The following is a 57671-nucleotide window of genomic DNA, read 5'->3' as shown; positions in this document are numbered from 1 at the left end:
TCGGGTCCTCTTCCCACGGCACCACGGTCAGCGTCGAAAGGTCCGGCATCAGCTTGAGGTCGCCGTCGTCTTCCGGATAGTTGAAGCCGTTGCCGTTCTCGGGGTAGCCGCCGGAGATCGTCGTCATGAACACCGCCGAAGGCAGCGCCAGCGAGGTGTTGGAGGTGAATTTCTTCGACGGCATCATCTTGCCGCGCGCAACACCGGCCTGGTCGGGGGTGATGCATTCGATATCCTCGATGCCGCGCCACGCCAGCCAGGCGCCGACTTCCTTCCAGTTTTTCACACCACGTTGATTTTTCACGAAGGCAGGCGTGCGGATACGTCCTCCGCGGCTCGACGGACGGACTTCCTTTTTTGCAGGCGGCATCATTCACCAGATTGGGTTGCGGATTTGGGAGTATAGCCGGGGCCGGTGATGGAAGGGAAGGGGAGCCGGCCCTGCCTTTGCCCGCCAGTTGAAAATTGCTCCAGGCAGCTTAGGTTCGACGCAAGTCCAATGACCTCGGCTGAAGACGTCGAATGCGGAACCATGAATTGACCACGATCGGCTTCGATGCCGACGACACGCTCTGGCAGAACGAGCAGTTCTTCCGCATCACCGAAAAGCGCTTTGCCGCGCTGCTCGCCGATCATGCCGAGGAGGAGCACATCTCGGCAAGATTGCTGGAGGCCGAGAAGCGCAACCTCGCCGTCTATGGCTTCGGCATCAAGGGGTTTACCCTGTCGATGATCGAAACGGCGATCGAGATTACCGACGGCCGCGCGCCGGCCTCGGTCATCGCCGAAATTCTCGCCGCGGGCCGCGAGATGCTTGGCCATCCGATCGAGGCGCTGCCTCATGCGCGCGAAACCGTCGAAAAACTGGCGGATGCGTATCGCCTGGTGCTGATCACCAAGGGCGACCTTTTCGATCAGGAACGCAAGCTGGCGCAATCGGGCCTCGGTGACCTGTTCGATGCCGTCGAGATCGTCAGCGACAAGAGCCCCGCTACTTATACCAGCATCTTCAGCCGCCACGGTGATGGCGCCGAAAAAAGCATGATGGTCGGCAATTCGCTCAAGTCGGACGTGGTGCCGGCCATCGAGGCCGGCAGTTGGGGCATCCACGTGCCGCATGAGCTGACCTGGGCGCTGGAACATGTCGAGCCGCCGGTCACCGCGCCTCGCTTCCGCCAGATAGCCGATCTCTCGGAACTGCCCCGGCTGGTCGAAAGCATCGGGAAAGCCGGCTGATCGCGTGTCTCGGCGTCGGACCGGACGTGCGCGGCAGGCGTATCGATGCCGGACATTGCGCGTCGCAATCCTTGTTGTCGGCTCCGCCAAAGAGCCGCGTGTCGCTGACCCTACATCGCGCGGCCCCTCCATCGCGCGGCCCCCTCCAACGCGCGGCTCTCGTACAATCGATGCTGCAAAATCGTTTTCTACTTGCAAATCAGTCGCAATTGCAGAATATGCGACAAGCGCGGCGTCACAGCGCCCGCGGGCATGCGAGTAATCGCGACAGGAGATTTTGATGATCGAGAGATACGGGCGATGGGTTGCCGTCGGGTTGATGGCTGCGGTTTTCGCTGCGGCAGTGGCTTCAAGCCCAGCGAAAGCGCAGGAAAAATTCAAGGCGGTGACGACCTTCACCGTCATCGCCGACATGGCGAAGAACGTGGCGGGCGACGCAGCAATCGTGGAATCGATCACCAAACCTGGGGCGGAGATCCACAATTACGCGCCGACGCCGGGCGACATTCAGCGGGCGCAGGGCGCAAAGCTCATTCTGTGGAACGGGCTCAACCTCGAACTCTGGTTCGAAAAATTCTTCCAGAACCTCAGCGACGTGCCCGGCGCCATCGTCTCCGAGGGCGTCCAACCTATGAGCATCGCCGAGGGACCCTATACCGGCAAACCGAATCCGCATGCCTGGATGTCGCCGACAAACGCGCTGATCTACGTCGACAACATCCGCGACGCCTTCGTCGAGCACGATCCGGCGCATGCCGAGACCTACAAGGCCAATGCAGAAGCCTATAAGGCAAAGATAGAGGCGGCCGTCGCGCCGATCCGCGATAAGCTTGCCTCGATCCCGCAGGACAGGCGCTGGCTGGTGTCGAGCGAAGGCGCTTTCTCGTACCTCGCACGCGATTTCGCGCTGAAGGAGCTTTATTTGTGGCCGATCAACGCTGACCAGCAAGGCACCCCGCAGCAGGTTCGCAAGGTGATCGACGCCGTCAGGGACAACAAGATCGTCGCCGTCTTCAGCGAAAGCACGGTGTCGGACAAGCCGGCCCGGCAGGTCGCGCGCGAGACGGGGGTCCATTACGGCGGCGTGCTCTACGTCGATTCCCTCAGCGAGGCGGACGGCCCGGTGCCGACCTATATCGACCTGCTGCGTGTGACATCGGATACAATTCAGAAAGGCCTCGCCGCAGGGCTGTCGCAATGAACGAAGCCGTTCCGCCTCTTGCCGCCGCGTCCGAGGATGCGGGAGGCGGTCTCGCCGTGCGCGGCGCGACCGTCACCTACCGCAACGGCCTCACGGCGCTGCGCGATGCGAGCTTTGAAATTCCGACAGGCACGATCACGGCACTTGTCGGTGTCAACGGCTCGGGCAAGTCGACGCTGTTCAAAGCCATCATGGGCTTCGTGCGGCTGGCAAAGGGAGAGATTCTTGTTCTCGGACGGCCGGCCGCGGCCGCGCTGAGGAAGAACGTCGTCGCCTATGTGCCGCAGGCCGAGGAGGTCGACTGGGACTTTCCAGTACTGGTCGAGGACGTCGTCATGATGGGGCGTTACGGCCATATGGGCATGATGCGCATTCCGAAGGCTGCTGATCGCGAGGCGGTTACATCAGCGCTTGCGCGTGTCGGCATGAGCGATTTCCGCAAGCGCCAGATCGGCGAGCTTTCGGGCGGGCAGAAGAAGCGCGTCTTTCTCGCTCGGGCGCTGGCGCAGGACGGGCGCGTCATCCTGCTCGACGAGCCCTTCACCGGCGTCGACGTCAGGACCGAGGACGCTATCATCGAACTGCTGCGCGCGCTCCGGGACGAAGGCCGGGTGATGCTGGTCTCGACGCATAATCTGGGTAGCGTGCCGGAGTTCTGCGACCGTGCCGTGCTGCTCCGGAACACGGTCCTTGCCTACGGGCCGACAGGCCAGACCTTCACGCAGGCGAACCTGGAAAAGGCTTTCGGCGGCGTCTTGCGTCATTTCGTGCTGGGCGGCGCCGGGCTGCATGAGGATGACGACAGGCGCCGCCTTGCCGTCATCACTGACGACGAGAGGCCACTGGTCTTCTACGGAGAGAACGGAGCCATGCAGCACAAGATGCGGGAACCGGACGAATGAGTGTCCTGCTCGAGCCGTTCGGCTACGAATATATGCTCAATGCCATGTGGGTGTCCGCCCTGGTCGGCGGTGTCTGCGCCTTCCTGTCCTGCTATCTGATGCTGAAAGGCTGGTCGCTGATCGGTGACGCGCTCTCGCATTCGATCGTGCCGGGCGTCGCCGGCGCCTATATGCTGGGCCTTCCCTTCTCGATCGGCGCCTTCTTCTCCGGCGGGCTCGCCGCCGCGGCGATGCTCTTCCTCAACCAGCGCACCAAGCTGAAGGAAGACGCCATCATCGGCCTGATCTTCTCCTCCTTCTTCGGCCTCGGCTTGTTCATGGTGTCGCTGTCGCCGACCTCGGTGAATATCCAGACGATCGTGCTCGGCAACATTCTGGCCATCACTCCGGAAGACACGCTTCAGCTCGCCATCATAGGCTTCGTCTCGCTCGCCGTCCTGCTGGTGAAATGGAAGGATCTGATGGTGGTCTTCTTCGACGAGAGCCATGCCCGCTCGATCGGCCTCAACCCGAGCGCGCTCAAGATCATGTTCTTCATGCTGCTATCGGCGTCCACGGTCGCCGCGCTTCAGACCGTCGGCGCCTTCCTGGTCATCTGCATGGTGGTGACGCCCGGCGCGACCGCCTATCTTCTGACGGACCGCTTTCCGCGCCTGCTCGTCATCGCGGTCGTCATCGGCGCGGCGACGAGTTTCACCGGCGCCTATGTCAGCTATTTCCTCGACGGCGCCACCGGCGGCATCATCGTCGTGTTGCAGACGCTGATCTTTCTCGCCGCCTTCTTCTTCGCTCCCAAGCATGGAATGCTGGCAGCCCGCCGCCGCTCGGCGAGAGCCTTGGAGGCCAGCCTGTGAGCATCCTCGATACACTGCTTGCCCCCTTCCAGTTCGGCTTCATGGTCAATGCGCTGATTGCTTCGGTGCTGGTCGCCGTGCCGACGGCGCTGCTTTCCTGCTTTCTCGTTCTCAAGGGCTGGTCGCTGATGGGCGACGCCATCAGCCACGCCGTCTTTCCCGGCGTGGTCATCGCTTACATCCTCGGATTCCCCTATTCGATCGGCGCCTTCGCCGCCGGGATGGTCTGCGCTCTCGCCACCGGCTTCCTCAAGGACAACAGCCGCATCAAGCAGGACACGGTCATGGGCATCGTCTTCTCCGGCATGTTCGGCCTCGGCCTGGTGCTCTACGTAAAAATCCAGTCCGACGTGCATCTCGACCACATATTGTTCGGCGACGTTCTGGGCATCGGCCTGCGCGACATCGTCGAAACGGGGCTCATTGCTGCGATCACGGCCGGCATCATCGGCATCAAATGGCGCGACTTCCTGCTGCACGCCTTCGACCCGTCTCAGGCGCGCGCGGTCGGTCTTCGGGTCAACCTGCTCCATTACGGCCTGCTTTGCCTGATCTCGCTCACCATCGTCGGCGCGCTGAAGGCGGTCGGCATCATCATGGCCATCGCCATGCTGATCGCGCCGGGCGCCATCGCCTTCCTGCTGACAAGGCAGTTCAGCGCCATGCTGATCCTGTCGGTGGCGATCGCGGTCGCCGCATCGTTTCTCGGCGTCTATCTGTCCTTCTTCATCGACAGCGCACCGGCGCCGACCATCGTTCTCATGCTGTCTGCCGCCTTCATTGCTGCTTTCGTCGTCACCACACTCAAGGCGGGCCGAATGGAGCTCGGCGAGGAGGGCTAGAAACTGGCGGTCATTCTCTGGTTTGACGAGAGCGACGCTGTTTCTGGATCGGCTTCACGTAGATCTCCAGTCTGTGGCTGATGATCGTGAATCCGTGCTGTCGAGCGATTTCCTCCTGGAGCCGCTCGATCTCCGCCGACTGGAACTCGATGACATCTCCCGTCTCGATGTTGATGAGATGATCGTGATGCTCGCGGGGGACGGTTTCGTATCTGGCGCGCCGATCGCCGAAGGTGTGCCGCTCCAGAATGCCCTTTTCGCGCAGAAGGCTGACGGTGCGATAGACAGTGGCGAGCGCGATCGTCGGCTCGATGGCGACAACACGGCGATGGAGTTCCACCACATCCGGATGGTCGCTGGATTCGGATAGAACGCGCATGATGACGCGGCGCGGACCGGTGATGCGCAGTCCGAGTTCCCTGCAAAGCGCGGCGATGGTCTGTTCTGAGGACATGTCATGATCCGCCAATATCGACAGCCATGTCGCGAAGTCGGAACATGCCTGCGGATTTGTTCGAAGGTGCTATCCCAGATGCGTCGCAATTGCAAAAGGACATCGGACTGGGTTCGCTGTCAGGCGGTCACACACTGACACAAGATATCCAGATCCGATCGCAAGAAGCGAGGAAGGGAGCCGGATAGCACGCCGGCTAGCTGCGTCCGAGCCCGATCAAATGGTCGATCACCGGCTGCAGCCGTTCGGTCGTGATCGGCTTGACGACCACCGCATCGACGACGCTCGACAGGCCGAGGCTCTCCGGTGTGCCGCTTTTGGTCGAGAGCAGGATCACCGGGGGACGCGATCTGCCCGAGATGCGTCGAAGCGCGTCGATACGCGACATCAGTGCGTCGCAATCCTTGTTGTCGGCTCCGCCATCGAGAACGACAGCTCCGGGAATGAGCGAGCGCAGCGTCGTTGCTGCCGTTTCGGGCGATTCCGAGATCGGTTTGAGCCCGGACCGTTCGACGATTTTGGACACCACCACCCGGTTGACCGGCGATTTTCCGACGACGAGCACGCGGGTGAAGTCGGTGAGCATTTCGGGGTCCACATTCCGGCTCATCAAACTCAGCTGGTCCAGAGTGCGAATCAAGGGGTGCATGAGCAGGGCGGGCACTCGTTGGTTTCAATGCAGGGTTGTACCTTGGGAACAATTGCCGTGAGATCGCTGCCTATGTCAAGCTGAAATGACCGGCGTCGAGAACATCGCAAGAAAGCTTAAAATTTAAAGCAAGTTCTTTTCTTGCCGTGCATGCAAACTGGTTGTGCAAGTGCAAATCACCTGCGCAGAGAACTGCGCAGGTGATGCCGGATCCGCCAGCAGGATTTCGTCGGATTTCGATCAGCCGACGCTCCGCTGCGTGACGATGACCGGGATCAGCAGGTCGCCCCAGTTGCCGTCGCCGCCATGGTGCCGTGCCGAGCGCACCAGTTCCACCGACACACCGGCCTCGACCGCCTTCATCACCGACTGGTTGAGCCTGTGCAGGTCGTTGGCCAGCATGCGGATGGTCGCCTGCTGGTCGACGGTCATCGTGGTGGCCTGTTCTTCGGCCCGTTCCTTGACGCGGCTTATCGATGCCATTGGTCTTCTCCTTGCGTATTTTTTACCCCTTTTGGGGCGTTGCCTCTATTTGGTTGCGTTCGTGCTATTCCGCCGCCGGTTTGAACTGGGCGTGCTCGGTCGATTCATGCATGGCCGTGGTCGAAGACCGGCCACCGGTGATCGCCATCGAAACGGCGTCGAAATAGCCGGTGCCGACTTCGCGCTGGTGCTTGGTCGCGGTGTAGCCGTGGGCTTCCGCCGCGAATTCAGCCTCCTGCAGTTCGGAATAAGCCGCCATCTGCCGCGCCTTGTAGCCGCGGGCGAGTTCGAACATGCCGAAATTGAGCTGGTGAAAACCGGCCAGCGTGATGAACTGGAACTTGTAGCCCATGGCGCCGAGTTCCTTCTGGAACTTGGCGATGGTGGCATCGTCGAGGTTCTTCTTCCAGTTGAACGACGGCGAGCAATTATAGGCGAGAAGCTTGCCGGGATGGTGCCTGTGCACGCCCTCGGCGAACTTTTTGGCCTGCGCCAGATCGGGCTTGGAGGTTTCGCACCAGATCAGGTCGGCGTGGGGCGCGTAGGCGACGGCCCGTGCGATGCAGGGCTCGATGCCGTTCCTGACTTGATAGAAGCCCTCCACCGTACGGCCGGCGCCATAGTCGACGAAGGGCTGGTCGCGCTCGTCGATGTCGGAGGTGAGCAGCTTTGCCGCTTCCGCGTCGGTGCGCGCGACGACCAGCGTCGGCGTGCCCATGACGTCGGCGGCAAGCCGCGCGGCGTTGAGGTTGCGGATGTGTGCGGCGGTCGGGATCAGCACCTTGCCGCCGAGATGGCCGCACTTCTTCTCCGACGCCAGTTGGTCCTCGTAGTGGACGCCGGCGGCACCCGCCTCGATGAAGGCCTTCATGATCTCGAAGGCATTGAGCGGTCCGCCGAAGCCGGCTTCCGCATCGGCGACAACAGGCGCGAACCAGGTGTCAACCGAAAGCCCCTTGCCTTCAGAGGTCTCGATCTGGTCGGCGCGCTGCAGGGTGCGGTTGATGCGCTTGACCAGTTCGGGCGCCGCATTGGCGGGATAAAGCGACTGGTCCGGATACATGGCGGATGCGGTGTTGGCGTCGGCCGCGACCTGCCATCCGGACAGGTAGATCGCCTTCAGCCCGGCCCGGACCTGCTGCATCGCCTGGTTGCCCGACATGGCGCCGAGCGCGTTGACGAAATCCTCTTCGTGGATGAGCTTCCAGAGCCGGTTGGCGCCCATTTCGGCGAGGCTCTGCCGGATCTGGACCGAACCGCGCAGCCGCTTCACGTCGTCCGGCGAGTAGGGCCGCTCGATGCCGTCGAAGCGGCCTTCCGGCGCCGAGGGGACGAGGTTGTAAAAATCAGTCATTGTTCGCTCCGACAGATCGTTGTTGGGATAGAAACGCCGCCTCATGAAAATTTCTGCGCCGTTTTGGTATGACAGCATTTACATTTTGGCGCGGGCCAGGCGAGGAAAACCAGAGGATTGGCTGAAAAATAAGGGAAAACCTGTGTTGCGTTTGACATTCAGGCGCTGTAAATCTGTCATGATTGTAAAAGGCCGGCATGGCAGCGCCGCGCGGGAGTCATGTAAATTCTGTCAAGGACAGCCGAGTGGCCGATCAAAAAATCTTCGCCGGGCCGCGCATCCGCCGCATCCGCAGCGCCAAGGGCCTGACCCAGACGGCGATGGCCGAAGGGCTCGGCATCTCGCCGTCCTACCTCAATCTCATCGAGCGCAACCAGCGGCCGCTGACGGTTCAGCTGATCCTCAAGCTGGCATCTGTCTACAAGGTCGACCCGCATGAATTGCAGGGCGAGGCGAGGGGGTCGGTCACCGCCTTGAAGGAAGTGTTTTCAGATCCGCTGCTGGTCGGCGAATTGCCTGGCGACCAGGAGCTGATCGAGCTTGCCGAGGCGGCGCCCAACGCTTCCGCCGCGGTGATAAAACTGTTTCGCGCTTACCGCGAGCAGGCCGAGCGCCTTTCCGACCTCAACGAACTCCTGGCGCGTGAGGGCAAAGCGACGGCGCTGTCCGGCGCCCGCTTGCCGATCGACGAGGTGCACGAGATTTTCGAGCGCCGTCCGAACCATTTTGCCGCGCTCGAAGAGGAGGCCGAGGCATTCATTTCGGTGCTCGATCCCGGCGACGATCTGCTCGGTGCGCTGAAGGCCTGGCTGAAGCGCGAATACGGCATCGTCGTCAAGGTGCTGCCGGTCGCCACCATGCCGAACTGGCGCCGCCGCTACGACCGCCATTCGCAGCGTCTGTTCCTGTCCGAGCGCCTGTCGCCGTTCGACCAGTTGCGCGAGGTGGCGATGGAGGCCTGCCTGATCCGCATGACGGTCGCCGTGGCAAGCGAGATCCAGGCGCTGAAGCTGACCACGGATGAGGCCCGCCGGCTCGCCCGCTTCGAGCTTGGCCGCTACGCTGCCCACGCGCTGATGATGCCCTATCAATCCTTTCACGCAGCCGCCACACGCGCGCGTTACGACATCGACGTGCTGCGCTCGCGCTTCGGCGTCTCCTTCGAGCAGGCGGCGAACCGGTTGACCACGCTGCAGCGGCCGGGCACGCCGGGCGTGCCCTTCTTCATGCTCGAGGTCGACAACGCCGGCAACCGCTTCCGCAAGGCTGGCAGCCAGGGTTTTCCGCAGAGCCGCTTCGGCGGCGGCTGTCCAAAGCTTCCCGTGCATGCCGCCTTTACCCAGCCCGGCCAGATCTTCGTCGAGGCGGTGGAAATGCCCGACGGCGCCGAATTCCTCTGCGTCGCCCGCACGCTTGAGGGGCCGCAAGGCTCGTTTGCGGAGCGCCCGCGCCGTACCGCACTTCTGCTCGGCTGCGACATCGGCTTTCGTGACGAGATCGTCTACGGCGCGGCACTGCCGTGGCCGGCTGCCGCTGCGGCCGGAAAAGCCGGACAGGGCACAAGTCCGGCCACGCCGGTTGGCCCGGCTTGCCGGCTGTGCGAACGCATCGGCTGCCTCGCGCGCGCCGAGCCGCCGGTGACGCGCCCGCTCGGCCTGGACGAGATGGTGACCGGACTAAGCGCCTTCGATTTCCAGTGAGGTCCCGGCAGGCGACTGCCGTCTTTGCCACAACCATCGCTGCCCGGTGGACCACGCTCCGCCGCTGCCTTTGCGCTAGGCGAATGTGGCACGTTTCTGTCGTCCGCTGTGCATCGTGTTGCCTCGAAATCGCCGACAGTCGCAATCATGAGCGATATATCATCATCACCGTTAGCCGTTTCGCCTGTCGTCTCGCCGCGTGACGAGCGTGCCGGCTTCCTGCTGATTTTCCTGTCGGCGCTGATGTGGAGTTTCGGTGGCGCCATCGCCCGTTTCATCGACGCCGGAGACAGCTGGACGGTGGTGTTCTGGCGCTCGGTCTGGGCGGCCGCCTTCCTGATCTGCTTCATGGTCTGGCGCGACGGCTGGCACTGCACGGTGAGGTTGTTCCGCGGCATGGGCCTGCCCGGCCTTGCCGTGGCGTTCTGCTTCGCCACCGCATCGACCTCATTCGTCGTGGCGCTTGCCTACACCACTGTCGCCAACATCCTTTTGATGCAGGCCGGCGTGCCGCTCCTGGCGGCGCTGTTTGCCTGGGTGCTGTTTCGCGAACGGGTGGCGTTGGCGACCTGGGTGGCGATTGCCGCCGTCATTGCCGGCGTTGCCATCATGGTATCGGAATCGCTCGATGGCGCGGTGTCGCCCATCGGTGACGGCCTGGCGCTGCTTATCGCCGTGATGTTTTCGATCGCCACGGTCATCACGCGACGCTTTGCCCATGTGCGCATGACGCCGGCGACCTGCCTCGGCACGATGATTGCCGCCGCATTCGCGGCGTCGCAGGCATCGCAATTCGGCGTTTCCAGCAGCGACATGGGTTTCCTGTTTGCATTCGGCGTGGTCAATCTCGGTCTCGGCCTTGCCTTTTTCGCCACCGGCGCCCGGCTCGTTCCGGCTGCTGTCGCAGCACTGCTCGGCACTTTTGAGCCGATCCTCGGCCCGATCTGGGTCTGGCTCATCCATTCCGAGGTGCCGTCGGGACGCACCATCCTTGGCGGCACGGTCGTGGTCACGGCGCTGCTGGTCCATATCGGGCTCGAATTCAAGCGTCAGGCGCGACCCGTGCGGCCGGGTGTCACCGGCATGCCGTCGCCTAATTGATGCAGCGCACGCGCCAAAGCGAGATGAGCCATTGACAATGGCGCGGCCGCGCGGGCAGGCTGCAAATACGGCAACAACAAGACAGGCTCATCTTGCCAAGTCTCCCCTCCGGCCCGACCGAGACCGGACAACATCGTCGTATCCCTGCCAGCGCCGTGGCGAGAGCCTTTGACGGCGCCGGCATGCCACCTGGATCACGACAAAGGAACCGGGGGCTCGGCCGTTGCGCATTGAACTGCTGTCGTGTTGGCGGTTCGCGCTTGTCGCTTGTCGGAAAGCTCAATAATCTGAAGCAAACGCCCAGCCGCGCAGCCCCGCGACGTGCTGGCGATGGAACACTCATCAAAGGAGAGACGCATGATCCGCAAAGCATTCTGGCTTTCGGCGACCTCGGCATTTCTGGCGCTTTTCACCCTCGGCGCTCATGCCCAGGACCGCGTCGTCAACGTCTATAACTGGTCGGATTACATCGACAGCTCGATCATCGAAGACTTCACCAAGGAAACGGGCATCAAGGTCACCTACGACACCTTCGATTCCAACGAGCTGCTTGAGACGAAACTGCTTGCCGGCGGCAGCGGCTACGACGTTGTCGTGCCGACCGCCAATTTCCTCGCACGCCAGATCCAGGCAGGGGTGTTCCAGAAGCTCGACAAGTCGAAGCTGCCCAACATTTCCAACATGTGGGACGTCGTTTCGGAGCGCACGACCAAGTACGATCCCGGCAACGAATATTCGATCAACTACATGTGGGGCACGGTCGGCCTCGGCTATAACGTCAAGAAAGCGCAGGAAGCGCTCGGCACCGACAAGATCGACAGCTGGGACGTGTTCTTCAACCCGGAAAAGCTGGCGAAGCTGAAAGATTGCGGCGTCTATGTCCTCGATTCTCCGAGCGACATCCTGCCGAACGCGTTCAAATATCTGGGCATCGATCCTGAGACCACGTCGTTGGACGATTTCGCCAAGGCCGAAGAAGTGATGCTGAAGATCAGGCCTTACATCCGCAAGTTCCACTCGTCGGAATATATCAACGCGCTGGCCAATGGCGACATCTGCCTGGCCGTCGGCTGGTCGGGCGACGTGTTCCAGGCGCGCGACCGTGCGACGGAAGCAAACCAGGGCGTTGAGATCGCCTATTCCGTGCCGAAGGAAGGCGCCGAAATGTGGTTCGACCAGATGGCGATCCCGGCCGACGCGCCGCATGTCGCCGAAGCTCATGAATTCCTGAACTACATAATGAAGCCGGAAGTCATCGCCAAGGCGAGCAACTACGTCTTCTACGCCAACGGCAACAAGGCGTCGCAGCAGTTCATCAACAAGGAGATACTTGAGGATCCGGCGATCTACCCGGACGAGGCGACGCTGGCGAAGTTGTTCACCATCGCTCCCTACGATTCCAAGACCCAGCGCGTCGTCACCCGCACCTGGACCAGGATCGTCACCGGGCAGTAAGCGACATCAACGACCCCGGCAGGTGCTGCCGGGGTCAAGTCCTTTTGGGGATAGAACGCAGGACGGAGTGGACATGAAATCGCTTGGCAGCATCCGCAGGGATTTCGCGCCGTGGAACGATCCGAACGCCAAGCCATATATCCAGTTCGACAAAGTGACCAAGAAGTTTGGTGACTTCACCGCCGTCAACAATTTGTCGCTGACGATCTTCGAGCGCGAGTTCTTTGCCCTGCTCGGAGCGTCGGGCTGTGGAAAATCGACGCTTTTGCGGATGCTCGCCGGCTTCGAGGAGCCGACCGCCGGCCGCATCCTGCTTGACGGCCAGGATCTGCACGGCATCCCGCCGTACCGGCGGCCGGTCAACATGATGTTCCAGTCCTATGCGCTGTTCCCGCATATGACGGTCGAAAACAACATCGCCTTCGGCCTCAAGCAGGACGGCATGCCGAAGCCCGGGATCGCGGCGCGCGTTGGAGAGATGCTGAAGCTGGTCAAGCTCGAGCAGTTCGCCAAGCGCAAGCCGCACCAATTGTCCGGCGGCCAGCGCCAGCGCGTCGCGCTTGCCCGTTCGGTCGCCAAGCGGCCGAAAGTGCTGCTGCTCGACGAGCCGCTGGGCGCGCTGGACAAGAAGCTGCGCGAGGAAACACAGTTCGAGCTGATGGATCTGCAGCAGTCACTCGGCCTCACCTTCGTTGTCGTCACCCACGACCAGGAAGAGGCGATGACCATGGCCGACCGCATCGCCATCATCGACAAGGGCGAGGTGATGCAGGTGGCAACGCCGGCCGAAGTATACGAGGCGCCGGGTTCCCGTTTCGTCGCCGGCTTTGTCGGCAACGTCAACATGTTCGAAGGCAAGATTGCGCATGGCGAGGCGGGTGCTGCAAGCATCGATGCCGGCAACGGCATCACCATCCGGACCGAGAATGCCGGCGATGCCGCAACTGGCGCGGCCGTCGCCTTCGCCATCAGGCCGGAGAAGATAAAGATATCGTCGACGAGACCGGCCGGCGCTGTCAACGCCATCGAAGGTGAGGTCTACGATATCGCCTATCTCGGCGACATGACCGTCTATCACGTCAGGCTGGACGATGGCCAGGTGGTGCGAGCGAGCACGATGAACGCGGCCCGCATCACCGAGGATCCGCTGAGTTGGAACGACCGTGCCTGGGTGTCGTTCCGGCCGGATGCCGGCGTCGTGCTGACGCGATAGGGGGCGGCCATGTCGAATGCCGCTGTCACCGCCGCAACAAGCTCTCGAGCCACCGCTGCCGGAAAATCCGCCCTGGCCAGAACGGGAGAGGCCTTCGTTGGCCGGCTTGTCATCCTCATTCCGTATCTCTGGCTGGTCTTCTTCTTCCTCATTCCGTTCGTCATCGTCTTCAAGATCTCGCTGTCGCAGACCGCGATCGCCATACCGCCCTACACGCCGGTGCTCGGCTTCGGCGACGGCCTTGCCGTTTTCTTCGCCCAGCTGAATGAGCTCAGCATCGACAACTACACGTGGCTGACCCAGGACGCGCTCTACGTCAACGCCTATGTGACCAGCGTCATCGTCGCCGCCATCTCGACGGTGCTGACATTGCTTGTCGGCTACCCGATCGCCTACGGCATGGCGCGCGCCCCGGCGATGCTGCGCCCGACTTTGCTGATGCTGGTGATCCTGCCGTTCTGGACCTCGTTCCTGATCCGGGTCTACGCCTGGATCGGCATCCTCAAGCCTGAGGGGCTGCTCAACCAGCTGCTGCTCGCCACCGGCGTTATCAGCCAGCCGCTGATCATCCTCAACACCTATACGGCGATCTTCATCGGCATCGTCTATTCCTACCTGCCGTTCATGGTGCTGCCGCTCTATTCGTCGCTGGAAAAGATGGATTATTCGCTGATCGAGGCAGCCAAGGATCTCGGCTGCCCACCGACCAGCGCCTTCTGGAAGATCACCTTTCCGCTGTCGCTACCCGGCGTCATCGCCGGCTGCCTGCTGGTGTTCATCCCCGCCGTCGGCGAATTCGTCATTCCCGACCTGCTCGGCGGCTCACAGACGCTGATGATCGGCAAGACGCTGTGGAACGAGTTCTTCGCCAATCGTGACTGGCCGGTGTCTTCGGCCGTCGCCGTCATCCTGCTGTTGCTGCTGATCGTGCCGATCATGCTCTTCCAGCGGGCCCAGGCCCGCGCCCAGGAGCAGGACAGATGAATCCGACCTGGAGCCGTTTCAACATCACTTCGATCGTGCTCGGCTTTGCCTTTCTTTACCTGCCGATCGTCCTGCTCGTCGTCTTCTCTTTCAACGAATCGAAACTGGTCACTGTCTGGGGCGGCTTCTCGACAAAATGGTACGTCTCGCTGTTCCACAACCAGGGCCTCATGGACGCCACCTGGGTAACGGCCCGCGTCGCCGTCATCTCGGCCACCGTGGCGACCGTGCTCGGCACGCTGGCGGCTCTCACCTTGACGCGCTACACACGCTTCAAGGGCCGGACACTGTTTTCCGGCATGGTCTTTGCGCCGCTGGTCATGCCGGAAGTCATTACCGGCCTGTCGCTGCTGCTGCTCTTTGTCGCCGTCGGTCTCGACCGCGGTTTTGTCACCGTCACGCTTGCCCACATCACCCTGACCATGTGCTTCGTCGCCGTCGTCGTGCAGTCGCGCCTGATCACGTTCGACCGCTCGCTGGAAGAAGCCGCGATGGATCTTGGGGCGCCGCCGGTGAAGACCTTCTTCCAGATCACGCTGCCGGTCATCATGCCGGCGATCGTGTCCGGCTGGATGCTGGCGTTCACACTGTCGCTCGACGATCTGGTCATTGCCAGCTTCACTTCAGGGCCTGGCGCCACCACGCTGCCGATGAAGATCTACAGCCAGGTTCGTCTCGGTGTGACGCCGGAGATCAACGCCGCCTGCACCATCCTGATCGCGGTTGTGGCGGTTGGCGTCATCATCGCTTCGCTCGCCAACAAGCGGCGCGCGGTCCAGCGCCAACGCGATGAGCAGGCCGCTCAGCGGGGGTGACGAAAGGGGCGGCGCCAGCAAAGCCGGCAGGAAGTACTTCTGACGACGACCGCAGCAGCTTCGTTGCTTACTCGCCGGATACCCCGCGGCTTATCGGCGAAATGAACGGCGTGCTCCACGTTCCGCCGATGAAGAACGAAGACTGGTTGGGACCTTGGCTATTTGTCTGCGTGGCTGGCTGGTCCGCCTGAATGATGCCGCCGGACAGCGCCAGTCCGCGCCCGGCATAGGAGGCGATGCCGGAAAGCCAGATCTTGTACTTCGCCGAATTCGCTTCGGCCTTGTCGATCTTCGCCACACCGTTTGAAATGCTCGCCTTGAGTTCGGCCCCGTCGATCGGCAGTGTTCCGTCAGAGACATCGTCGAGCGCGAAGAACCCGCCCTGTTCATTGTGTTTGAGAAACGCCGGCAGGTTGAACCGGCTCAACGCGCCTTGGCCGAATTTCGCCGAAACCGAGCCGTCGGCATTTTCGAAAATGGAATCCCAGGTTCTGCCCGGCCCCTTGAGGATGACCGAAACGGTTCCGGTGCCGATCGGCACCAGTCGCGTCATTCCGGCTGCGGTGCCAAAAGCCCCGCCGTCGATGTCGGAGGCGAGCAGCCTTATCTCGACCTGCGTGCCTTCCGGCTTGCGGTCAAAACGAAGGCTGCTCTGGATGTTGCCGCCAAAGGCCGATGCATCGGAAATATCGAAGACGGCAAGACCGTTCTTGACCTGGGCAGCGGCGGCGACGTCGGCAAGCTGGATGGCGCCTGCGGTGGCCTGCGCTGCCGACAGTCTGAGATCGAGATCGATGCGGTCGGCGACGCTTATGTCGATTTCGCCGGGGCCAGCGCCGTTCGCGGGCGCCAGGGGTGCGAAGGCGGAGAGAAACGACCGCAGGTCGAGCGTCTCGAAGGCGAGCGTACCGGCGATCACCGGGCGCGCCTCGCCAAAGGAGAAATCCAGCGCACCCATTCCCGGATTGTCGTCCAGGGCGATCTCGGTGTTTTCGAATTTAATGCGGCCGGAGGTCGCCGTGAGCTTGCTGGAAACGGAAACCGAGCCAATTGCTGCGCCCGGCGCGATGCCGGCCCGCGACCATTCGAGCGCGCGCCTGAGCGAGGGTGCGGCAAATTTTGCCTGGCCGTCGAAATAGGCGTTCTCGGACATGCTGGCCACGCCGTCGAACGAAAAACTGGCAGGGGCCGCCTTGAAGGAAAGCGTCATCGGCGCCGCACCTCCGCCAAACAGCACCAGCGGGTTTGACGATGCGGCATCCACGGCGACGCTTTCGCCGCGCCAGATCCCGGTCGCCGACAGCGTCGCATTGCTGTTCATTGCGGCCCAGTTCGCCTGGCCGCTCAGGCTGCTCAGTATCTCAGCGTCCTTGCCATCGACGGAAGTCACCACGCGGCCGTTCCTGAACTCCACGGTGCCGAACGGATCAGCCGGCAGCTTGCTGAGGTCCGGCTTGGCTGGATTGGCGCTGACAACGGCGCGAGCGACGTCGATGGAACGGGTGATGCGCCCGCCCGAAGGCAGGGCGGGCAGGAAAAGTCCATGTGCTGCGCGTTGAACCCTGATCGTCGGCCGGATCAGCCGCGCCGTCGAGAACACCACATTGCCACGCAACGCCGCCATGGCGGAGAGATTGACCTCGACCCGTTCAGCCTCGATCACCGGCGGCGCGTCGGTCTCTGTCCATTGCGAAAGCGTCACGTCGGCCAGGATGGCACGGAAATTCGGCCAGACTTCGATCCGTGGCGCGCCGTCGATGGTGACCCTGAAACCGCTCCACGCACTCATTTCCCAGGCGATGCGGTCGCGCACGATACGGGTCGAGGCGACGAGCGGCAGGGCGGCAACGGCCAGCGCGATGACGAGCACGGCAGCGCCGATCGCCCATATTCCGCGCCGGATCAAAGGTGATGGCATGTCGCCCCGTATGCTTCCGTTCCGACAAAAAATCGCCCGACGGGTGTAACCCCAGTCGTTTACCTACGACTTAGGGCTGGCGCATTTCAAGTCTTTATGGCCCAGCGATGGCATTTGCGCACATCCGCGCCGCCCGGCCGAACAAAATCTTGCTCTGCTGCGCTGCGATATGCATAAGCGATGCCAATGCATGTCGCCAAAATGCGCAACGTTTTTGGATAACGACATGATAATAACAAAAGTCTAAAGCGCGTCGCGTGAATCTCTTCAAGCGTAACGTGCTTTAAGGAGGAACGATCATGGCTGGCGACGCACCGCTCTGGATACCGACCAAAGACCAGATCGACGCGGCGCCGATGACCGCCTTCATGCAGGCCGCGGCGGCCGCAACCGGCGGGTTTTTTCCCTCCTACGGCGATCTTCATCGTTGGTCGATCGACGATCGCGAGGCGTTCTGGAGCCTGGTCTGGGACTTTTGCGGCATCGTTGGCGACAAGGGCGCCAGCGGGGGAATCAGTGGCGGCGAGCACGTGCTCGTCGATGGCGAGAAGATGCCCGGCGCCGCCTTCTTTCCCGACGCCAAGCTTAACTTCGCCGAGAACCTGTTGAAAAAAACCGGGCTCGGTGACGCCATCGTCTTTCGCGGCGAGGACAAGGTCGAGCGCCGGCTCTCCTGGAACGAGTTGCATGCGCTGACCTCGCGGCTGCAGCAGCTTTTCCTGTCGCTCGGGGTGAAAAAGGGCGACCGCATCGCTGCCATGATGCCCAATATGCCGGAGACGGTCGCGGCAATGCTGGCGGCAGCCTCGATCGGGGCCGTGTGGTCGTCCTGCTCTCCCGATTTCGGCGAGCAGGGCGTTCTGGACCGGTTCGGGCAGATCGAGCCTGTCGTCTTCATCGCGCCTGACGGTTACTGGTACAATGGCAAGGCGATCGAGGTTGCCGACAAGATCGCCGCCGTCGCGGCAAAGCTCGTCACCGTCCGCAAGATCCTGATCGTCGACTATCTCGGCACGTCGATCGATGTGGCGGCGATCATCGAGAAGGCGACTGCGCTGGACGAGGCGTTCTCATCCTTCGCTGCCAAGTCGGTCACCTTCGAACGGTTGCCGTTCGCGCATCCGCTCTACATCCTGTTTTCTTCCGGAACGACCGGCATTCCCAAATGCATTGTCCATTCGGCCGGCGGAACGCTGATCCAGCATGTCAAGGAAGAACGGCTCCACGCCGGCCTGCTCGACGGCGACCGCTTCTTTTATTTCACCACCTGCGGCTGGATGATGTGGAACTGGCTGGTCTCCGGCCTGGCGTCGGGCGCAACCCTTCTGCTTTATGACGGGTCGCCCTTTTACCCTGACGGCAACGTGCTGTTCGACTTCGCCGACGCAGAGAAGATGACCTATTTCGGCACCTCGGCCAAATTCATCGATTCCGCGCGCAAGGCCGGCCTCAGGCCGATCAACACGCACGATCTTTCCAGCGTGCGCACGATCTCCTCCACCGGCTCGCCACTGTCGCCGGAAGATTTCCGCTTCGTCTATGACGGCATCAAGAAAGACGTGCATCTCGCCTCCATCTCTGGCGGAACCGACATCGTCTCCTGCTTCGTGCTCGGCGTGCCGACCCAACCGGTATGGATCGGAGAGATCCAGGGACCCGGCCTCGGCCTCGCCGTCGATGTCTGGGACGACGACGGCCAGCCGCTCAGGCAGGAAAAGGGTGAGCTCGTCTGCACCAAGGCGTTCCCGGCGATGCCGATCGGCTTCTGGAACGATCCCGAAGGCAAGAAATACCACGCCGCCTATTTCGAGCGCTTCGACAATGTCTGGTGCCACGGCGACTTCGCCGAATGGACCGCCCATGGCGGCCTGATCATCCACGGCCGTTCCGACGCGACGCTCAACCCGGGCGGTGTGCGGATCGGCACGGCGGAAATCTACAATCAGGTCGAGCAAATGCCGGAAATCCTGGAAGCGCTGTGCATCGGCCAGGATTTCGACAATGATGTGCGGGTCGTGCTGTTCGTGCGGCTGGCGGCCGGCGTTGAACTCGACGCCGAGCTGGAAAAACGCATCCGCGCGAAAATCCGCAGCGGCGCGAGCCCGCGCCACGTGCCGGCTAAAATCGTCGCCGTCGCCGACATTCCACGCACCAAATCGGGCAAGATCACCGAGCTTGCGGTGCGCGACGTGGTGCATGGCCGCGCCGTCAAGAACAAGGAGGCGCTGGCCAATCCCGAAGCGCTCGAGCTGTTCCGCGACCTGCCGCAGCTGGCCGATTAGTTTCTCGAGGTCCAGGACATGCGATCCGTCACGCGTTCAAACGGAGCCGAGCATGGTTAACGAAATATCTCGCTCGAATTTACCTAGATTTCATGAGTGGTACACATCGGTAAATTTTTCTCGGTGCCGGTAAGGTTTTGTTAAGGGCCGACATCGATAGTCGTGCGTAACTTGAGGGAGAAATCCCGTTCCTCTAAATCCCAAGAGGATCTGAATTCGCTCAAGCCCCCGATGTACAGCAATCGATCATTCAAGGCGTCCTGTTGGACGCCTTTCTTTTGTGTGCCGAGCATGAGCCAAAGTGGACACCGGTTTGGGAAAATCCAATGCTCAAACAAAGAGATAGCGCGGCGACACGGACGACTGAAGATCCGCTGCCCTAATCCGCCAGCACGCGGGTCGACGGGAAGGCGACTTCGACCAGGGTGCCCTCGCCGGGTGTCGAGTTGATGGTGAACCGGGCCCGGTTCGCCTCGACCATGGCCTTGGTCAGCGGCAGCCCGAGACCGGTGCCGTCGCCGCGCCCGCGCTTAAGCGCGTTGAGCTGCTTGAACGGCTTGAGCGCCTGCTCGATCTCGGACTGGCTCATGCCGATGCCGGTGTCGCGCACGCGCATCACGACGTCGCCGGAGTTCTCGTAGGCTGTCGATACGATCACCTGGCCGCCGGCCTGCGTGTAGCGGATGGCATTCGACAGGATGTTCAGCGCGATCTGGCGCACGCTGCGCAGATCGGCCACCACTTCCGGCAGCCGGGAGGCGAAGCTGGAGCGGATGATGACGCGTTCGCGGTTGGCTTGCGGCTGCATCATCGCCACCGTCTCGGCCAGCGTGTCGTTGAGCGACACTGCCTCATAGGCCATCTCCTGCTGGCCGGCCTCGATTTTCGAAATATCGAGCAGATCGTTGACCAGGTCGAGCACATGGTTGCCCGACCGGTTGATGTCGCGCAGATAGTCGCGGTAGCGGTCATTGGCGACCGGTCCGAATTTCTCGTCGACCATCAGCTCGGAGAAGCCGATGATGGCGTTGAGCGGCGTGCGGATTTCGTGGCTGATGCGGGCGAGGAAGTCGGTCTTCTGCGAGGAAGCGCGCTCGGCCACGGCGCGCGCCTGGGTCAGATCCTCTTCGGCCCGCTTCCACTGGGTGATGTCGCGCACCACCGCGCAGAAGCCGCTGTCGTTGGGCAGCCTGCCGATGGTCATGAACAGCGGAATGAAGCGCCCCTGCGCCTCGCGTCCGATCACCTCGCGGCCGTCGTTGAGCACGCTCGCCACGCCGGGCTCGGACAATCCGTCGATATAGTCTCGCGCGGCGCGCTGGCTTTCGATCGCGAACAGCGAGACGAAGGGTTTTCCGGTCACCTCGTCGCTGTCGAAACCGAACAGCGCCTCCGCCGGTCGGCTGATCGAGCGGATCGTTCCGTCTCGGCCGATCAGCACGACGCCGTCGGTCGCGGTGTCGATGATGGTGCGCATCTCGGCAATGCGCGCCTTGAGCTCCGAAGTGTCCGGCTGCGTCTGGTCGTCGGCGGCACCTGCTGCCTCGTCGTCGCCGGACCGGCGCACGACCAGCATCAGCGCCTTGCCGCCACGCCATGGCACCGAGCGCAGAATGGCCTCGATCGGGAACTCCTGACCGTCACGCGTCTTCAACCGCAGCGCGTGGTCGGTTCCATCGGAGGCGCTGCCGTCGTAAGGATCGGCAAACAGCGCGTCGAGGCCACCGGCATCCTCCAGCTGGTCGAGCGTGTCATAGCCGGTCAGGCTGAGGAATTCCTCGTTCGCATAGTGAAGATCGTCGCCGGAATGGATCAGCAGCGGCACCGGCAGCTTGCCGAGGATCGAAATGTCCGGAGCCTTGTTGTCGTCCGCGGTCGAAAAAGCCGACGGCACGAACGCTTCGAGCTTGAGCGGCGGCACCGGCAGGCGCGGCCGCTCGACCGTCGCCGGCTCGACGTCGCCGGCATCGCCGATGCCATCGGTTGGCGAACCGGTTTCGTCGTCATCGGGTCGCGCCGAGTCCTCGCTGTCTTCTGCATCGCGGAAATCGGCGGCCGTCATGCTGTCGGCGTCTTCGGCGATCGATCGACTGGCGGCGTCGGTGGGCTCAGCGATCTCCTGCGCCGGTTTGTCCGGCTCGGAGACCGGCGCACCGTCGCCATCGTCGGCTACGTAGTCCCGGTCGGCATAGTCGAGCAGCGAGCCTGAGAGGTCGGACACGGTTGCTTGCGGCTGCTCACCGTCGAGCCTTGCGACATCCTTCTCGTCTTCGACATCGGTTTCGGTCGGTTCCGCCGCAGCCGGCTCTGCCGCAATTGCGGCAGCGGGCTGTTCTGTCGGGGGATTGTCCTTCTTGAGCCGCTCGCCGATCTCACGGAATGCACTGCGTTCCAGCGTCGACAGGCCTTTGTCGTTGGCCGGCTGCCTGTGCTCCGCCAACCGGATCACCTTGTCGGCTAAGCGCCGCTCCGGCTTCGGCACGATGGTCAGCGCCGGCACCTCGCCCTGGAACGGGTCGGTTTCGTCAGGCGTTTTGGCGGCTTCCGGCTCGCCGGCCACGGGGACGTCGGCATTGGCGACAAGCGCCATGCCGATCGCTTCCGGATCGACCACCGCATCGCCGGTGCGAGCAACGCCGAAACCGCGAAAGCCTTCGAAGGCACGGCTGCGGCCGTAGACGGGCAGCGCCGCCAAGTCGACGGGTATCTTGAAATCGGTGCCGGCGACCGGCCACAGCACCGAGCGGCCGGACCAGGTATCGCGTCGGTCGAGCAGACCGGCGATGTCGCCGGTCGCATCGAGGTCGAAGGTGGCCGCGACGTCCCTGAAGCGCCGGCCGATCACATCGGCGGCAGGCTTGCCGACGAGTTCCGCGAATTCCGTCGACAGCGCATTGAATCTGCCCTCGGCGTCGGTGCGCCAGACGAAACGCAGGGGCGCCGCCGCGCGGTCGATCGAGGGGATGGCATTTTTGACCGGGGAGGCGGCCCTGACGGCATTTTGTGCGAAGCTTTCCGCCGAAGCATCCGCCTCGACAGGATCGGATGCATCCGGTCCCGGCTTTTGCGCCTCCTCCTCGCTGGCGCTGAAATACCAATGGTCATGCTGTGGAGGTATCCCGCCGGCCGCTTCCGGACCCTGCTCGGTTGAATCAGGCGCAGTTGAATGAGATCCGGTCGAATCGAGCCCAGTGGAATCGGGCCCACTGGAATCGGGAACATCATGCTCCGCCGACAGCGAAGTGTCTTCGTCGGCTGCCGCAACTGTCTGCTCTGCCGCAGCCGTTTTCGCGACTGTTGCCGGCGGGTTGTCCTGTTGTGCTTTTGGCGGGACTGCGGCATCGGCCGCCGCCCCTGCGCTGAGCACGCCAGCAGGGGCTGCTTCGGAGTCCAGCTGGTTCTCGTCGATCACCACCAGCAGGTGCCGCTCGTCAGTCAGCCGGGCGAGGCCGGCCGGGTAGGAAGCGGTGCCGCCAGGAACGAGGCGTTTGACGACGCGACCGCTCTCGTTCGCAACATCGGCGACAAGCGCTGTCAGCGTTTCGGGCAGGATGCCGAGTGCCGAAAAACCATCGGAAGCGGCCTCTATGTTGCCGTTGGCATCGACGAAGGCGATGAAATGACCGTCTTCGGTAAAGCCGCTGATGGCCCGAGCGGCAAGCTCGGCGGCGCTGCGCGAGCCGGTCTGCGTCGCCGGCACCGCCAGCATGATGGCGTTTTCGCCGTCAGGCATTGTCACCGCGCTGGCCAGAAAGCCAACCGCGCGGCTGGTCAGCCCGGTTGCCAGCCGCACCGTGATGGCGCGGTCGCGGCCGATCTGTGGAAAACCGCTTGTTGCCATGATCTGGCGCCTGGCGATCGGCGGCAAGCCGGCCGAGGCGCCGATGATCGCCTCGATGTCGGGGTAGCCGAACACCGCTGCCCCTGGTCCGTTGGCCCAGATCACCTGTTCGAGGTCTGCCGACAAAAGAGCGATCGCGTCGCCGGCGGCAAAGCGCTGGCGGACCGCGTCGAGCACGGCGACGTCGAGGAAGGAGTAGTTTTCAGACGGCATGCGCTTTGGGAACCCTTACGAAGCGGGCAGTTTGCAGTTAACGCTTTGTTAATAAAAGCCGACGGTGCGAAGGTCCACAAGCCATAGCGTGCAACCGCCGGAATCTCTGGGCGCGTGGTTAACGCTGGGAGAGAAAATTTATGGTGCGCTGCAACAAAGATATTGCAATGCACAAGATTTGCCTTTATATTGCCATCATACATGAACGAGACGGCTTTCCTATCGAAGCCGCTACCACTGCAAAGGATGGAAAATTGTCCAGGACCAAGACCGCTGATACTATCGAAAACGTTGAATTCCCGAGCTTCGACGCTTCCAAGGCCACCGACCAGATCCGTGCTTTCGCCGAAAAGGGCGTCGAGCAGTCGAAAGAGGCCTATGCCAAGCTGAAGACCGGCGCCGAAGAGACCCAGAAGGCCCTTGAGTCCACCTTTGAGACCGCCAAGACCGTTTCCAACGACCTGTCGCTCAAGACCATTGCCGCTCTGCGCGCCAATACTGAAGCCGGCTTGTCGCATTTCGAAGCTCTGATCGGCGCCAAGTCGCTGTCGGAAGTCGTCGAACTGCAGACCGCATTCCTGCGCAAGCAGGTCGAGATGACTGTCGAGCAGGCAAAGGATTTCCAGACCGTCGCCTCCAAGGCGGCCGAGGACGTCTCCAAGCCGATCAAGACCGCCTTCGAGAAGGCGATGAAGGAAGTTAAGATCGCATAATATTTGCGCATAGTTCGAAGATGCAACAAAAGGTCGCATTTCTTCGAACAGGATTATGTGAGATATAGTGGTCCAAGCGAATACCCGGCGGGTGGAACCTCCTCCCTCTGCTCTCCGGGATGACCAGCCAGCACCTCCTCCCGCTGGCTCGGAACAGGAAAAGGCCGGCACCTCCTCCCGCCGGCCTTTTTCTTTGCCCGGCGAATATGATGTCGGTGCCGGAGCACCCTTTGCCTACAGCGCCGGGCGCCTTCCTGGACGCGCAAAGCACGCTGCGGAACCCTGGGATTTTGCGCATGATCCCCAGTGAAATCGATTCTGATTTTCCGGGCCGTGCGCGGCCAAAAGCCTTGAATTAAACTCCGATAGCCCGTATGGACGCATCGCCGAACGACAGAGCGGGTCTCGGAGGATGAACGTTCCATCCCGCTCAGGCGAACGTGCCGTTGTAGCTCAGATGGTTAGAGCGCCGGATTGTGGATCCGGAGGTCGCTGGTTCGATCCCAGCCAACGGTACCATTGGTGCACGGTCGCCTTCTTCGGTTTCGGCCGCTTCTCTTGGCTACAGATGTCCGTTCTTACGGAGGGACCGGTCGGTGCCCCGCTTGGTTCGGATTCCTGATGCATGTTGCGCAAAAGCATGCCCTCGGGCCTGACCCGAGGGTGCGCAGCGTAAAGCGCTTCGCATGAATTCCTTCAAACGCGACGCGCTTTAGCCTTTGTCGAGCTTCCGAGTAACGGCGATGTGATGCAAGATTTAGTTACCCACCATCTCAGGCAACACGTGCGGCGAAGATGTCCTTCTTCACCACCGCATGCACCCCCCAGTTTCCATCGACGACTTGGGTGATGCCGAAGTCTACTCCGATCGACATCAGGGAAATCGCCTCGTCCTCTGACAGTCCTTTGGTTGTCATGAGGAAGTGGCGCATCTTCCGGAACGCATCGCGCAGCGCTCTGTCGACAGACGACTTCGAATAGATGTCGCTCTGAGCGCTCGGTCCCAGTTCCTCAAGATAGTTGGCGTAGGAAAACCCATGCACCAGCCAGTCCGTTTGCGTCTCGAGCATGGGGTAGTTGAGCTCCTCGAGCGGTGTGCCGGCTAGGTCCGCTTTCTTGTGCAAGATGAGCTGGAACGTGCCGGTGAGCGAGCATTCGATCGCCGTCCCGCATAATTCGCTGTCGCCTTGGCTGGCATGGGGATCACCGACCGAGAGCAGCGCGCCGTCGACGGAGACCGGATAATACATCGTGGCGCCCTTGCCGATGCGCCAGTTATCGATGTTGCCGCCGGTGTAGCTCGGCGGGATGGTGTCTACGACGTCCGCTTCTTTCGGTGCCAGTCCGATCGTGCCAAAATGCGGGCGAATGGGCAGTCTCACGCCCTTCAGCACGTCGTAGTTTCGTTTGGTCAGGCTGTGGTCGACCGGAACCCCGGGATAGTCGATCGTGTCATGCCTGACGCCAAACGGGTCAGTCTGCGGCACCCATTGGAAATTGTAGACCGCTTCGGCCCAGCTTTTGCCGCCGGCAACGTCGACCTCGTAGATGGTGACGACCTCGCGCTTGGTGCCGCCAAGGAGATCATTGTAGTGGAAGCCCCAATTGGCCGCCGCGTTGGAGCCATATGATTTGCCGCTGAACTTGGGATTGCCAGAGGGACGCGGCCCGCAATCGAGAATCCGCACCTCTAATATGTCGCCCGGCTCCGCGTTGCGGACATAGACCGGGCCCGGTCATGATGTGCACGCCCTGCCCCTCACCAGAGCCTTTCTTGTACTTGGCCGGGTCGGTAGGGCCGGCACCGCGGCGGTCGACGCCCTTCTTCTCTTTCGTCCAGAGATAGACGCTCTCTGCACCCTCGTCGCCGTCAACCATGCGCTCCAGGTCATCGCCCGCATGGTGGGTGAGCGACTCGATCGTGACGATGTCGCCGGAATTGACCTCGATGCGCGGCTTCAGCGATTTGCTGAAGTAGCCCAATGCACGGTCTCGGCGTTGGCCGGCAAATAATGATAGGCGCGTTGTGCAGGCAGCTTCGATGACGTGGCCTGCGCCAGTGCGGGGGTGACCAGCGAGATGCCACCGGCGCCCAGCGTGGCCAGACCGCTGGCCGCGAACAGGCCCCCTTCAGAAAGCCGCGTCGCTCGGCATTTAGATCTTGCTTCAACTTGTTGTAGTGAAGCTCGAAATGCGGACAGCTGATATCATCGCCTTTGCACATGAACAGTCCCCTTGTTTTTGTTGGAAGGAATGTGCGCGATTTTATGCATCACGCGCGCCATCGGCAATCCAGCCAGCCGGCCGCGAAATCAATGCATCGCGCTGTTGCGTAAATAAATACGGGTCAATTCAATGGCTTACGCTCACGCCGGCAAGACCGGCGAGCTTGAGCTCCGCCTGGTGAAAGGGTAAAGTCAAGAGATTGTTCGCATGCGCACAAATACTGTCGCCGGCGTCGCGCTAAAGTGAATCTCGGCGGGCGGGTCTTATGATGGACGTAACGCGCCCCGGAAAGGCCGCTGCAGTATGCAACAAGGACCCCCTTCTCTTATGGTTGCGGCTCTGCGATCGATCGACCATCTGCCCCTCGAACACCGCGACAAGGCGTGGCTCGACTGGTTTGAGGAGCTTTCGCTTTCCGTCTCTGTCGACGACCAGCCGATCCCGAGAGGCACCATGCACCTGCGGGCAGCGAACGCCACCACGCGCCTCGCCGACGTCTCTGGTACACCCCAGCGCATCGTGCCGATGCGCCGGGACCACGGGATTCTATTCGCTCTCATCGTTGCTGGGCGCGGGCGTCTTGTCGCCCCGCACCAGGCGTTCGATCTCGCTGACGGCGACATGATGGTGCTCGGCACGGCCGACGACTGGTCTATGACCTTTCGCAGTGACTTCCGCGCGTTCATACTTCAGGCGGCCGCCGGTCCACTGGAAGCACGGCTGGGCCGCAGCGGCATCCGCTTGCCGAAGGTGCTAGGCAGCACCGTCGTCGCTGCGGTTGCGAAATCCGCATTGCGAACGCTGGGCTCCAATCTCGAGACTTCCGGTGCGGCCGATCTGACAGCCGCCGAAGTGGCTTTGACGGAACTCGTGGCAAGCGCCCTGCTTGGCGAGGTACGTGAGCCCGCTGGCAGCCTGACCGGGGTGCAAGCGGCGCATTTCAGGCGCGTCGCGGCGACGATTGACGCCCGGCTGTCGGACCCGGATCTGGCCTTGGCCCTGATCGCGAGACTGGAAGGGCTTTCCATACGCTACGCGCAAAAACTGTTCGAGGGGCGCGGCGAAAGCTTCTCCGAATATGTGCGCCAGCAGCGCCTCGAACATTGCCGCATCGACCTGGCGGATCCCAACCATGCACATGAAAGCGTGGCCGCGATCGGACAGCGCTGGGGCTTTCGCGATCAATCGCATTTCAGCCGCACTTTCGGCGCGACGTTTGGAATGAGTCCCAGGCAGGTGAGGCGCGCTAGGTCGCAGACGGAGGAAGCTTATCCGCTGCGAGGCAAACCGGACGGCCGCAAGTCGGCGGCGGCGCGGCCGGCCCCGATGCTGCAGGCCGCTATGGATCGCCCACCAACGGCAAGAGCCCGCGAACGCAGGGACCATTGGCATTTGCCAGCAACAGCGGAGACCGTGCATTGGGGCTTTTTCAGCCGCTCGCTGCCGCCGGTGTTGCGCGTCGATCCGGGCGATTCAGTCACCGTTGAGACACTCACTCAGCACGCGGGCGACGACTGGCAGCGGATGGTGGCGGGTGACAGCGGGGCTGAAAGCGTGTTCGATTGGTCACCCGAACACAAGCGCGTCGACCGTCGCGGGGCCGGTCCGGCAAACGCTTCCATCTTGGGCGCGGCGCTGGCGAGGGGTTCGGCGTTCACATCATGACTGGCCCGATCTATGTGCGCGGCGCCGAGCCTGGCGACGTGCTCGAGATCGAGTTCGTCGAAATTCGGCCACGGCCGAGCGCTGCCTTTCCCGGCAAGGCCTTCGCATCGAACGTATCGGCGTGGTGGGGGTATCAGTATCACGACCTTCTGGACCGGGATGCCAAACGCGAAACGGTGACTATCTTCGAGATCGACATGCGGTGCCCGGCCGCAGCGCGGCCGCTGTACAGCTACGAATGGCAGCCGCAGACCGACCCCTTCGGCGTTGTCCACGCGACGATCGACTATCCTGGCATACCCGTCGACCACAGCAAGGTTTCGCATCGCGACTTGAGTGGTAGCGGCGTGCGCATACCGGCGCGCCTGCACTTCGGGTGCATCGCGGTGGCTCCGCGCGAGGCCGACCTGGTCGATTCCATCCCGCCGGGCTATTTCGGCGGCAATATCGACAATTGGAGGATCGGAGCCGGCGCGAAGCTTTATTTGCCCGTTGCGGTTCAGGGCGCACTGCTCTCGCTCGGCGATGGACATTTCGCGCAGTCGGACGGCGAGATCAATGGCACGGGTCTTGAGTGTTCGCTGACCGGCGACATCATCATCAAGCTGCATAAGGCGGGCGAAGGGTGCCCGGCTTTCCTGCGCGGTCTCAACTCGCCGCTCATCGAAACCGAGCACAGCTGGGTGATACAGAGTTTTAGCCATCCCAACTACCTCAGGGACCTCGGCAGCAACGCGCAGTCGGACGTCTACAAGACATCCACCATCGAGTTGGCGCTGCGCAACGCCTTTCGCCAGACGCGCCGATTCATCATGCAGACATACGATCTCACGGAGGACGAGGTGTTGAGCATCATGTCGCTTGCCGCCGACTTCGGCATTACGCAAGTCGCCGACGGAAATTTCGGCGTGCACGCCACGATCACCAAGGCCGTGTTCGGCGAGCGACAGCACAGCCAGCGCACCGCTCGCCCCTGACCACCCATGATCAGAGATCACGCAGCGGTTTCATTGATGGCGTGTGCCCTCACAACTCCGTGGCGTGCTCTTTTAGTGTCACCTCAAGCGCCTGGCTTAGCGGCACCGCCTTGGAGAATAGGAAGCCCTGAGCAGTTCTGCAGCCGAGCTTGTACAGAATTTGCCGGTCCGCCTCTGTTTCGACGCCCTCGGCCATGACATCGATCCCGAGCGCCCGACCAAGATCGATCACCGTTTTGACAAGCAGCCGGTCCTCCCGAGACTTGGCCAAGCCACGGATGAAGCCTTGATCTATTTTCACCTTGCGTATCCGACTGTCCTTGAGCGATGCCAACGTGGAAAAGCCGGTGCCGAAGTCATCGAGCGCGATGGAAATGCCGGCATGTGAAAGCCGTCCGAGCTTTTCATCCAGTCTTTCCGGGTCCACTGGAGATTCTTCGGTAATCTCAATTTCGAACATCGTTGTCGGGAGGTCTTTTGCCGCCAGACCATTCAGAACCATGTCGTCGATATCGCCGGCTTCCAATTCGCGCGGTGAAACATTCATTGCCACACGAACATCTCGACGGTCAGCTTTCACCAAGCCGTCGATAAGAGCGCAACAATCGGAGAATACCGTTTGCGTTAACAGTTGAAGCATTCCGGTTTCGCGTGCGGCTGTCATGATTTCGGGTGGAGAGATGGAACCATGGATCGGATGGGACCATCTCAGCAAGGCTTCAAAACCGATCACGGCCTCGGTATCGAGTCTTACGATGGGCTGGAACCAGGGTGCCACCCTTCTCGCCTCTATCGCCGAATGAAGGTCGCGTTCGATGGACTGGCGACGTTGCAATTCCCTGTCGAGTTCGGCATCGAACAGGCGAAATTCGTTCCTGCCACGACGCTTGGCCGTGTAAAGAGCGACATCCGCCCGCAGCAACATTTCCGTCAGCCCCGGCCTTTCAGCCAAGTATATTCCGATCGATGCACCGATCCGGACGGACGCGACTTTAGGATAGGGGCTGGCGACTCTGGCTATGATGTTGGATGCGAGGGTACTGGGAGAAAGCGAACTCCTGAGTGAGGGAAAAAACAGCACGAACTCATCGCCGCCGATACGGGCGAGCGTTGAGCCTGCCGGCGCTGACTGCTCTATGCGGCGGGCGATCATGATGAGCAGTTCATCACCGGTCCTGTGACCGTAGGTATCGTTGACAGATTTGAAGCCGTCCAGATCAATCAGCATTGCAACGAACGGGCCGTCCGTATTCTCGAGCTGATTGATCGCGTGTTCGAGGCCCCGTCTGTTGAGAAGGGCCGTTAGGTGGTCCTCCCTGGAATTGCGCTCCATTTCCGCCGCAAGCCGCTCCGCCTCATGTCTCAGGCGGCTTGCTTCGCGGAAGCGGGCTTGCCCTACAAACGAGCCTCGAACCAAGCCGCCCACGAAGAGCAGAACGGCAAAGGCCAGAATGTAATCTTCAAAGTTGCCTTTCGCGAACAGGCAACCCATCGCGATCACAAGCGGCGGCGTAATGAAGTTGATCGCGGCCGCGGCATATGAACTGCCGTATGTAACCGCACCAGCTGAGATGCCCGCCAGAATAATCAGATGCAGCGGCGCTTGCGGCGTTGTGTAGCCAACGGTAAGGACGGCAAGAAAGGACCAGGCAAACCCTGACAGAAGAGCAAGGATGCCAAACCAGCGAAGCCGCTGCGAAATCCCTGTTAAATCGCCCTGATCCCCCGTCTCGTTTAGCTGATAACGGGCGAGTCCGAGGCGGGCGGCATTTATCGCATTGATAACCAGGAACCAGATTGCGGCGGCAAAGCCCCCGCCAGAAAAGGCCTGCACCGTCAAAATCAGGCCTGATAGCATAGTGCTTATCGGCATCGATACGAAGAGACCGGCCTTCAGATCAGCAAGCTGATCTTGAAGGATTCTGGCCTCCAGCGCGTTTTCTTTCTTTAGGGCCATAGACCAGTCGGTTCGCTTCCCATGCCGATTCGCAACGTAAGCTTATGCAAGCCCACTGAAGGACGGGTTAACTACTCATTGTATCAGCCTTCTGCGAGGCCTTTGTATGAATCCTCCTCATTTGTGCGGTGATAGAGAACATGGATGGGCAGCATCCTGACGCTCGGGAATAACTTAAGGCGCGTCGCATGCATCCGTTCAAACGCGACGTGCTTAGGGGCTGCGCTGCCTACCTGTCAGCCGCAATCGTCGCCTGCAGCCATTGCGTGATGGCGTCGAAAGCGATCGGTCTGGTCGTATCGACGTCAAGCAGCGGTCCGCGCCGCAGCGGCTCGGCGCGCTTGGCCAGTTCGATCAGCTCGGGGATGTAGGCCGCGCCGGGATGGCCGGCGGGACGCTGGTCGAGCCTTGCGCGATAGCGCTCGGCCAGAACCTCGCCGGGCGCATGGCACCAGATCTCGGCGGTCTGCTCGACGCCGGCGCTGCGCAGGTGATCCTCGAGCACCTGGCGCGGTTGGAAGCCGAACCAGGCGTCGATGACAAATATGGCGCCCGCCGGGGCCTCGCCGACGACCGACCAGATGGCCTGGTAACTGGCGCGGCCGAGTATGCGGTTGAATTCGCGATCGCCGCCGCCGAGCACTTCGAGGAACGGGTTCTTGATCGTATCGAGCGCCAGCAATGGCCAACCCATGTGCGCGGCGATGCCGCGCGAGACCGTGCTTTTGCCGCTGGCGGGGATGCCGTTGACGAGCACGGCGCGCCTGGTGCGATCGAGCCGGGCGGTCGGCAAGGATACTGGCGGGGCTCCTGCAACTTCTGATTGTGCAACTGCCGGTTGCTCGGCGAGCGCTTGCAGACCGGCGCCGATGACCCCGGCGTCGTCACCCAGTTGCGCCGCTTCCACCGGGCATTGGTACCAGGGCGCTAGGGCAGGAGCCCTGGCAAGCGCCCGATGGGCCGCCAGGCCAAGTCCGCCGCCGAGCAGCACCAGGTCGGGGTCGAACATGGCCACGGTCGTGTCGATTGCCGCACGCAGCGGCCCGGCCCAGGCTTCCAATATACCGCGCGCCAAGGGATCGCCGCCCGCATCCCGGGCAAAAAGCTGATCGACCGAAACGTCCGGACCGAGGCCTGCCCGCGCGATGTGACGGCCAAGTGCGGTACCTGAGCTTGTGGTTTCAAAGCAGCCGCGCCGGCCGCAGACGCACGCTTCGCCTGATATGTCGACGGTGATATGGCCGAGCTGCCCCGCCGTCCCCTTGCCGCGGACGATCCGCCGATCCTGGACCACGGCACCGCCAATGCCGGTCCCGATCGTGAACATGACGATGCTTTCATGGCCTCTGGCGCCGCCGAGGGCCATTTCCGCGACCAGTGCCATGTTGCAGTCATTGTCGATCACCACGGGCTTGCCCGCCAGGCTTTCCAGTCGTTGCGCAGGGGAGACCGAGGCGAGGTTGACATAGCCCCCTGACAAGACCGCGCCAAGCCGCGCATCGACGCGGCCGGGGACGCCGATGCCGATGGCCGCAACTTCGGGACAATCGAGCCGGCGTACCATTTCGGCGATCCGGGAGAGCACGAGTTCGGGGTCCGGCGCGCTTTTCTCGGAAATGCGCTCGAGGATTTCGCCCGTGCCGGAAACACGGGCAGCGCGCAGATTGGTGCCGCCGATATCGATTCCTATGGCCATCGAACCAGAGCCTGTTCCATTTCGACTAAATCGAAATGGGGCTCTATCTTGCTGTTTGACCATGATCTTCTCCGAAAACCGGTCCATGACGTCCCGTGCGTGCCTGGTGTGAACGTCGGGTAGCTACAGCGCCGCGCATCCTGGTGCGCACAGGACGCTATAGTACTTTGATTTGCGCATGATCCTTTTCGAAGATCGACTACGATTTTGCATCGCGGACCTTCGGTTCGGAGTCATCGTGCTAAGCGGCTTTCTGCCGGTAATTTCCGATCACCGCCTGAAGCTCGCGCAATCTCGACACCGCGATAGTCCTGAGCCTTTCACGCTGAATGTCACGGTCGAGCGAGATGCAGTCCTTCCACAGCGACCGGCCGGCGATGACGCCTGACGCGCCGTTCCTCATCGCGATCTCGACCTGGCCCAGGAAGGTTGCGTGGTTGACGCCGGCGGAGAGGACCGCCCAAGGCACCTCGCCAGCCATGCTGCTGATCCTGGCGCAGGCTTCCGGCGTTCCGGGATAAGGAAGCTTGAGCACCTTTGCCCCGCATTCCAGCGAAATACGGGTGCCCTCTTCGACGAGCCAGGGGATCTTGGCCGTATACTCTTCAAGGCTTTCCGCTTCGAGCTGATAGGTCAGGAACTCGACGACGAGCAGGAGGTCCTCTTGCGCGAAATCGGCGATGCATTGGCGCAGAATGGCGACATTGTGCTCGTTCGCCTCAGGCCTGTCGGGCCTGAGATAGACCATGATCTTGCCGCCGGTGCCGCCGAGCTCGCGCACGCGGCGCGCGCCGATGCCGGGAACGAGACGCGACAGGCGGTAGCCGGCAGGCGAGACGTCGAAGCCCGAAGCGTCGAGGCCGATGAGCAGAGCCGTATCGCGGCTCAGCACCCCGTCATCGACAACCCGCGGCACCGCGCAGAGCGGGTCGAGCAGCACGCAGGATGCCTGGCTGGCGAGGTATCGCGTGATGTCCGACTTGGTGTCGCCCAGCATGTCGTTGGTGATCTTGGCCTGTTCTTCAGGGTCCGACGCAAGCAAGCTTCGCATGCCGCCGCGCTGGTCACAGGCGATGGCCATCATCGACCCGTCCTTGCCGCATATCTGCTGGTAGCCGCGCAACTCTGCGGTCGTCATCTTTGTCATGGGTCTTCTGTCCGATGTTGGCGCCCATTCACCGGGGCGCAGATCAGTGGAAACAAGAAAGGTTCAGTTTTACCTGCCTCCCGACAGGAGGTTTTGCCGCTTTGCTGCGCTATCGGACCGAGAAATTCGGCCTTGGCCGCAATCTGCCGTGGAAACCAGCCCACGTTGCGAGTCAGCCGGATTTGCGCGATAACTCCCATCGGTCGATGGGTCTGTAACACATTGCTGAAAGGAATTGCAAGCTGTCTGCACCTCCCGCACAAGATGCAGCCGCATCGCGGACGATGCTGCATACGGTCGCCAAACTGCACTATGAGGCGGACATGTCGCAGGTCGATATCGCGCGGCGGCTTGGCGTCTCCACCGCGACCATATCGCGCCTCCTGCAGCGGGCGAGAGCGGAGGGCATCGTGCGGATCGAGGTTCTCGATCTTGCAACCCTCGAAGGCATCACCACGCAACTGGTCGAGGCACTCGGGCTGCGTGACGCGGCGGTCATCGAAACGCCGTCAGCCGGTGCGCTGGCGGCGCTCGCTGCGCCGCTCGGCGCCTTGCTCAAGCAAGCGGGACTGACGGCCGGCAAGGTTGTCGCCATCGGCTGGGGGCGAGCCATTCGCGAGGTGATCCAGGCAGGCCTGCCGCGCATTCCTGGCGTTCTTACCGTCGCTGCCACCGGCGGCATGCAGCAGCAGGCGGCGCATTTTCAGATCAACGAGTTTGTGCGGCTGGCCGCAGAAGAGTTGGGCGGGACGCCGCATTTCATCCATGCGCCCTATCTGCCGTCGTCCGAATTGCGTAAGGTCTTCCTCGGCGATGCGGCCATCCGCGACAGCGTCGCGCTTTGGGACCGGACCGACGTTGCGATCGTCGGCATCGGCCTGCCCCATGCCATCAATCCGCCCGAAGCGAGCGCGGCCACGCTGAGCGAACAGGCCCTGTTTCATGCGGCGGGAGACGTCATCCGCCACTACTTCGACGCCGAAGGGACACACATCCCGTGGGAGGGGGAGGGCCGGATGATCGCAATGTCGCCGGCCCAGCTTCGAGCCGTCCCGCTGGTGATCGGCGTTGCCGCCTCGCCGGAGAAGGCGAAGGCGATCATAGGTGCCGTCCGCGCCAGGCTCATCAATGCTCTGGTAACGGACACGAAGTCGGCCCAGGCCATTATCGAGGCTCTCTTGCCCCGATAATGCTGGGCACGCCGATACGTGACATCGGCACAGCTGATCGATTCCAGACCGATCGACACCCAACCCGCAGCCGCGAAATCATCGCCGCGAAATCATCAGTTGTGTCGTCAAGGCGTTGGGGCAATAGTCTGCGGGAGGGGCTCTGCGGAGCAGACAGATGGTGTCCGGTTTGAAAGCGTTTCGACCCCGGAAATGTGCGGTTGCAATTTCTTTCAGCAAAGTGTTACAACATTGCAGCTAGGCAAGCATGCGCGCCGAGCGGCGCAGTTTCCTGCACCTTGCGGAGGCTCGTAACGGGACTGCGCATCAGGCTGGTCGGTTTCGACGGTCGATTTAATGACTGGGGCGCTTGGGAGGAGGCTGCCCCATAACAGCAAGCAGGCGAAACCCGCTTCTCGCCGCCAGCACTTCACAGAGCCGGGACGACTCGCAACGGCAAAATCTGCCAACATTAGGAGGAGGATGTTATGAAGAAGATTGTTGCCGCTCTGGCGGCTCTCGCCATCTGCGCAGCGGCGCTGGTCACGCCCGCATTGGCGCAGGACAAAAAATACACCATTGCGCTCATTCCGGGTCTTACTACCGACGGCTTTTACATCACCATGCGCAAGGGAGCCCAGGCGGCAGCCGATGCCCTTGGTGTGACCCTGGTTTTCCAGGGCGCCCCGGATTTCAATCCGGTAACGCAAGTCCCCGTGCTTGACGCGGTCATCGCCAAGAAGCCGGATGCCATCCTGATCGCGCCGACCGACAAGGTTCAATTGGTCGAACCCCTGCGCAAGGCCCATGACGCCGGCATTCCGGTGATCACCGTCGACACCTTCATCGGCAGCGGCGTCTACCAGACCGGCGCCGGCGAGGCGGATTTCCCACTGTCCTATATTGCCTCCGACAACATTCTGGGCGGCGAGATCGCCGCGCGGGCATTGGCCAAGGCCATAGGCGACAAGGGCAAGGTCTACGTTTCGAACGTCAAGCCCGGCATTTCGACCACCGACCAGCGTGAAGAGGGCTTCAAGAAGGAGATGGCGGCCAACCATCCCGGCATCACCGTTCTCGAAACCCAGTTCAACGACAATGACGCCAATAAGGCCGCCTCGCAGCTGCAGGCTGTGTTCGCGCGCAATCCCGATCTCGTCGGGGTGTTCGGCGCAAACCTGTTCTCGGCGCTTGGCGCGGCGAATGGCGTCCAGCAGGCCGGGCAGACCGGCACCGTCAAGGTCGTGGCGTTCGACGCGCCGACCAGCATTGCCGACAACATCAACTCTGGCCTTGTCGACGTCGCGATTGCCCAGCATCCCGCGGAAATCGGCTATTTCGGCGTCGTGTCGGCCTATGCCCATCTGACCGGCCAGTCGATCCCGGTTGCGATCGGCACCGGCTTTACGATCATGGACAAGGCCAACATCGCCGACCCGAACATCTCGAAATACCTCTATTCCGAATAAGTCCAGCCAGTCTCCTTCCGGCCTGCCGGAAGGAGACCTGCGCCGGGTCGCTTTGACCCTGTTTGTCGGAGGCCGCTCTGCGGATCGGAACCATCCATGACTTCAACATCACCAACCGAAACGCATGTCGCTCCTCAGGCGGATCACGGTGATCCGGCCAGGAGCTGGCTCGCACGCATCGCCGAAGGGCGCGCCTGGCTGTTCCTTGCGGGCCTGATCATCTGTTTCGAGGTCTGGTCGAGGCTCTCCTTCGGCGCGACCTTCGTGCTCAACCCGTTCAACGTGCAGTCCATTGCGATATTCGCCGTGGCGCCGTTGCTGCTGGCGACCGGGCAGACCTTCGTCATCATTTCGGGAGGCATCGACCTCTCGCTGGGTTTCATCATGGGTCTCGCGGCCGTCGTCGCCGCCCACGCTACGAATATGGCTGGCGTCGCCATGCCGGTGCCTCTGGCCATGATGTTGGGCATTCTGGCGGCCGTGATCGTCGCCGGCGTGCCTGGCGTCATCAATGGCTTGCTGATCTCGCGCCTCAGAATTCCCCCTTTTATCGGCACGCTTGGCATGTTTGGCGTGGCGCGCGGCGCTGCGTTCCTGCTGGCCGGCGGCACGACGGTGCCGGTCCAGAATTCCTGGTTCGCGCTGCTTGGCAACGGCAGGTTCTACGGGGTGCCTTATCTCGTCATCATTGCCGCCGTCTTTGTCGTGGTGATGCACTACATCCTGAGCCAGACCCGGTTCGGCCAGCATAACTACGCCATCGGCGCCAATGTGCAGGCGGCGCGCCGCGCCGGCATCGACATCAGGGGCCACATCCTGCGCCTCTACGTGCTTTCGGCGATGTGCGCCGGCCTCGGGGGCGCGCTCTATGCAGCGCGCTTCACCGCGGGCGCCGCCCAGGCCGGCGAGCCCTTGCTGCTGGACAGCGTGGCAGCCGTGGTAATCGGCGGCGCCAGCCTGTTCGGTGGCTCAGGCACCATCTTCGGGACGGTCGCCGGCGCCTTGGTCATCGCGGTCATTCAATACGGGCTGGTTTTCGTCAATGTCGAGCCGTTCTGGCAGTTCATCGCCGTCGGCCTCGTCATCATTATCTCCGTCCTTATCGACCAGGCGCAGCGCCGGTTCAGTGGAGCTCGCCAGGATGAATAGTTCCGAACCAACCACCCCCCTTCTCGAAGTCCGACACCTTTCCAAGCATTTCGGTGCGGTGCAGGCGCTGAACGATTTCTCCATGGCCGTGCGGCCGGGCGAAGTGGTGGCGCTGGCCGGCGACAACGGCGCCGGCAAGACGACGCTGATCAAGGCGATATCGGGCGTCTTTCAGCCGACCGGCGGTGAAATTCTGCTGAGGGGGCAGCCGGTCACCTTCGCGACGCCGCAGGAGGCGCGCGAAAAAGGCATCGAGACCATTTACCAGGATCTCGCTCTCGCCGACAATTTATCCATCGGCGCCAATATCTTCCTCGGCCGTGAACCCATGCGCAAGGCTTTCGGTTTCTTGCCGGTGCTCGACCGCAAGGCGATGGCCGTCGCCGCCAAGCAGACGATGGGGCGGCTGGACTTCCATGTCAGCCGGCTCGACGCCCCGGTCAGCAATTTCTCCGGCGGTCAACGGCAGGCCGTTGCCATCGGCCGGGCCGTCTACTGGGATGCGCAGATCCTGATCATGGACGAACCGACCGCGGCCCTCGGGGTGCCGGAGCAGCGCAAGGTCATCTCGCTCATCCACCAGCTCAAGGCGCAAGGCCGGGGAGTGATCTTCATCTCGCACAATCTGCAGGACATTTTCGCCGTTTCCGACCGTATCGTCGTGCTGCGCCGCGGCATCCAGGCCGGCGAGCGCAAGATTTCGGAGACTAATCATGACGAAGTCGTCAAGCTCATGGTTGGCGGCTAATGCATGTCGCCCAAAAGCTTGCCCTCGGGCTTGACCGAGGGTGCGCAGCGGTTTTGGGACAACGACATGCATAAAAACAAGAACCTAAAGCGTGTCGCATGAAAACCCTTCAGACGCGACGCGCTTTAGGCCGATACTTTCGATTGCTGAAGCAATGCACGTCCCGAGGGAATGAGCTTCCCGAGTGGCGAGCCGGCCAAGCCGGCAATTCTCCGGCGAGAAGCGACTGCGGCAGGATCGCCGGCACGGCTACCGCGCCAAGCTGCTCAGCATCTCAATGCGCCCGCCCGATTTCCGGCGAAACATGCTCGCCCCAACGATGACAAAATGCCATCCAGATACGCTCGGCGCGGCGGAAAGAAGCAGGTCGGCGAGCAGAGTCGACATTGCCTGAGGATGTCACTATATAGCGGCGGCTTTGGCCGCGTATCCTAGGGTTGCGCAGCGAATGGCGCCGCAAACGTGCCGCGTAATGTGATACCTATTGTCATACAAATTGACTGGTTTGCCGGAAAATAACAAGTAGAAACAATGGCGCGATCCGGGACCTGATCCCAGCCAACGGTGCCAGTCTGCTCAGGAAAATAGAATCTCCTTCAGAATTAGAATGTGCTCCTTGAACCTTCGATTTCCGTCAGCCCTGTGGAGCTTGGGCAAGATCGGCTTGCCGGGTGACGGCGACTCGGTTGGAATAGGAGCGTGCATCTTTTCGGGGATGCCGGCGTTTATGATTACCAACCGGCGCAGCCGCCAGGGAACAGCAGCATGAGCGAACACGCGATCGAGTTCTTGCAGGAGTGGATCGGCGAAAAGGTCCACTGCCAGTCCTCGCTGGACAGGATCGAGGAGCAGGCCGAGACCCTCGCCAAGGAATGCGCGGCGAAGGCTGCTGAGGCCGGCATACCGCTGGAGGATATCCAGGAAGAGGTCGGCGACATTCAGGAACTTATCGCGTCGAGGCTGGAAGAGGCGGCTGAGGCCGACCAGGACGAAAAGAATTCGGACAGGCCTGCCGAGTGACCTGCCGACCGACCCCGGCAAAAGGCGTCTATTCACCTGTGCGATGCGTGACACGCCACACAGTTCTACTTTCTCTGCCTAGCCCCGAATTTGCTCTTGAGCCATGCCTTTGGCAGCGCCGGCACGAAATTGCCGTCGCGCCCGGTCATGTCGTCATTGGCGGCCAGCGCATTGAGGATAGCTTCCTCCACACTCCCGATCACGGCGTCGAAGAACGGGTCGATGTCGGTATCCGGGATAAAGTCGGCGCTGGCGATGCGGCCTGACGGCGCCATCGCCGCCTCGCGGTTGGCGGTCGAAAAGGCCAGGAAAATATCGCCCGAGCTGTGATAGCCGAAGCCGCCGGTCATGGCGACGCCGAGCGGCACCCGGCGTGCCAAGCGCTTCATCTGATGCGGCAGCAACGGCGCATCGGTGGCGACGATCCCGATGATCGAGCCCTTCTCGGCGCGCGGCGTGCTTTCGTGGATCGCCGGTGCCACGAGATCGGGCCCGGCGCGCAGGCCGCGAATGGTAAAATTGCTCCGCGTGCCGAAATTCGCCTGCACGAACGCGCCGACCGTGTAGCGCCGGCCGTACCATTCGACGAGGCGCGATGCCGTGCCGGAGCCTGCCTTGAAACCGAAGGCGATCATGCCGGTGCCGCCGCCGACGCTGCCTTCCTCGATCGATCCGCTGGTCGCGCCATCGAGGGCCGCGGCGACATGCTCAAACCCGAGATGGTGGCCATTGATGTCGTTCAGGAAGCCGTCATAGGTCTCCGCCGCCACCGGCAGGCCCCAGCCGCTGTCGAGCGCGGCCGGCAGCACGCGCTGCATCCAGCGCAGCGTGCCGTCGCGTGAAACGCCGCAGGAATGCGTGTTGGTGATGGTGATCGGAAAATTGAAGGCACCGGTTTCCTCGATGATGTGCGAGCCGGTCAATTCGCCATTGCCGTTCTGGCCGAAAATGCCGGCAAACACCGGCGTGGCCAGTTCGGCGCGCGGTCTGGGCAGGATGGCGGTCACGCCGGTGCGCACCGGCCCCTCGCCGACCACCAGCGCACCTTCGCCCGAAATCAGCGTCGAATAACCGACCGCAACGCCAGCCACATCGGTGATGGCGTTGAACGGTCCGGGCGTTCCGTCAAAACGAATGCCGAAGGCTCGCGCACGCGGCCTGCCGGAAGGCGTCGTCTGGTGATGTGGATTGCCGGAAATCATCGGCACTCAAAACAGCGAGCCTTGGCTGCCAGGCTCCTTGGCTTTGGCGGCCGGCTTTGCAACAGTTTTCGGCCGTGCCGCGCCGCTGGTCGCAACCGCATCGGCGGTTCCGTCGGCGAACTCCAGCGAAAGTGCCATCCCCGGCGCCACTTCCGCCGCTTGATTGATCACTGCGCCGTCGGCATCTTTCACCAGGGCGAAGCCGCGCGCCAGCACCGCCTTGTGCGACAGCGTCGCCAGCAGCCGGTCGGCCTGGGTCAGTTTCCCGCGCAAACGCTCGAGCCGCACCGAAATCACCCGGTCCTGCCGCCGCGACAGCGCCGTCAGGGCATCTGCCTGCAATTTCTGCCGCCTTGCGAGCGGCGCCGGCGACAGCCGCGCCGCGGTGCGCGAAAACCGCGTTCGCCGCTCGCGCACGATGGCGAAGAACGCCGCTTGCGCGCGGCCAAGGTCGCGGCCGGCCAGTGTGCGGGCCTCGTTCATGCGTCGCGACAGGGTGGCCGGCGTCAGCCGCTGCGCCTGAAGCCTGGCTCGCTTGCGCTGGACGCTGACGGACAGCGCTCGGCCAAGCCGGCTCGTCGCCTCGTCGAAACGCCGGCGCGGCAATGCCAGCAACTGGTCGGGCGAGGGCAGCGCCCGGGTGGCGGCACGCACCGCCTGGCGCTTGCGCTCGAAATTGCGCGACACCGCGGCCTTGAGCCGCGCACCAAGGCCGGCAAGCGTCACTTCGAGGTCGGCGCGTACGGGCACGGCGATTTCGGCGGCACCCGTCGGTGTCGGCGCCCGCACATCCGCCGCCAAGTCGATCAGCGTCCAGTCCGTTTCATGGCCGACGGCGGAAATCACCGGAATGCGCGAGGCGGCGACGGCGCGGGCCAGCGCCTCGTCATTGAACCCCCAAAGATCCTCGAGGCTGCCGCCGCCGCGCGCCACGATCAGCAGGTCGGGCTGCGGGATGACGCCATCCTGCGCCAGTCCGTTGAAGCCGTTGACGGCGGCGGTCACTTCGGCGCCGGCCGTTTCGCCCTGCACTCGCACCGGCCAGACCAGCACATGCAGCGGAAACCGGTCCTTGATCCGGTGGATGATGTCGCGAATGACAGAGCCTGTCGGCGAGGTGACGACGCCGATGACGCGCGGCATGAACGGCAGCAAGCGCTTGCGGCCGGCATCGAACAGGCCTTCGGACTGCAGCCGGCGCTTGCGCTCTTCCAGCAGTGCCATCAGCGCCCCGGCGCCGGCGGGCTCCAGATTGTCGATGACGATCTGGTAGGTGGATTTTCCGGGATAGGTGGTGAGCCGGCCGGTGGCGATCACCTCCATGCCTTCTTCCGGGCGGAACTTCAGCCGGCCCATCGTGGTCTTCCAGACCACGGCGTCGAGCCGTGCGCGGTCGTCCTTGAGGCAGAAATAGGCATGGCCCGAGGAATGCGGTCCGCGATAGCCTGATATTTCGCCGCGCACCCGCACATTGCCGAAGACGTCCTCGACCGTGCGCTTCAGCGCGCCGGAAATCTCGCTGACCGTGTATTCGGTGGCGTTGGTACGTGATTCGGATGCAGCGTCGCTCATTGGCCGATTGGGGGGCGGTTGTTGGCCGGCGTCAAGGCCGTCGCTCGTAGCCGATGTCATAACTCGATCTTAACCCGATCTGATGACTGTGCGGAAAAGAGAGTGGCCAGGACGCATGAGCCGTCGTCTTCAACGCAGCCCATTAACGTTCCAGGTCACGCTGACGGTGATGGCGCTTGCCATTTTCGCGCTTGCCATGGTCGTCGGCTTTGGCTTTTACGCCACTGTGCAGGCGGATAGCGTCTCCCTCGAGCGGCAGAAAATCCTTTTCGCCAACGGCATGCGGGACCGGATGGCGGCGGTGGATCGCGAGCAGGAAAGCATCGCAGTCTGGGACGATTCCGTCATCAATGCCAAGGCCGGCAACGTGGACTGGATGATCGATAACATCAGCGTCTGGATGTATTCCTACTATGGGCATGATCGGGTCTATGTACTGGATGCCGCCGATCGTCCGGTCCATGCGATGCGTGATGGAAACGTGCTGGCGCCGGCGCGTTACAGCGAGGATGAACCGGTTCTGTTGCCCACGGTCGAAAGGGTGCGCCGGTTGATCCGCGAGCCGGCGAAAGAAGACCTGGCCGGCGGTCCGGTCAAATTGGCCGCAGGGGATCTGGTGGAGCTTGACGGAAAACCTGCCATCCTCAGCATCATGCCGCTGGTGCCGAGTTCCGACCGCGTCATCCAGACGCCTGGCAGCGAATACCTTCATATCTCGGTGGACTTCATCACCGACGCGCTGCTGGCCAAGATCGCCGGGCAATATCTGTTGGCGGGCGCCCGCCTGCTGCCGTTGTCGCAGCCGGTCGGCGGGGCTGCCATTCCGCTGGTCGACTCACACGGCGTCATCCTGGCTTATGCCGGCTGGGATCAGGAGCGGCCCGGCAGCGCGCTTGTGCGCGAGGCAGGGCCGGCCCTGATCGGTGGCGCGCTGCTCGCGGCAGGTGTCCTGGCATTCCTGCTGCGCCGCCTCCGCCGTGCATCGTCGGCGCTGCAGACCAGTCAGGCCGAGGCGCAGTATCTCGCCTTCCACGACACGCTCACCGGCCTTCCCAACCGGGCGCTGTTCGAGGACCGGCTCCGGCGCGCTTTGCTCACGGCCAGTCACGAAACAGCCAAAGTGGCGCTTCTTTATCTCGACCTCGACCGTTTCAAGCATGTCAACGACACGCTTGGCCATCCTGCCGGCGACGAGCTTGTCCGCCAGACCGCCGCGAGGCTCCAGCAGGCAATCCGGGAGGTCGACACGGTGGCACGGCTCGGCGGTGATGAGTTCGCCATGATCCTGATTGATGTTGACGACATCCGAGGCGCCGAGGATGTTTCGGAGGGTCTGCTTCAAAAGCTGCAGGAGCCGTTCAAGCTGGCCGACGACCAGGTTTTTGTCAGCGCCAGCATCGGCATAGCATTGTCGACCGGTCCGGATGCCGATGCGGACGACTTGCTGCGCAAGGCCGATATCGCGCTTTATGAAGCCAAGAAGAACGGCCGCGGCCGCTACCAGGTCTTTGCCGGCGACATGGACGACCTGCTGTTGCGCAAGCGCCAGGTTGAGAGCGAGCTTCGCCATGCCCTGAATGGCGGAACCGGGATCAAGCTGGCGTATCAGCCGATCTTTGCGGCGGACGGCAGCACGATCCTCGGTGCCGAGGCGCTGATCCGCTGGGGACATGAGGTCCACGGTGGCTTGCCGCCGGCACAATTCATCGCCATCGCCGAAGAACGTGGCATGATCGGCCAGCTTGGCAAATGGGTGCTGCAAGAGGCTTGCCGCTTCGCTGTCGGCACCGAATTGCCTTGGGTGGCCGTCAACGTGTCGCCGCTGCAACTGCGCGACGCCGGTTTCGCCGAGCAGCTTGCGGCGGTTCTCGCCGAGACCGGATTGGCGCCAGGGCGCCTGCAGCTCGAGATCACCGAGGGCGTGCTGTTGGACAACAACGATACGACCAGGACGGCTCTGGCTGCCTTGCGCCGGTCGGGGATCGCCATAGTGCTCGACGATTTCGGCACCGGCTATTCGTCGCTGAACTATCTGCGCCGCCACGCTATCGACAAGCTCAAGATCGACCGCTCCTTCGTGAACCTCCTCGGCCGCGACGAGAGTTCAGCGGCGATCGTCAGGGCGCTTGTCGATCTTGCCGACGCTCTTAACGTCGGCGTCACCGCGGAAGGCGTGGAGACCGAGGAGCAAAAGGCGCTGCTCGTCGCCATGGGCTGCCGAGAGTTTCAGGGCCATCTGCTGTCGCTGCCGCTGGAGCCGGCGCAATTGCTGCGGCTGGCCGGCCTTTTGCCTGGCAAGGACAGCACGCCGGCAGCAGTTTCCGCCTGATCCTTACCAGCCCGGCACGATCTGGTTCGGCTTGCCCCGCTTCATCTTCGAAAAGGCTGCGAAGTCGAAGCTTCCCGTCTCTTCGCCGAGCGGCACGGAAATATTGTCGAGGCTTTCCGAAATGTGACGGGCCAGCGCGTCGACGATCTCCGGCCGCGACGTCTGGCCGCGCATGATGCCGATGCGGCAATCGGGCAGGGCGCCGAATCCGTCGGCGTCGCCCAGCACCCGCATGCCGGGGCGCAGCGCGCATTCCGGCAGCACCGATATCGCCAGGCCGGAAAGCACCGCGGCGGTGATGACGGTCGCCGAGAAGCTGGTGAACAGGATGCGGTAGTCGCGGTTCTGCCGGTCGAGCACGTCGACCGCGGCCCGCCGCCAGATGCAGTTCGGCCGGCCGAAGGCCATCGGCAGAACGTCCTGTTCATGCGTCGCATGGTTGGCCGAAGTCACCCACAGCAGCGGTTCGCGCCGCACCACTTCCGACTGGCCGTGCGCGTCACTATGCGTCACCAGTGCCAGATCGAGATTGCCACGCTTGATATGCTCGACCAGCCCCGGCGTCGGCTCGCAGATCACGGTCAGTTCGACACGTGGGTTGGAACGGGCGAAGCGGGCCATGATCTCGGGCAGGAAGCGATCGGCATAGTCGTCCGGCGTGCCGATTCGGATCGTGCCTTCGAGCCGCCGGTCGTCGAAGGCGGCCAGCGTTTCCCGATTGAGGAACAGCAACCGTCTTGCGTAGGAGAGCAGCCTGTCGCCTTCCTCGGTCAGCCTGTTGGTGCGCCCGTCCTTTTCGAACAGCGGCTTGCCGATCCGCTCCTCCAGCCGGCGCATCTGCATGGACACCGCCGACTGGGTCCGATGCACCGCTTCCGCCGCGCGGGTGAAGCTGCCGGTGTCGACGATCGAGACGAAGGTCTGCAATTGATCGAGATCGAGTGGCGCTTTCATCGGTCCCATCCATCACTAGTGTTGATGTTAAAGATTAGAAACATTCGTTGGATTAATCAATCGAACGATGGCAAATTTACGACTGTCCACATGACAGCATGTGAATCGGGACCGGAACGGCCGCTGTTGCCAGCGCCGATCGCGCGTCCTCGTCCGTTCGAATGAAGGAGACTGACATGGCTACGTTTGATTTCGCCACCGAGACTTCGCGCATCACGTCGCGTCCGGCTATTGCGACGCGCGTGGTCAACACCATCTCCAGCGTCTATCGCGCCTGGAAAAACCGCCGCGCCTTCTATCGCCTTGGCGAGATGTCGGACGCCGAACTTGCCGACATCGGCTTGACGCGAGCCGATCTCCACGTCGCCATCGACGTGCCGTTTGGCCGCGATCCAACCGAGAGGCTTCGCATTATCGCAGCCGATCGCACAGACACGATCGAGGATATTGCCCGCAAAGTGACCTGATCGATGGTTGCGTGCCCTTAGGGCGCGCGGTGCTTGGATTTCGCAGGCTCCCACTCCCTGCCGGTTTCCCCGCCGGCCCGCCTGCGCACTGCCCGGTCCTCCCAAGGATCGGGCATTTTTCTTTTTGAAATCAGCCGAAGGCCAGCTTCACGCTACCGCCGGTCCATGCCTCGCTTGAACTGATCGAAGATCGACTCCATGCCCTTCTGGTAGTCGTCACGCTGCTGCGCACCTGCCTCGAACATCTTGCCGAACAAATCGTCGAACGGATTGCGTGGCCTGCCGCTCGGATTGGTCTGCGGCTGCGGCGTTTCGCGCTGCTGCGGCGCCTGACGCGGCTGCGGCTGCTGCGCGCCGCCGCCGAACATGTCCTGCAGCACCTTGCCGAGCGGATTGTCGCCGTAGGGATTGGGCGCCTGCCGCGGCTGACCCTGCGGCTGCTGCGCACCACCGAACATGTCCTGCAGCACCTTGCCGAACGGATTGTCCATCGGGCCGGGCTGCGGCGCCTGGCGCTGTTGCGGTGCCGGTGCGCCGCCACCGGCCTGCCGCATCATCTGCTCGATGATCTCGCCGAGCGGATTGCTGCCGCCGCCGAATCCGCCTGCTGCCTGCATCTGATTTGTGGTCTGCTTGAACAGGCCACCCATCATCATCGAAGCCACGACCGGCAACATCTGCTGCAAGATCTGCTGGCTGACGCCGCTCGCCTGCGCTGCCTGGCTGGCAACGGCGCGGGACAGGTCTTTCGAGCCGAACAGATGGCCAAGAATGCCGTTGCCTTCATCGACGCCCTGCGGCGAGAAGGCCCGGCCTGCGTCCTCGAAATATTTGGCGTGCTGGCCGCTGGCCATTGCCGTCATGAACGCGCCGAGCCCGTACGGGTCGGAGGTGCTGCGCTTCAGCCCCTGTGAAAAGGCCGGCAGCAGCGCCTCGACCGCCGATTGCGCTTGCTGCTGCGAAAGGCCGAACTGTTGGGCCAGGGCCTGCATGCCGTTACCGTTCTGCGCCTGCGCCAGAATGTCGAACAAGGAAGCCATTGGTTTTCTCCTCGGGAAAATCCTCGTAGAAGAGCCTACCGCATCGGCCCGAAAATCGGAATCGATTTCGGAAAGCGCGTTTCCCGAGCTGTCAGCCAAGCCGATAGCAAACGGCTAATACGCATACTCCATGAACACCGGCTCGATCGAGCCGCCCCAGCGCGTATGATAGGCGGAGAGCAGTTCCTCGGCGCTGGTGGTGCCGCGCGCGACGACTTCGTCCAGCGTGCTGAGGAACGACGTTTCGTCGTAGCCGTCGCGGTTCTTGCGGCCGCGGTTCTTCAGCCCCATGCGCGAGATGACGAGCACGTGGCGGGCGATCTCGCGCAGTGTCGTATTGCGGAACGGCGCCGAAATGCCCTGTTCCGGCACGGCGTTGCGCATCGCCAGCACCTCTTCATAGCTCCAGCTTGAGGTCAGCGCCTCGGCCGCGTCGAGCGCCGCCGCGTCGTAGAGCAGCCCGACCCAAAAAGCCGGCAGCGCGCAGATGCGCCGCCATGGTCCGCCATCGGCGCCGCGCATTTCAAGGAAACGCTTCAGTCGCACGTCGGGGAACAGCGTCGACAAATGGTTCGCCCAATCGCCCATCGTCGGCAGCCCGTCAGAAATCTCGTTGCGGGCCGCACCTGCCATGAACTGGCGGAAGGAGACGTGCGTCATGTCGTGGTAGTGGCCGTCGCGGATGACGAAGTACATCGGCACGTCGAGCGCCCATTCGACATAGTCGGCGAAGCCGAAATCGGGCGAGAAGCAGAAGTCGAGCAGCCCCGAGCGCTGGTTGTCGGTGTCGCGCCAGATGTCGCCGCGCCAGCTCTGAAATCCGTTGGGCCGGCCCTCAGTGAACGGCGAGTTGGCGAACAGCGCCGTCGACAGCGGCTGCAGCTTCAGCGACACCTGCATCTTGCGGCGCATGTCGGCCTCGCTCTCGAAGTCGAGATTCACCTGGATGGTGCAGGTGCGGTACATCATGTCGAGGCCCTTGGTGCCGACCTTGGGCATGTAGCGCGTCATGATCTCATAGCGCGACTTTGGCATTTTTGGCGTCTCGGCCAGCGACCATTTCGGGCTGCCGCCGAGCCCGAGGAAGCGGATGCCCATCGGCTCGGCGATCTCGCGCACCTGCGCCAGATGCGCATTGCCCTCGCGGCAGGTCTGGTGGATCGTTTCCAGCGGCGCGCCGGACAGTTCGAATTGGCCGCCGGGCTCCAGCGAAATCGCCCCCCGGCCGGTCGGCTCGACCAGGCCGATGATGCGGCCGGCATCCATGATCGGATCCCAGCCGAGTTTTTCCTGCATGCCCTCAAGAATGGCGCGGATACCGTGCTCGCCGCCATAGGGCACCGGCGCATTGCCGTCGACATAGAATGGGAATTTCTCGTGTTCGGTGCCGATGCGCCATTTGTCGCGCGGCTTGTTGCCTTCAGCCAGGTGCTCGACAAGCTCGTCGACGCCTTCGATCGGCCGGAAATCGGTTGTGTCGCGCGCCATTACAAGTCCTCTAGCACATGACCCCGAAAATCGGCTTCGATTTTCGGAAAGGATCATGTGCCCAATCAAGTGCTACAGCGTCCTTTGCGCGTCCGAAAGGACGCGCGGCGCTGTAGGTGGTCGGACGACCGCCGGCGCTAGATGGACGAAATGTCAGTAGGCGATCAAGCGAAAAATCCTGAGCCACAGGGTAACTGGAATTGATTGGCTGCTTCTTCCTTCTCCCACAAGGCCCACAAGGGGAGAAGGGAAGTGCCTCACCAGTCTCCGATTGTCGCCTGTATCACCGCCAGCGCCGCCACAGCAGCCGTATCGGCGCGCAGGATGCGCGGACCGAGAGGAATCGCGGTTACGAAAGGCAGCTCCCGCAGCATCCTTCGTTCCTCGTCGGAAAATCCGCCCTCGGGGCCGACCAGCAGCCCGAGCTTCTTCTCCCGCACCGCCTGCAGCGCCGGCAGCGGATTGTTGGTGGAAGCATCCTCGTCGCAGAAGATCAACCGCCGCTCCTTGTCCCAGCCGGCCAGCAGGCGCTCGATTTTTTCCGCTTCGCGCACTTCCGGCACCGCAAGGATGCCGCATTGTTCGGCGGCCTCGACGACATTGGCGCGCAGCCGTTCCATGGCGGGCTTTGCCACCTGCGTGTGCTGGGTAATGACCGGCTGCAGGACGCCGGCGCCCATCTCGACCGCCTTCTGCACCAGATAGTCGAGCCGACCCTGCTTAAGCGGCGCAAAGCAGTAGACGAGATCGGGCAGCGGAGGCTGCGGCCGCTGCAATGCCAGCACCTTCAGCCGCACCGTCTTTTTGGACCTGGCGGCGATAGAAGCCGACCATTCGCCGTCGCGGCCGTTGAACAACAGGATTTCGGCGCCCTCGCCGAGCCGCAGCACATGCATCAGGTAATGGCCCTGCTGCGGGCTCGCCTCGAACTCGATATCCGGTCCGAGGTCGTCCGGCACGAACAGCCGCTGCATCTTGTAATTGGCGCGCATCGCCGAGGAATGGGCGAGCCGGCTCTTGGCGTCAAGTCTCGGCCGACGGATGCCACACTGGCACATAGCCTTGCCTCAGCACGGCAACGGTGGTCGCCGGCGTGAGCAGGCGGATTGGACGGTCGGCAAAACCGCCGAACCCCACGGGATCGCCGTCCACCGGATCGCCCCCCACACGATCACCATAGCCTGCGAACGACCAGCGCAGCGCCTTGCCGCCGCGCATCGCATAGGCATTGCCGCCGTCCGCAACCATGGCGCCGTCCGGCAACCCGGCAAGCTCTTCTACGGATACGACCGGTGCCTGCCCACCCGACGCCAGCCGCTCCCTATGCAGCCGCTTGTCGACCTGCGGTGCGCGCGGCGCGGCAATGCCGAAGGCCATGCCGAAGCGCCGGACGAAGTCCCTGGCCCGCTCGCGCCGGCAGAAGAAGCAGGGCCGATGCCCGGCCGCGAGCGCGGTCACCTCGTCCAGGAAAAACAATTCGGTCCAGCCGGCCTTGCCACCGTTCCGGTTGCGGCCCATCGGCTCGCGCCGCACATCGCGGAATTCGCAGACGCAGATGATCCAGGCCTGCAGCGCCCAGCGTTTTTTCAGCAGCGTCTTCGTTTCGGGGTCATGGATGATGCCGCGATTGCCCATGAACAGGCCGCGCTCCGGCACGGCGTGGATGACGCCGAACGGGTCGACCCGATTCTGCAGTGGCATAGCTTTCTCCCCAGATACGTATCTTGGCCGGAATGACGGCGGCATGATATCGCTCGTCGCATCGTTTTCATGTCAGCAGGTTTTCAATGCGGGTGCTGGTGGTCCAGAATTTCGACAGCGAGGGCCTTGGACAGATCGGCGCAGCGCTTGTCGAGGCAGGCGCCGATATCGACCTGCGCCGGCCCTATTGTGGCGAGATGCTGCCGCAGGACAGCGCTGCGCACGACGCCATGGTCGTGCTCGGCGGCGCCCAGAATGCGCTGGACGACGAGATTTGCCCGTATTTTCCTGAACTTCTCGACCTGACGCGCGATTTCGCCGGCAAGGATCGCGCCGTGCTCGGTATCTGCCTTGGCAGCCAACTTGTGGCGCGCGCCTTCGGTGGCGAGAACCGGATCGGCGGCGCCTCGGAATTCGGCTGGCACAAGGTCTCGCTCACGCCGGCGGCGACGGCCGATCCGGTGCTCGCCGCGCTGCCCGAAAATTTCTCGATCTTCGAGTGGCACGACGACACTTTTGTCTTGCCCGAAAATGCAGTGCGGCTCGCCGGCAACGAAGTCGCCGAGAACCAGGCGTTTCGCATCGGCCGTGCCGTCTATGGCTTTCAGTTCCATTTCGAGGCGGACGGGCCGATGGTCCGCGACTGGAGCGCATCCTTCGCATCGCTCATTGCCGAGCGGCACCCGGACTGGAGCGATCGGCTCGATGACGAAATGGCCCGCCACGGAGCGGCTGCCGACGCCGCCGGGCTGGCCATCGCCCGCGCCTGGGTGGCGACGATCTGATCAGTCAGTACCGACGTTGCATATTTGGCACGCCGGCAAAAATCCGCTGTGGACAGCATGTTTCGTGCTTGGCTTGTGGCCGCCCGCCACCCTAGAAGGCACGCGCTCTGCATCGTCCGTGCAACGCGATGAACCTTTTGGGTCACCCGCGCGACACATCGCCGATACAGAACATGCCTAAAAGCAGCGAAATCGTCGAAACTTTGAGACGCTTTTCCGTTTCAACCCATTCGTAACCCACCCCGTGCACAGATGCAGGAAGCTCAACAAGAGATGACGTCCGTGAAAGCAGCGCTTCTGTCCTTTGTCATGTTGTCGGCCATCTTCTTGTGCGGCCTCGGCACCTATGCCGGCGACGCAGCCAACAACCACAACGCCGTCGACGGCTACGGCGTCACCGCCGCGCTTCGCTAAGCGCTTTAACCCTTCTCGCCTGACACCACCAGGATACGCTTGTCGGCACCGTCGACGACGAGCGCGCTGAGGTTTCCCGTTTGGTAGGCGAGCGTGTCGATATTGACGCGGTTGACCATCACCTCGGCCTCCGGCACCGGCGTGTGGCCATGCACCACGATTTTTGGATGCAGGCCGGAATGATTGTGGAAGACATCGCGGATCCAGATCAGGTCCTGCGCGCTCTGACTTTCCAGCGCAATGCCCGGCCGGATGCCGGCATGGCAGAAGAAGAAGTCGCCGAAGGTCAGTGAAAACGGCAGCGACTGCAGGAACTCGACATGGCTTTTCGGCACGGCCTCGACAAGTGCTGCATGGCCTTGCCGCAGTGCCGCCTCGGACCTGCCGAACCACGCGCCGCCACCTTCATTGAGCGCTACGCCATAGGATTGCGCGGTCTGGATGCCGCCGTAGCGCATGAAAAGCCCGTCCGCATCGGGAGTGTCGAGGAAGTCTAGGAAGCCGATGTCGTGGTTGCCGGCGAGCATCAGGTGGCGCGGGTCGCGTTTTCGCACTTCGATCAGGAAATCGATGACGCCCTTGGAGTCCGGGCCGCGGTCGACATAGTCACCGAGATGGACGACACGCCAGTCGGCAGGCCGCGCCTGGCTGATCTCGGCCGCAATCCGGCGGTACATAGCGGCGAGCAGGTCGAGCCGGCCATGCACGTCGCCGACCGCATAGATGCGCATGCCTTCCGGTCCGCGCGCGTCGAGAAAGTGGATGCCGGGGGCAATCAATGCTTCCATCTCCGTGATCATGCCGCCACGGGAGTCTAACGCCGAAGCTGATCCTTGCCCATGTCGGTCACCAGACGCTTTCCGCACAGTGCCAGCGTTATGTCCATCTCCTTGCGGATGATTTCCAAGGCTTTGGTGACTCCATCCTTGCCGAGCGCGCCGAGGCCGTAGAGGAAAGGCCGGCCGATATAGGTCCCCTTGGCGCCGAGACACAGCGCCTTCAGCACGTCCTGGCCAGAGCGGATGCCGCCATCCATATGCACTTCGATCGTGTCGCCGACCGCGTCGGCGATTTCTTCCAGCACCGAGATCGACGACGGCGCGCCGTCGAGCTGGCGTCCGCCATGATTGGAGACGATGATCGCGTCGGCGCCGGTCTTGGCCGCCATCAGCGCGTCCTCCTTGTCGAGGATGCCCTTCAGGATCAGCTTGCCGCCCCAGCGCTCCTTGATCCAGGCGACGTCCTTCCACGACAGGTGCGGATCGAATTGCTCCGTCGTCCACGACGACAGCGAGTTGAGGTCGCCGACGCCCTTGGCGTGGCCGACGATGTTGCGGAAAGTCCGGCGCTTGGTGCCGGCCATGCCAAGGCACCAGCCCGGCCTGGTCGCCACCTGCCAGACATGCTTCGGCGTGAAGCGCGGCGGCGCCGACAGCCCGTTGCGGATGTCCTTGTGGCGCTGGCCGAGGATCTGCAGGTCGAGCGTCAGCACCAGGGCCGAGCACTTCGCCGCCTTCGCCCTGTCGATGAGACTGAGGACGAAATCCTTGTCGCGCAGCACATAGAGCTGGAACCAGAACGGCTTCCTGGTCACCGATGCGACATCCTCGATCGAGCAGATGCTCATCGTCGACAGCGTGAACGGCACGCCGAATTCCTCCGCCGCCTGCGCCGCCAGCATCTCGCCGTCGGGGTGCTGCATGCCGGTCATGCCGGTCGGCGCCAGCGCCACCGGCATCGCCACATTCTCGCCGATCATGGTCGATTCCAGCGAGCGGTTGCTCATGTCGACCAGCACGCGCTGGCGGAACTTGATCTTTTGGAAATCCTCCTCATTGGCCCGGTAGGTGCTTTCGGTCCATCCACCGGAATCGGCATAGTCGAAGAACATCTTCGGCACGCGGCGGCGCGCCAGGTCCTTGAGATCGGCGATGGTGAGGATCATGCTCATGGGCTTCCCGCTGATGGTTCGCTAATTCGTCGCAATTCTTGCCGGCGCTCACGAGCGTTTCCGTGCCGGCTCGCTGTCGCCGGCTTCGGAGCGCTGCATCAGCCTCAGCCGCGACACGCGTTGCCAGTCGCCGCTGCGCTCGGCCTCGGCCATGGTGCGTTCGACATGGCTGATGTGGTCCATCGCCGCCTGCCGTGCGGCCGCCGGATCGCCGGCCTTGACCGCCGCGTAGATCGCCCGGTGCTGCGAAAGCAGCGCTTCGCGCGCGCCCGGCACGTTGAACACCAGGAGCCGGTTCTGGAACACGCCCTCCGACAGCAGCCGGTAGCACGAGCGCAGCGTGTGCAACAGGATGATGTTGTGCGCGCATTCGCAGATCGCGTGGTGGAACTCGACGTCGATTTCCGCCTCGTCGTCGAAATTGCCGGTCCGGTGCGCCTCGTCCATGCGCGCCATGATGCGGTCGAGCAGCGCCAGGTCGTCTGACGTGGCGCGCCGCGCCGCGTACTCGGCCGCCACCGCCTCGATCTCGCGGCGGTATTCCAGATAGTCGGTCGCCGCCTTGCGATGCATGGAGATCAGGTCCGTCACCGGCTTGGTGAACAGCTGGCCGATGACATCGGCGACATGGGTGCCGCCGCCGGGCCGGGTCGTCAAAAGCCCGCGCCCCTCCAGCGCCTTCAGCGCATCGCGCAGGATCGGCCGCGACACCTCGAACCGGCGCGCCAGCTCGCGCTCGCCCGGCAGCTTGTCGCCGGTGCGCAGAACACCTTCGAGTATCAGACTCTCGATCTGCTGCACCACCTCGTCGGCGGTGCGGGAATGCTCGATCCTGGAGAAAATGTCGCTCAACGGGGATGGCCTGGGGGATTGTACCGGTGTCGCGCAGGATAAAGCCTGTGTCGGCAACTGGTCAAATTATTTATCCAGTTCGCCCACTTGGCCGGGTCCGACGTCGTCCCGGCCTATCGCTTTCGGCTAATTTGTCGTTTGCGTGCCCCGGCAATTGGCTCTAGAGGGACGCGAGTGCACCAGGCCCGGGGGACCAGCCGTGGCAGATGACCCGTCCAATCTCGAATTCCAGCCGCGCGTCGAAGGCAGCGTCATGGGCTTTCCCGCGCATGAGGGACGGCCTGGCGCGCTCGGCGAGGTTCACGCTCGTCCGCATCCGCTGGTCGAGAAACCGCGCGTGCTGGTGCAGCTTTCGTTCATGACCGAAGCCGGCTCCGGCGTCGACCAGGCGGTGCTTTCCGAACTGTCGCGGCGCCTCGGCATCGCTGCGCCTGACCCTCATGCCCGCCACCACGCGATGAAGTGGGGCAAGGGCTCGCTGCGCTGGGAGCGGCATACGGAATTCTCCACCTATCTGTGGGAAGGACCGCTCTCCGAGAGCGGCCAGCGCCAGGAAGGTTCGCCTTTCGGCAACGGCTTTTCGCCGCCGGGAACGGTGATTTCCGGCATCAGGCTCGAAATCCGCAAATGGACGCAGGCGAGCGAAAGGCTGATCGCCGGCTTCGACCCGACCAGCCTGTGCTATTCGCTGGTCGAGCGCGGCAACGCCGCCATTGTCACCGATTTCCGCCAGGACGGTGACGGCATGACCCGCATGCTGGTGCTCGACCGCGGCCTGACGCCGGCACGGACCGGCGCGCTGGCGCAGCGGCTGATCGATATCGAAACCTACCGCACGCTGGCCATGCTTGGCCTGCCGCTGGCGCTGATGCTGTCCGGTCGCGCCCGCCGCATCGAAGACAGGCTGGCGCAGACCACACTGGAAATGAAGGTCGCCGAAACCCGCGACAACCAGACGCTGCTTGCCGATCTGACCGAGCTTGCCGCCGAATTGGAGGCCGATGCAGCCTCAAGCCTCTATCGCTTCGGCGCCAGCCGCGCCTATGACGGCATCGTCCGCGAACGGCTGGAGGCGCTGGAGGAAGAGGCGGTGCCCGGCTACGACACCTGGGGCGGCTTCCTGCAGCGCCGCGTCGCCCCAGCCATGCGCACCTGCCGTTCGGTCGAAGAGCGTCAGGCCAATCTGTCGACCAAGCTCACCCGCGCCACCACGCTGCTGCGCACCTGGGTCGACGTCGAGGTCGAGAAGCAGAACCGCGATTTGCTGGCGTCGATGAACAACCGCGCCCGCCTGCAGTTGCGGCTGCAGCAGACGGTGGAGGGTCTCTCGGTCGCCGCCGTCTCCTACTACGTCGTCGGGCTCATCGGTTACCTCGCCAAGGGCGCCTCGATCTTCGGCCATGCCGTCGCGCCCGAGGTCGTCACGGCCGCCTCGGTGCCGCTCGCCATCCTGCTGGTCTGGTGGGGCGTGCGCCGAGTGCGCCGCCTGCACTCCGAACCCGCCAAGCCGGCAGGCGAGCAGGCAGGCAATCTCCCACCTTGAGGGGGAGATGTCGCCGAAGGCGACAGAGGGGGTCGTCTCGCATGGGCGCCAACCTCGTTTCGCGGCCGGACACGACGTCGGCGATTTACGTGAGACGACCCCCTCTGGCCGCTTCGCGGCCATCTCCCCCTCGAGGGCCCTCGAGGGGGGAGAAAGTCAGCGCTTCCCTCTCGCCGACCCGCGCAAGATCGTCCCGGTATCGGCTTCCGATTTCAGCCAAAGCAGGATTTGCAACGAGCGCCTGCCGCTGGTAAAAGATTTTTACCAGTCGATCGAAGGAACTGTCGATGTCCGGCCTGCTGATGCCGAAATCAGACGACGCCACGATGCGCCGGCGCGACGAGATCGTCGCCGATATGCGCATCATCGTGCCGGGCGAGGGCGTCGTCGACGCTGCCAATTCGATGCGCGCCTTCGAGAGCGACGGCCTCACCGCCTATCGGCAGTTGCCACTGGTGGTGGTGCTGCCCGAAACGGTGGCGCAGGTCTCGCGCGTGCTGAAATATTGCAACGACCGCAACATCCGCGTCGTGCCGCGCGGTTCCGGCACCTCGCTGTCCGGCGGGGCGCTGCCGCTCGAAGATGCCGTGCTGTTGGTGATGAGCAGGTTCAACCGCATTCTCGAGATCGATTTTCCCAACCGCATCGTCGTCGCCCAGCCGGGCGTCACCAATCTCGGCATCACCACCGCCGTCGAGCAGGAGGGCTTTTATTACGCCCCCGATCCATCCTCCCAGATCGCCTGCTCGATTGGCGGCAATGTCGCGGAGAATTCCGGCGGCGTACATTGCCTCAAATACGGCCTCACCGCCAACAATGTGCTCGGGATCGAGATGGTGCTGATGAACGGCGAGGTGGTGCGGCTCGGTGGCAAGCATCTCGACGCGGAAGGCTACGACCTGCTCGGGGTGATGACCGGTTCCGAAGGGCTGCTCGGCGTCGTCACCGAGGTCACCGTGCGCATCCTGAAGAAGCCGGAGACGGCGCGCGCGCTGCTGATCGGCTTCCCGACCAGCGAGCAGGGCGGCCAATGCGTCGCCGACATCATCGGCGCCGGCATCATCCCGGGCGGCATGGAGATGATGGACCGCCCGGCGATCCATGCTGCCGAGGATTTCGTCCATGCCGGCTATCCCCTGGATGTCGAGGCGCTGCTGATCGTCGAACTCGACGGGCCGGGCGTCGAGGTCGATCATCTGATCGGCCTGGTTGAGGCAATCGCCTATAGGAACGGCTCGACCACATGCCGCATCTCGCAATCGGAGCAGGAGCGGCTGAGTTTCTGGGCCGGCCGCAAGGCGGCCTTTCCGGCGGTCGGCCGCATCTCGCCGGACTATTACTGCATGGACGGCACCATCCCGCGCAAGGAACTGCCGCGCGTCCTGCACGGCATGCGGGAACTCTCCGAAAAATACGGGCTCGGCGTCGCCAATGTATTCCATGCCGGCGACGGCAATCTGCATCCGCTGATCCTCTATGACGCCAACGTGCCGGGCGAGCTCGACAAGGCGGAAAGTTTCGGCGCCGACATCCTGCGGCTTTGCGTCAAGGTCGGCGGCGTGCTGACCGGCGAGCACGGCGTCGGCGTCGAGAAGCGCGACCTGATGCCGGAAATGTTCAACCAGATCGACCTCGACCAGCAGATGCGGGTCAAATGCGCATTCGACCCCAACCATCTGCTCAACCCGGGCAAGGTGTTTCCGCAGCTTCGCCGCTGCGCCGAGCTCGGACGCATGCACGTGCATCGCGGCCAGACGGCGTTTCCGGATATTCCGAGGTTTTGATGGTAGCGTCGCGGAATGGCGGTTCCTCGCCCCCGCAAAGCGGGGCAGAGGCGGGGGGGGGGGGGGGGGGGGGGGGGGGGGGGGGGGGGGGGGGGGGGGGGGGCGGGCCCGCCCGCCCCCCCCCCCCCCCCCCCCCCCCCCCCCCCCCCCCCCCCC

At 63.0% G+C, this 57671-nt stretch carries 46 protein-coding genes, 1 tRNA gene and 1 pseudogene (1 of these 48 running past the window's edge); 27 read left to right on the top strand and 21 right to left on the bottom strand.

From position 1 onward, the window contains the following. A protein-coding gene (locus AC0L3D_RS22635) for a glutamine synthetase family protein (RefSeq protein WP_027156302.1) crosses the window boundary here: on the bottom strand, positions 1-373 show its 5' portion. 1064 nt of this gene lie to the left of the window's left edge; 373 of the gene's 1437 nt are visible here — the first part of the coding sequence; it begins with the start codon at positions 371-373; the stop codon falls past the left edge of the window. A gap of 149 nt (positions 374-522) precedes the next feature. On the opposite strand from AC0L3D_RS22635, the gene AC0L3D_RS22630 reads away from it, so the two are divergent. The 5 genes from AC0L3D_RS22630 to AC0L3D_RS22610 all read left to right on the top strand — a co-directional run bounded on the left by AC0L3D_RS22630 (position 523) and on the right by AC0L3D_RS22610 (position 5035). Continuing rightward, positions 523-1236: an HAD family hydrolase gene (locus AC0L3D_RS22630; RefSeq protein WP_287307794.1), complete on the top strand. Its 714-nt coding sequence runs from the start codon at positions 523-525 to the stop codon at positions 1234-1236. Positions 1237-1555: 319 nt separating this feature from the next. After that, the gene (locus AC0L3D_RS22625; protein ID WP_287307797.1) at positions 1556-2437 is read left to right on the top strand and encodes a metal ABC transporter substrate-binding protein; all 882 of its coding nucleotides are present in this window, start codon (positions 1556-1558) and stop codon (positions 2435-2437) included. Then, on the top strand, positions 2434-3339 hold the full coding sequence (locus tag AC0L3D_RS22620; protein ID WP_027156305.1) for a manganese/iron ABC transporter ATP-binding protein: 906 nt from the start codon (positions 2434-2436) through the stop codon (positions 3337-3339). Before AC0L3D_RS22625 ends, AC0L3D_RS22620 begins: the two co-directional genes overlap by 4 nt. After that, positions 3336-4193 (top strand): iron/manganese ABC transporter permease subunit SitC, encoded by an 858-nt coding sequence (gene sitC, locus AC0L3D_RS22615; RefSeq protein ID WP_077379653.1) that lies wholly within the window; start codon positions 3336-3338, stop codon positions 4191-4193. Before AC0L3D_RS22620 ends, sitC begins: the two co-directional genes overlap by 4 nt. Next, the gene (locus tag AC0L3D_RS22610) at positions 4190-5035 is read left to right on the top strand and encodes a metal ABC transporter permease (protein WP_473645860.1); all 846 of its coding nucleotides are present in this window, start codon (positions 4190-4192) and stop codon (positions 5033-5035) included. Before sitC ends, AC0L3D_RS22610 begins: the two co-directional genes overlap by 4 nt. A 10-nt stretch (positions 5036-5045) precedes the next feature. Here the strand turns inward: AC0L3D_RS22610 and AC0L3D_RS22605 are convergent, their stop codons facing one another. From AC0L3D_RS22605 to aceA, 4 genes are all read right to left on the bottom strand, one after another. Next, positions 5046-5489, bottom strand: a complete 444-nt coding sequence (locus AC0L3D_RS22605; protein WP_023800311.1) for a Fur family transcriptional regulator — start codon at positions 5487-5489, stop codon at positions 5046-5048. A gap of 196 nt (positions 5490-5685) precedes the next feature. Beyond that, positions 5686-6075, bottom strand: coding sequence for a response regulator (locus tag AC0L3D_RS22600; protein WP_473629065.1), 390 nt, complete (start codon positions 6073-6075; stop codon positions 5686-5688). A gap of 303 nt (positions 6076-6378) precedes the next feature. After that, positions 6379-6621 carry an SMc00767 family acetate metabolism repressor gene (locus AC0L3D_RS22595; protein WP_027156310.1) on the bottom strand — a complete coding sequence of 81 codons (243 nt, stop codon included), beginning with the start codon at positions 6619-6621 and terminating at the stop codon, positions 6379-6381. Between the two features lie 64 nt (positions 6622-6685). After that, a complete protein-coding gene (aceA, locus tag AC0L3D_RS22590) occupies positions 6686-7975 on the bottom strand; it encodes an isocitrate lyase (RefSeq protein ID WP_128175834.1) in 1290 nt (429 codons plus the stop codon). A gap of 245 nt (positions 7976-8220) precedes the next feature. Here aceA and AC0L3D_RS22585 point away from each other — a divergent pair, with 245 nt between their 5' ends. The 6 genes from AC0L3D_RS22585 to AC0L3D_RS22560 all read left to right on the top strand — a co-directional run bounded on the left by AC0L3D_RS22585 (position 8221) and on the right by AC0L3D_RS22560 (position 15243). Further along, on the top strand, positions 8221-9675 hold the full coding sequence (locus AC0L3D_RS22585) for a helix-turn-helix domain-containing protein (RefSeq protein ID WP_473629032.1): 1455 nt from the start codon (positions 8221-8223) through the stop codon (positions 9673-9675). 147 nt (positions 9676-9822) lie between these two features. Then, positions 9823-10776, top strand: a complete 954-nt coding sequence (locus tag AC0L3D_RS22580) for a DMT family transporter (RefSeq protein WP_473629031.1) — start codon at positions 9823-9825, stop codon at positions 10774-10776. Between the two features lie 357 nt (positions 10777-11133). Then, the gene (locus AC0L3D_RS22575; RefSeq protein ID WP_473524092.1) at positions 11134-12231 is read left to right on the top strand and encodes a polyamine ABC transporter substrate-binding protein; all 1098 of its coding nucleotides are present in this window, start codon (positions 11134-11136) and stop codon (positions 12229-12231) included. A gap of 73 nt (positions 12232-12304) precedes the next feature. After that, entirely contained in the window at positions 12305-13444 is a 1140-nt protein-coding gene (locus AC0L3D_RS22570) for an ABC transporter ATP-binding protein (protein ID WP_023800318.1), read from the top strand. Positions 13445-13453: 9 nt separating this feature from the next. Continuing rightward, positions 13454-14428, top strand: coding sequence for an ABC transporter permease subunit (locus tag AC0L3D_RS22565; protein ID WP_023800319.1), 975 nt, complete (start codon positions 13454-13456; stop codon positions 14426-14428). Next, on the top strand, positions 14425-15243 hold the full coding sequence (locus AC0L3D_RS22560) for an ABC transporter permease (protein WP_023800320.1): 819 nt from the start codon (positions 14425-14427) through the stop codon (positions 15241-15243). Before AC0L3D_RS22565 ends, AC0L3D_RS22560 begins: the two co-directional genes overlap by 4 nt. A 67-nt stretch (positions 15244-15310) precedes the next feature. Here AC0L3D_RS22560 and AC0L3D_RS22555 read toward each other — a convergent pair whose 3' ends face one another. Continuing rightward, entirely contained in the window at positions 15311-17161 is a 1851-nt protein-coding gene (locus tag AC0L3D_RS22555) for an AsmA family protein (RefSeq protein ID WP_023800321.1), read from the bottom strand. A 299-nt stretch (positions 17162-17460) separates the two neighbouring features. On the opposite strand from AC0L3D_RS22555, the gene AC0L3D_RS22550 reads away from it, so the two are divergent. Beyond that, entirely contained in the window at positions 17461-19443 is a 1983-nt protein-coding gene (locus AC0L3D_RS22550; RefSeq protein WP_023800322.1) for an acetoacetate--CoA ligase, read from the top strand. Positions 19444-19822: 379 nt separating this feature from the next. Here the strand turns inward: AC0L3D_RS22550 and AC0L3D_RS22545 are convergent, their stop codons facing one another. Continuing rightward, positions 19823-23497 (bottom strand): PAS domain S-box protein, encoded by a 3675-nt coding sequence (locus tag AC0L3D_RS22545; RefSeq protein ID WP_473645858.1) that lies wholly within the window; start codon positions 23495-23497, stop codon positions 19823-19825. Between the two features lie 254 nt (positions 23498-23751). Here AC0L3D_RS22545 and AC0L3D_RS22540 point away from each other — a divergent pair, with 254 nt between their 5' ends. Both AC0L3D_RS22540 and AC0L3D_RS22535 read left to right on the top strand, forming a co-directional pair. Beyond that, positions 23752-24210 carry a phasin gene (locus AC0L3D_RS22540; protein WP_128166139.1) on the top strand — a complete coding sequence of 153 codons (459 nt, stop codon included), beginning with the start codon at positions 23752-23754 and terminating at the stop codon, positions 24208-24210. A gap of 442 nt (positions 24211-24652) precedes the next feature. Beyond that, positions 24653-24729, top strand: a tRNA-His gene (locus tag AC0L3D_RS22535). A 254-nt stretch (positions 24730-24983) separates the two neighbouring features. Here the strand turns inward: AC0L3D_RS22535 and AC0L3D_RS22530 are convergent. Further along, positions 24984-26434 (bottom strand): annotated as a pseudogene (locus AC0L3D_RS22530) (acetamidase/formamidase family protein). Positions 26435-26763: 329 nt separating this feature from the next. On the opposite strand from AC0L3D_RS22530, the gene AC0L3D_RS22525 reads away from it, so the two are divergent. Both AC0L3D_RS22525 and AC0L3D_RS22520 read left to right on the top strand, forming a co-directional pair. Next, a complete protein-coding gene (locus AC0L3D_RS22525; RefSeq protein WP_473645857.1) occupies positions 26764-28101 on the top strand; it encodes a helix-turn-helix domain-containing protein in 1338 nt (445 codons plus the stop codon). Beyond that, on the top strand, positions 28098-29078 hold the full coding sequence (locus AC0L3D_RS22520; protein ID WP_473645855.1) for an acetamidase/formamidase family protein: 981 nt from the start codon (positions 28098-28100) through the stop codon (positions 29076-29078). The genes AC0L3D_RS22525 and AC0L3D_RS22520 overlap by 4 nt, the downstream gene beginning before the upstream one ends. A gap of 49 nt (positions 29079-29127) precedes the next feature. On the opposite strand, the gene AC0L3D_RS22515 is transcribed toward AC0L3D_RS22520, so the two are convergent. From AC0L3D_RS22515 to AC0L3D_RS22505, 3 genes are all read right to left on the bottom strand, one after another. Continuing rightward, the gene (locus AC0L3D_RS22515; RefSeq protein ID WP_473645854.1) at positions 29128-31035 is read right to left on the bottom strand and encodes a putative bifunctional diguanylate cyclase/phosphodiesterase; all 1908 of its coding nucleotides are present in this window, start codon (positions 31033-31035) and stop codon (positions 29128-29130) included. 229 nt (positions 31036-31264) lie between these two features. After that, positions 31265-32731: an ROK family protein gene (locus tag AC0L3D_RS22510; protein WP_473645852.1), complete on the bottom strand. Its 1467-nt coding sequence runs from the start codon at positions 32729-32731 to the stop codon at positions 31265-31267. Between the two features lie 241 nt (positions 32732-32972). After that, a complete protein-coding gene (locus AC0L3D_RS22505) occupies positions 32973-33878 on the bottom strand; it encodes a tagatose-bisphosphate aldolase (RefSeq protein ID WP_287225455.1) in 906 nt (301 codons plus the stop codon). A 284-nt stretch (positions 33879-34162) separates the two neighbouring features. On the opposite strand from AC0L3D_RS22505, the gene AC0L3D_RS22500 reads away from it, so the two are divergent. The 5 genes from AC0L3D_RS22500 (at position 34163) to AC0L3D_RS22480 (ending at position 39433) form a co-directional block, all read left to right on the top strand. Next, on the top strand, positions 34163-35068 hold the full coding sequence (locus tag AC0L3D_RS22500; protein ID WP_473645850.1) for a sugar-binding transcriptional regulator: 906 nt from the start codon (positions 34163-34165) through the stop codon (positions 35066-35068). A 467-nt stretch (positions 35069-35535) separates the two neighbouring features. Beyond that, a complete protein-coding gene (locus AC0L3D_RS22495) occupies positions 35536-36516 on the top strand; it encodes an ABC transporter substrate-binding protein (RefSeq protein ID WP_023800330.1) in 981 nt (326 codons plus the stop codon). Positions 36517-36612: 96 nt separating this feature from the next. Then, entirely contained in the window at positions 36613-37665 is a 1053-nt protein-coding gene (locus AC0L3D_RS22490; RefSeq protein WP_027156329.1) for an ABC transporter permease subunit, read from the top strand. Then, entirely contained in the window at positions 37658-38413 is a 756-nt protein-coding gene (locus AC0L3D_RS22485; RefSeq protein ID WP_023800331.1) for an ATP-binding cassette domain-containing protein, read from the top strand. The genes AC0L3D_RS22490 and AC0L3D_RS22485 overlap by 8 nt, the downstream gene beginning before the upstream one ends. A 765-nt stretch (positions 38414-39178) precedes the next feature. Then, on the top strand, positions 39179-39433 hold the full coding sequence (locus tag AC0L3D_RS22480; protein ID WP_023800333.1) for a DUF768 domain-containing protein: 255 nt from the start codon (positions 39179-39181) through the stop codon (positions 39431-39433). A 65-nt stretch (positions 39434-39498) separates the two neighbouring features. Here the strand turns inward: AC0L3D_RS22480 and AC0L3D_RS22475 are convergent, their stop codons facing one another. Together AC0L3D_RS22475 and xseA are read right to left on the bottom strand one after the other, a co-directional pair. Further along, positions 39499-40632 (bottom strand): DmpA family aminopeptidase, encoded by a 1134-nt coding sequence (locus AC0L3D_RS22475; RefSeq protein WP_287225858.1) that lies wholly within the window; start codon positions 40630-40632, stop codon positions 39499-39501. A gap of 9 nt (positions 40633-40641) precedes the next feature. Continuing rightward, the gene (xseA, locus tag AC0L3D_RS22470; RefSeq protein ID WP_128175236.1) at positions 40642-42207 is read right to left on the bottom strand and encodes an exodeoxyribonuclease VII large subunit; all 1566 of its coding nucleotides are present in this window, start codon (positions 42205-42207) and stop codon (positions 40642-40644) included. A 115-nt stretch (positions 42208-42322) separates the two neighbouring features. Here xseA and AC0L3D_RS22465 point away from each other — a divergent pair, with 115 nt between their 5' ends. After that, positions 42323-44536 (top strand): putative bifunctional diguanylate cyclase/phosphodiesterase, encoded by a 2214-nt coding sequence (locus AC0L3D_RS22465; RefSeq protein WP_287225458.1) that lies wholly within the window; start codon positions 42323-42325, stop codon positions 44534-44536. Between the two features lie 3 nt (positions 44537-44539). On the opposite strand, the gene AC0L3D_RS22460 is transcribed toward AC0L3D_RS22465, so the two are convergent. Next, complete coding sequence (locus AC0L3D_RS22460; protein WP_023800337.1) at positions 44540-45490, bottom strand: LysR substrate-binding domain-containing protein; 951 nt, start codon at positions 45488-45490, stop codon at positions 44540-44542. A gap of 176 nt (positions 45491-45666) precedes the next feature. On the opposite strand from AC0L3D_RS22460, the gene AC0L3D_RS22455 reads away from it, so the two are divergent. Then, positions 45667-45957 carry a DUF1127 domain-containing protein gene (locus AC0L3D_RS22455; protein ID WP_023800338.1) on the top strand — a complete coding sequence of 97 codons (291 nt, stop codon included), beginning with the start codon at positions 45667-45669 and terminating at the stop codon, positions 45955-45957. Between the two features lie 152 nt (positions 45958-46109). Here AC0L3D_RS22455 and AC0L3D_RS22450 read toward each other — a convergent pair whose 3' ends face one another. From AC0L3D_RS22450 to AC0L3D_RS22435, 4 genes are all read right to left on the bottom strand, one after another. After that, positions 46110-46997 (bottom strand): DUF937 domain-containing protein, encoded by an 888-nt coding sequence (locus AC0L3D_RS22450; RefSeq protein ID WP_023800339.1) that lies wholly within the window; start codon positions 46995-46997, stop codon positions 46110-46112. A gap of 114 nt (positions 46998-47111) precedes the next feature. Continuing rightward, positions 47112-48485, bottom strand: a complete 1374-nt coding sequence (locus AC0L3D_RS22445) for a glutamate--cysteine ligase (protein WP_473645848.1) — start codon at positions 48483-48485, stop codon at positions 47112-47114. Between the two features lie 257 nt (positions 48486-48742). Beyond that, positions 48743-49477 carry a 16S rRNA (uracil(1498)-N(3))-methyltransferase gene (locus tag AC0L3D_RS22440; RefSeq protein ID WP_287246622.1) on the bottom strand — a complete coding sequence of 245 codons (735 nt, stop codon included), beginning with the start codon at positions 49475-49477 and terminating at the stop codon, positions 48743-48745. Between the two features lie 31 nt (positions 49478-49508). Next, positions 49509-50186, bottom strand: coding sequence for a hypothetical protein (locus AC0L3D_RS22435; protein ID WP_128175231.1), 678 nt, complete (start codon positions 50184-50186; stop codon positions 49509-49511). 86 nt (positions 50187-50272) lie between these two features. Here AC0L3D_RS22435 and AC0L3D_RS22430 point away from each other — a divergent pair, with 86 nt between their 5' ends. Both AC0L3D_RS22430 and AC0L3D_RS22425 read left to right on the top strand, forming a co-directional pair. Continuing rightward, positions 50273-50971: a type 1 glutamine amidotransferase gene (locus tag AC0L3D_RS22430; protein ID WP_128175229.1), complete on the top strand. Its 699-nt coding sequence runs from the start codon at positions 50273-50275 to the stop codon at positions 50969-50971. Between the two features lie 273 nt (positions 50972-51244). Beyond that, positions 51245-51385: a hypothetical protein gene (locus AC0L3D_RS22425; RefSeq protein ID WP_023800344.1), complete on the top strand. Its 141-nt coding sequence runs from the start codon at positions 51245-51247 to the stop codon at positions 51383-51385. A 5-nt stretch (positions 51386-51390) separates the two neighbouring features. Here the strand turns inward: AC0L3D_RS22425 and AC0L3D_RS22420 are convergent, their stop codons facing one another. Genes AC0L3D_RS22420 through AC0L3D_RS22410 form a run of 3 tightly spaced genes read right to left on the bottom strand, consistent with a single transcriptional unit; the run spans position 51391 to position 54188 of the window. Continuing rightward, entirely contained in the window at positions 51391-52173 is a 783-nt protein-coding gene (locus AC0L3D_RS22420; RefSeq protein WP_473495846.1) for a metallophosphoesterase, read from the bottom strand. Positions 52174-52199: 26 nt separating this feature from the next. Continuing rightward, entirely contained in the window at positions 52200-53336 is a 1137-nt protein-coding gene (locus AC0L3D_RS22415) for an alpha-hydroxy acid oxidase (RefSeq protein WP_128175226.1), read from the bottom strand. 48 nt (positions 53337-53384) lie between these two features. Next, positions 53385-54188 (bottom strand): FadR/GntR family transcriptional regulator, encoded by an 804-nt coding sequence (locus AC0L3D_RS22410; RefSeq protein WP_128175224.1) that lies wholly within the window; start codon positions 54186-54188, stop codon positions 53385-53387. Positions 54189-54387: 199 nt separating this feature from the next. Between AC0L3D_RS22410 and AC0L3D_RS22405 the strand changes: the two genes are divergently transcribed. Beyond that, positions 54388-55731 (top strand): DUF3422 family protein, encoded by a 1344-nt coding sequence (locus AC0L3D_RS22405; RefSeq protein WP_027156343.1) that lies wholly within the window; start codon positions 54388-54390, stop codon positions 55729-55731. A gap of 287 nt (positions 55732-56018) precedes the next feature. Continuing rightward, on the top strand, positions 56019-57515 hold the full coding sequence (locus AC0L3D_RS22400) for an FAD-linked oxidase C-terminal domain-containing protein (protein ID WP_128175221.1): 1497 nt from the start codon (positions 56019-56021) through the stop codon (positions 57513-57515). Positions 57516-57671: the final 156 nt, after the last annotated feature.

Source organism: Mesorhizobium sp. WSM4837 (assembly GCF_055811435.1).
Note: the sequence above shows the minus strand (reverse complement) of the source record. Positions and strands in the feature narration are given on the sequence as shown.

What these genes read in the sequence shown, in the direction of transcription:
- AC0L3D_RS22630 (WP_287307794.1), top strand. Translation starts at nt 523, where the DNA reads ATGCGGAACCATGAATTGACCACGATCGGCTTCGATGCCGACGACACG.
- AC0L3D_RS22625 (WP_287307797.1), top strand. Translation starts at nt 1,556, where the DNA reads ATGGCTGCGGTTTTCGCTGCGGCAGTGGCTTCAAGCCCAGCGAAAGCG.
- AC0L3D_RS22620 (WP_027156305.1), top strand. Translation starts at nt 2,434, where the DNA reads ATGAACGAAGCCGTTCCGCCTCTTGCCGCCGCGTCCGAGGATGCGGGA.
- sitC (WP_077379653.1), top strand. Translation starts at nt 3,336, where the DNA reads ATGAGTGTCCTGCTCGAGCCGTTCGGCTACGAATATATGCTCAATGCC.
- AC0L3D_RS22605 (WP_023800311.1), bottom strand. Translation starts at nt 5,489, where the DNA reads ATGTCCTCAGAACAGACCATCGCCGCGCTTTGCAGGGAACTCGGACTG.
- AC0L3D_RS22600 (WP_473629065.1), bottom strand. Translation starts at nt 6,075, where the DNA reads ATGCTCACCGACTTCACCCGCGTGCTCGTCGTCGGAAAATCGCCGGTC.
- AC0L3D_RS22595 (WP_027156310.1), bottom strand. Translation starts at nt 6,621, where the DNA reads ATGGCATCGATAAGCCGCGTCAAGGAACGGGCCGAAGAACAGGCCACC.
- aceA (WP_128175834.1), bottom strand. Translation starts at nt 7,975, where the DNA reads ATGACTGATTTTTACAACCTCGTCCCCTCGGCGCCGGAAGGCCGCTTC.
- AC0L3D_RS22580 (WP_473629031.1), top strand. Translation starts at nt 9,823, where the DNA reads ATGAGCGATATATCATCATCACCGTTAGCCGTTTCGCCTGTCGTCTCG.
- AC0L3D_RS22575 (WP_473524092.1), top strand. Translation starts at nt 11,134, where the DNA reads ATGATCCGCAAAGCATTCTGGCTTTCGGCGACCTCGGCATTTCTGGCG.
- AC0L3D_RS22570 (WP_023800318.1), top strand. Translation starts at nt 12,305, where the DNA reads ATGAAATCGCTTGGCAGCATCCGCAGGGATTTCGCGCCGTGGAACGAT.
- AC0L3D_RS22565 (WP_023800319.1), top strand. Translation starts at nt 13,454, where the DNA reads ATGTCGAATGCCGCTGTCACCGCCGCAACAAGCTCTCGAGCCACCGCT.
- AC0L3D_RS22560 (WP_023800320.1), top strand. Translation starts at nt 14,425, where the DNA reads ATGAATCCGACCTGGAGCCGTTTCAACATCACTTCGATCGTGCTCGGC.
- AC0L3D_RS22555 (WP_023800321.1), bottom strand. Translation starts at nt 17,161, where the DNA reads ATGCCATCACCTTTGATCCGGCGCGGAATATGGGCGATCGGCGCTGCC.
- AC0L3D_RS22550 (WP_023800322.1), top strand. Translation starts at nt 17,461, where the DNA reads ATGGCTGGCGACGCACCGCTCTGGATACCGACCAAAGACCAGATCGAC.
- AC0L3D_RS22545 (WP_473645858.1), bottom strand. Translation starts at nt 23,497, where the DNA reads ATGCCGTCTGAAAACTACTCCTTCCTCGACGTCGCCGTGCTCGACGCG.
- AC0L3D_RS22525 (WP_473645857.1), top strand. Translation starts at nt 26,764, where the DNA reads ATGGTTGCGGCTCTGCGATCGATCGACCATCTGCCCCTCGAACACCGC.
- AC0L3D_RS22520 (WP_473645855.1), top strand. Translation starts at nt 28,098, where the DNA reads ATGACTGGCCCGATCTATGTGCGCGGCGCCGAGCCTGGCGACGTGCTC.
- AC0L3D_RS22515 (WP_473645854.1), bottom strand. Translation starts at nt 31,035, where the DNA reads ATGGCCCTAAAGAAAGAAAACGCGCTGGAGGCCAGAATCCTTCAAGAT.
- AC0L3D_RS22510 (WP_473645852.1), bottom strand. Translation starts at nt 32,731, where the DNA reads ATGGCCATAGGAATCGATATCGGCGGCACCAATCTGCGCGCTGCCCGT.
- AC0L3D_RS22505 (WP_287225455.1), bottom strand. Translation starts at nt 33,878, where the DNA reads ATGACAAAGATGACGACCGCAGAGTTGCGCGGCTACCAGCAGATATGC.
- AC0L3D_RS22500 (WP_473645850.1), top strand. Translation starts at nt 34,163, where the DNA reads ATGCTGCATACGGTCGCCAAACTGCACTATGAGGCGGACATGTCGCAG.
- AC0L3D_RS22495 (WP_023800330.1), top strand. Translation starts at nt 35,536, where the DNA reads ATGAAGAAGATTGTTGCCGCTCTGGCGGCTCTCGCCATCTGCGCAGCG.
- AC0L3D_RS22490 (WP_027156329.1), top strand. Translation starts at nt 36,613, where the DNA reads ATGACTTCAACATCACCAACCGAAACGCATGTCGCTCCTCAGGCGGAT.
- AC0L3D_RS22485 (WP_023800331.1), top strand. Translation starts at nt 37,658, where the DNA reads ATGAATAGTTCCGAACCAACCACCCCCCTTCTCGAAGTCCGACACCTT.
- AC0L3D_RS22480 (WP_023800333.1), top strand. Translation starts at nt 39,179, where the DNA reads ATGAGCGAACACGCGATCGAGTTCTTGCAGGAGTGGATCGGCGAAAAG.
- xseA (WP_128175236.1), bottom strand. Translation starts at nt 42,207, where the DNA reads ATGAGCGACGCTGCATCCGAATCACGTACCAACGCCACCGAATACACG.
- AC0L3D_RS22465 (WP_287225458.1), top strand. Translation starts at nt 42,323, where the DNA reads ATGAGCCGTCGTCTTCAACGCAGCCCATTAACGTTCCAGGTCACGCTG.
- AC0L3D_RS22460 (WP_023800337.1), bottom strand. Translation starts at nt 45,490, where the DNA reads ATGAAAGCGCCACTCGATCTCGATCAATTGCAGACCTTCGTCTCGATC.
- AC0L3D_RS22455 (WP_023800338.1), top strand. Translation starts at nt 45,667, where the DNA reads ATGGCTACGTTTGATTTCGCCACCGAGACTTCGCGCATCACGTCGCGT.
- AC0L3D_RS22450 (WP_023800339.1), bottom strand. Translation starts at nt 46,997, where the DNA reads ATGGCTTCCTTGTTCGACATTCTGGCGCAGGCGCAGAACGGTAACGGC.
- AC0L3D_RS22445 (WP_473645848.1), bottom strand. Translation starts at nt 48,485, where the DNA reads ATGGCGCGCGACACAACCGATTTCCGGCCGATCGAAGGCGTCGACGAG.
- AC0L3D_RS22440 (WP_287246622.1), bottom strand. Translation starts at nt 49,477, where the DNA reads ATGCGCGCCAATTACAAGATGCAGCGGCTGTTCGTGCCGGACGACCTC.
- AC0L3D_RS22435 (WP_128175231.1), bottom strand. Translation starts at nt 50,186, where the DNA reads ATGCCACTGCAGAATCGGGTCGACCCGTTCGGCGTCATCCACGCCGTG.
- AC0L3D_RS22430 (WP_128175229.1), top strand. Translation starts at nt 50,273, where the DNA reads ATGCGGGTGCTGGTGGTCCAGAATTTCGACAGCGAGGGCCTTGGACAG.
- AC0L3D_RS22425 (WP_023800344.1), top strand. Translation starts at nt 51,245, where the DNA reads ATGACGTCCGTGAAAGCAGCGCTTCTGTCCTTTGTCATGTTGTCGGCC.
- AC0L3D_RS22420 (WP_473495846.1), bottom strand. Translation starts at nt 52,173, where the DNA reads ATGGAAGCATTGATTGCCCCCGGCATCCACTTTCTCGACGCGCGCGGA.
- AC0L3D_RS22415 (WP_128175226.1), bottom strand. Translation starts at nt 53,336, where the DNA reads ATGAGCATGATCCTCACCATCGCCGATCTCAAGGACCTGGCGCGCCGC.
- AC0L3D_RS22400 (WP_128175221.1), top strand. Translation starts at nt 56,019, where the DNA reads ATGTCCGGCCTGCTGATGCCGAAATCAGACGACGCCACGATGCGCCGG.